This window comes from Rhizobium sp. UFLA01-1127 (genome assembly GCF_059803845.1).
In genome coordinates, this window is record NZ_JAUQTZ010000041.1 from 1 (window position 1) to 47704 (window position 47704).

Annotated in this window: 46 protein-coding genes and 1 tRNA gene; 31 read left to right on the forward strand and 16 right to left on the reverse strand. The window is 61.1% G+C overall.

Going from position 1 to position 47704, the window contains the following annotated elements; translation table 11 throughout:
* Positions 1-2727 (reverse strand): PAS domain-containing protein (locus Q4Q11_RS12720; protein ID WP_498569694.1); only part of this gene is annotated, 2727 nt, incomplete at its 3' end.
* 222 nt (positions 2728-2949) lie between these two features.
* Here Q4Q11_RS12720 and Q4Q11_RS12725 point away from each other — a divergent pair.
* On the forward strand, positions 2950-3396 hold the full coding sequence (locus tag Q4Q11_RS12725; RefSeq protein ID WP_112513019.1) for a phasin: 447 nt from the start codon (positions 2950-2952) through the stop codon (positions 3394-3396).
* A gap of 218 nt (positions 3397-3614) precedes the next feature.
* Positions 3615-3691 (forward strand) — tRNA-His (locus Q4Q11_RS12730).
* A gap of 55 nt (positions 3692-3746) precedes the next feature.
* Here the strand turns inward: Q4Q11_RS12730 and Q4Q11_RS12735 are convergent.
* Positions 3747-3893 carry a hypothetical protein gene (locus Q4Q11_RS12735; RefSeq protein WP_498569695.1) on the reverse strand — a complete coding sequence of 49 codons (147 nt, stop codon included), beginning with the start codon at positions 3891-3893 and terminating at the stop codon, positions 3747-3749.
* 187 nt (positions 3894-4080) lie between these two features.
* Between Q4Q11_RS12735 and Q4Q11_RS12740 the strand changes: the two genes are divergently transcribed.
* Positions 4081-4290 carry a hypothetical protein gene (locus Q4Q11_RS12740; protein ID WP_112513018.1) on the forward strand — a complete coding sequence of 70 codons (210 nt, stop codon included), beginning with the start codon at positions 4081-4083 and terminating at the stop codon, positions 4288-4290.
* 53 nt (positions 4291-4343) lie between these two features.
* On the opposite strand, the gene Q4Q11_RS12745 is transcribed toward Q4Q11_RS12740, so the two are convergent.
* The gene (locus Q4Q11_RS12745; protein WP_112513017.1) at positions 4344-5225 is read right to left on the reverse strand and encodes a LysR family transcriptional regulator; all 882 of its coding nucleotides are present in this window, start codon (positions 5223-5225) and stop codon (positions 4344-4346) included.
* A 126-nt stretch (positions 5226-5351) separates the two neighbouring features.
* On the opposite strand from Q4Q11_RS12745, the gene Q4Q11_RS12750 reads away from it, so the two are divergent.
* The 11 genes from Q4Q11_RS12750 (at position 5352) to Q4Q11_RS12800 (ending at position 16833) form a co-directional block, all read left to right on the forward strand.
* Positions 5352-6848 (forward strand): CoA-acylating methylmalonate-semialdehyde dehydrogenase, encoded by a 1497-nt coding sequence (locus Q4Q11_RS12750; RefSeq protein WP_112513016.1) that lies wholly within the window; start codon positions 5352-5354, stop codon positions 6846-6848.
* A gap of 145 nt (positions 6849-6993) precedes the next feature.
* Positions 6994-7341 (forward strand): VOC family protein, encoded by a 348-nt coding sequence (locus tag Q4Q11_RS12755; protein ID WP_112513015.1) that lies wholly within the window; start codon positions 6994-6996, stop codon positions 7339-7341.
* Between the two features lie 229 nt (positions 7342-7570).
* Entirely contained in the window at positions 7571-8632 is a 1062-nt protein-coding gene (locus Q4Q11_RS12760) for a YjgN family protein (RefSeq protein ID WP_498569696.1), read from the forward strand.
* A complete protein-coding gene (locus Q4Q11_RS12765) occupies positions 8622-9707 on the forward strand; it encodes a M48 family metallopeptidase (RefSeq protein WP_498569697.1) in 1086 nt (361 codons plus the stop codon). Before Q4Q11_RS12760 ends, Q4Q11_RS12765 begins: the two co-directional genes overlap by 11 nt.
* Before the next feature lie 120 nt (positions 9708-9827).
* A complete protein-coding gene (rirA, locus tag Q4Q11_RS12770; RefSeq protein ID WP_112513012.1) occupies positions 9828-10316 on the forward strand; it encodes an iron-responsive transcriptional regulator RirA in 489 nt (162 codons plus the stop codon).
* A 342-nt stretch (positions 10317-10658) separates the two neighbouring features.
* A complete protein-coding gene (locus Q4Q11_RS12775) occupies positions 10659-12254 on the forward strand; it encodes an ABC transporter substrate-binding protein (protein ID WP_498569698.1) in 1596 nt (531 codons plus the stop codon).
* 89 nt (positions 12255-12343) lie between these two features.
* Entirely contained in the window at positions 12344-13348 is a 1005-nt protein-coding gene (locus tag Q4Q11_RS12780) for an ABC transporter permease subunit (protein WP_112513010.1), read from the forward strand.
* A gap of 9 nt (positions 13349-13357) precedes the next feature.
* Complete coding sequence (locus Q4Q11_RS12785; RefSeq protein WP_113213854.1) at positions 13358-14266, forward strand: ABC transporter permease subunit; 909 nt, start codon at positions 13358-13360, stop codon at positions 14264-14266.
* Positions 14266-15282, forward strand: coding sequence for an ABC transporter ATP-binding protein (locus Q4Q11_RS12790; protein WP_498569699.1), 1017 nt, complete (start codon positions 14266-14268; stop codon positions 15280-15282). Before Q4Q11_RS12785 ends, Q4Q11_RS12790 begins: the two co-directional genes overlap by 1 nt.
* The gene (locus tag Q4Q11_RS12795; RefSeq protein ID WP_112513007.1) at positions 15279-16232 is read left to right on the forward strand and encodes a peptide ABC transporter ATP-binding protein; all 954 of its coding nucleotides are present in this window, start codon (positions 15279-15281) and stop codon (positions 16230-16232) included. The genes Q4Q11_RS12790 and Q4Q11_RS12795 overlap by 4 nt, the downstream gene beginning before the upstream one ends.
* Before the next feature lie 73 nt (positions 16233-16305).
* The gene (locus tag Q4Q11_RS12800) at positions 16306-16833 is read left to right on the forward strand and encodes a gluconokinase (RefSeq protein WP_498569700.1); all 528 of its coding nucleotides are present in this window, start codon (positions 16306-16308) and stop codon (positions 16831-16833) included.
* A 6-nt stretch (positions 16834-16839) separates the two neighbouring features.
* On the opposite strand, the gene Q4Q11_RS12805 is transcribed toward Q4Q11_RS12800, so the two are convergent.
* The 3 genes from Q4Q11_RS12805 to Q4Q11_RS12815 form a co-directional block, all read right to left on the reverse strand.
* On the reverse strand, positions 16840-18087 hold the full coding sequence (locus tag Q4Q11_RS12805; protein WP_498569701.1) for an NAD(P)/FAD-dependent oxidoreductase: 1248 nt from the start codon (positions 18085-18087) through the stop codon (positions 16840-16842).
* 118 nt (positions 18088-18205) lie between these two features.
* Positions 18206-18703 carry an isoprenylcysteine carboxyl methyltransferase family protein gene (locus Q4Q11_RS12810; RefSeq protein WP_498569711.1) on the reverse strand — a complete coding sequence of 166 codons (498 nt, stop codon included), beginning with the start codon at positions 18701-18703 and terminating at the stop codon, positions 18206-18208.
* Entirely contained in the window at positions 18703-19755 is a 1053-nt protein-coding gene (locus Q4Q11_RS12815) for a type III polyketide synthase (RefSeq protein WP_498569712.1), read from the reverse strand. The genes Q4Q11_RS12810 and Q4Q11_RS12815 overlap by 1 nt, the downstream gene beginning before the upstream one ends.
* A 197-nt stretch (positions 19756-19952) precedes the next feature.
* Between Q4Q11_RS12815 and Q4Q11_RS12820 the strand changes: the two genes are divergently transcribed.
* The 5 genes from Q4Q11_RS12820 (at position 19953) to Q4Q11_RS12840 (ending at position 24458) form a co-directional block, all read left to right on the forward strand.
* Positions 19953-20495, forward strand: a complete 543-nt coding sequence (locus tag Q4Q11_RS12820; protein WP_112513324.1) for a hypothetical protein — start codon at positions 19953-19955, stop codon at positions 20493-20495.
* A 62-nt stretch (positions 20496-20557) separates the two neighbouring features.
* Positions 20558-21202, forward strand: coding sequence for an RNA polymerase sigma factor (locus Q4Q11_RS12825; protein ID WP_498569713.1), 645 nt, complete (start codon positions 20558-20560; stop codon positions 21200-21202).
* Positions 21195-21998: an anti-sigma factor family protein gene (locus Q4Q11_RS12830; protein ID WP_498569702.1), complete on the forward strand. Its 804-nt coding sequence runs from the start codon at positions 21195-21197 to the stop codon at positions 21996-21998. Before Q4Q11_RS12825 ends, Q4Q11_RS12830 begins: the two co-directional genes overlap by 8 nt.
* 145 nt (positions 21999-22143) lie before the next feature.
* The gene (locus Q4Q11_RS12835) at positions 22144-23724 is read left to right on the forward strand and encodes a Ppx/GppA phosphatase family protein (RefSeq protein WP_498569703.1); all 1581 of its coding nucleotides are present in this window, start codon (positions 22144-22146) and stop codon (positions 23722-23724) included.
* A complete protein-coding gene (locus Q4Q11_RS12840) occupies positions 23721-24458 on the forward strand; it encodes an RlmE family RNA methyltransferase (RefSeq protein ID WP_113213848.1) in 738 nt (245 codons plus the stop codon). The genes Q4Q11_RS12835 and Q4Q11_RS12840 overlap by 4 nt, the downstream gene beginning before the upstream one ends.
* Before the next feature lie 80 nt (positions 24459-24538).
* On the opposite strand, the gene Q4Q11_RS12845 is transcribed toward Q4Q11_RS12840, so the two are convergent.
* Positions 24539-25969 carry an MFS transporter gene (locus tag Q4Q11_RS12845; RefSeq protein ID WP_112513321.1) on the reverse strand — a complete coding sequence of 477 codons (1431 nt, stop codon included), beginning with the start codon at positions 25967-25969 and terminating at the stop codon, positions 24539-24541.
* A 444-nt stretch (positions 25970-26413) separates the two neighbouring features.
* Here Q4Q11_RS12845 and Q4Q11_RS12850 point away from each other — a divergent pair, with 444 nt between their 5' ends.
* The 6 genes from Q4Q11_RS12850 (at position 26414) to Q4Q11_RS12875 (ending at position 32047) form a co-directional block, all read left to right on the forward strand.
* Complete coding sequence (locus Q4Q11_RS12850) at positions 26414-27286, forward strand: MBL fold metallo-hydrolase (RefSeq protein WP_113213846.1); 873 nt, start codon at positions 26414-26416, stop codon at positions 27284-27286.
* Positions 27287-27466: 180 nt separating this feature from the next.
* Positions 27467-28951 (forward strand): IMP dehydrogenase, encoded by a 1485-nt coding sequence (gene guaB / locus Q4Q11_RS12855; RefSeq protein WP_112513319.1) that lies wholly within the window; start codon positions 27467-27469, stop codon positions 28949-28951.
* Positions 28952-28954: 3 nt separating this feature from the next.
* Positions 28955-29545 carry a hypothetical protein gene (locus Q4Q11_RS12860; protein ID WP_498569704.1) on the forward strand — a complete coding sequence of 197 codons (591 nt, stop codon included), beginning with the start codon at positions 28955-28957 and terminating at the stop codon, positions 29543-29545.
* Positions 29546-29652: 107 nt separating this feature from the next.
* Positions 29653-30075: an MAPEG family protein gene (locus Q4Q11_RS12865; RefSeq protein WP_113222599.1), complete on the forward strand. Its 423-nt coding sequence runs from the start codon at positions 29653-29655 to the stop codon at positions 30073-30075.
* Between the two features lie 142 nt (positions 30076-30217).
* Positions 30218-31099: a dienelactone hydrolase family protein gene (locus tag Q4Q11_RS12870; protein WP_112513316.1), complete on the forward strand. Its 882-nt coding sequence runs from the start codon at positions 30218-30220 to the stop codon at positions 31097-31099.
* 315 nt (positions 31100-31414) lie between these two features.
* Positions 31415-32047 carry a TetR/AcrR family transcriptional regulator gene (locus tag Q4Q11_RS12875; RefSeq protein WP_112511257.1) on the forward strand — a complete coding sequence of 211 codons (633 nt, stop codon included), beginning with the start codon at positions 31415-31417 and terminating at the stop codon, positions 32045-32047.
* A gap of 36 nt (positions 32048-32083) precedes the next feature.
* Here the strand turns inward: Q4Q11_RS12875 and Q4Q11_RS12880 are convergent, their stop codons facing one another.
* Positions 32084-33037, reverse strand: a complete 954-nt coding sequence (locus Q4Q11_RS12880) for a LysR substrate-binding domain-containing protein (protein ID WP_112511259.1) — start codon at positions 33035-33037, stop codon at positions 32084-32086.
* 200 nt (positions 33038-33237) lie between these two features.
* On the opposite strand from Q4Q11_RS12880, the gene Q4Q11_RS12885 reads away from it, so the two are divergent.
* From Q4Q11_RS12885 to Q4Q11_RS12895, 3 genes are all read left to right on the forward strand, one after another.
* On the forward strand, positions 33238-33537 hold the full coding sequence (locus Q4Q11_RS12885; protein WP_113213990.1) for a DUF1127 domain-containing protein: 300 nt from the start codon (positions 33238-33240) through the stop codon (positions 33535-33537).
* A 188-nt stretch (positions 33538-33725) separates the two neighbouring features.
* Entirely contained in the window at positions 33726-34304 is a 579-nt protein-coding gene (locus tag Q4Q11_RS12890; RefSeq protein ID WP_112511261.1) for a dienelactone hydrolase family protein, read from the forward strand.
* A gap of 134 nt (positions 34305-34438) precedes the next feature.
* Entirely contained in the window at positions 34439-36037 is a 1599-nt protein-coding gene (locus Q4Q11_RS12895; RefSeq protein WP_113213841.1) for an ABC-F family ATP-binding cassette domain-containing protein, read from the forward strand.
* 8 nt (positions 36038-36045) lie between these two features.
* Here the strand turns inward: Q4Q11_RS12895 and Q4Q11_RS12900 are convergent, their stop codons facing one another.
* From Q4Q11_RS12900 to Q4Q11_RS12910, 3 genes are all read right to left on the reverse strand, one after another.
* Complete coding sequence (locus Q4Q11_RS12900; protein ID WP_112511265.1) at positions 36046-36924, reverse strand: aldo/keto reductase family oxidoreductase; 879 nt, start codon at positions 36922-36924, stop codon at positions 36046-36048.
* Positions 36925-37061: 137 nt separating this feature from the next.
* The gene (locus Q4Q11_RS12905) at positions 37062-37919 is read right to left on the reverse strand and encodes a DUF937 domain-containing protein (protein WP_112511267.1); all 858 of its coding nucleotides are present in this window, start codon (positions 37917-37919) and stop codon (positions 37062-37064) included.
* A 248-nt stretch (positions 37920-38167) separates the two neighbouring features.
* Positions 38168-39541: a glutamate--cysteine ligase gene (locus tag Q4Q11_RS12910; protein ID WP_112511269.1), complete on the reverse strand. Its 1374-nt coding sequence runs from the start codon at positions 39539-39541 to the stop codon at positions 38168-38170.
* 242 nt (positions 39542-39783) lie between these two features.
* Here Q4Q11_RS12910 and Q4Q11_RS12915 point away from each other — a divergent pair, with 242 nt between their 5' ends.
* Positions 39784-40398, forward strand: a complete 615-nt coding sequence (locus Q4Q11_RS12915) for a LysE family translocator (RefSeq protein WP_498569705.1) — start codon at positions 39784-39786, stop codon at positions 40396-40398.
* 4 nt (positions 40399-40402) lie between these two features.
* On the opposite strand, the gene Q4Q11_RS12920 is transcribed toward Q4Q11_RS12915, so the two are convergent.
* The 5 genes from Q4Q11_RS12920 to Q4Q11_RS12940 form a co-directional block, all read right to left on the reverse strand.
* The gene (locus Q4Q11_RS12920) at positions 40403-41140 is read right to left on the reverse strand and encodes a 16S rRNA (uracil(1498)-N(3))-methyltransferase (RefSeq protein WP_498569706.1); all 738 of its coding nucleotides are present in this window, start codon (positions 41138-41140) and stop codon (positions 40403-40405) included.
* Between the two features lie 75 nt (positions 41141-41215).
* Positions 41216-42751: an inorganic phosphate transporter gene (locus tag Q4Q11_RS12925; RefSeq protein ID WP_498569707.1), complete on the reverse strand. Its 1536-nt coding sequence runs from the start codon at positions 42749-42751 to the stop codon at positions 41216-41218.
* Between the two features lie 96 nt (positions 42752-42847).
* Complete coding sequence (locus tag Q4Q11_RS12930) at positions 42848-43345, reverse strand: NUDIX hydrolase (RefSeq protein WP_498569708.1); 498 nt, start codon at positions 43343-43345, stop codon at positions 42848-42850.
* A gap of 465 nt (positions 43346-43810) precedes the next feature.
* Positions 43811-44374, reverse strand: a complete 564-nt coding sequence (locus tag Q4Q11_RS12935; protein WP_113213836.1) for an O-acetyl-ADP-ribose deacetylase — start codon at positions 44372-44374, stop codon at positions 43811-43813.
* A 29-nt stretch (positions 44375-44403) separates the two neighbouring features.
* Entirely contained in the window at positions 44404-45300 is an 897-nt protein-coding gene (locus Q4Q11_RS12940; RefSeq protein ID WP_113213835.1) for a LysR family transcriptional regulator, read from the reverse strand.
* A 120-nt stretch (positions 45301-45420) separates the two neighbouring features.
* Between Q4Q11_RS12940 and Q4Q11_RS12945 the strand changes: the two genes are divergently transcribed.
* Positions 45421-46860: an FAD-linked oxidase C-terminal domain-containing protein gene (locus Q4Q11_RS12945; RefSeq protein ID WP_498569709.1), complete on the forward strand. Its 1440-nt coding sequence runs from the start codon at positions 45421-45423 to the stop codon at positions 46858-46860.
* The coding region (locus Q4Q11_RS12950; RefSeq protein ID WP_498569710.1) for an FAD-binding protein at positions 46857-47704 on the forward strand (848 nt) is incomplete at its 3' end. The genes Q4Q11_RS12945 and Q4Q11_RS12950, both read left to right, overlap by 4 nt.

Consider the following 47704-nt stretch of genomic DNA (forward strand, 5'->3'; position numbering starts at 1 on the left):
GGCGACGCCGTGGCCGGAAAGGCCGCCGAGATAATCGAGCACAGCCTTCTGGCTCTCATGGGCAAACAGCATGACGAAGGGTTTGCCGCGCGTTTCCTGGTCGTCATAATTGAAGAGGGCGCTAGCCGAGCGGTTCATCGAACGGATTTCTCCGTCCTGGCCGATGATGATCACGCCGTCCGTTGCCGTCTCGAGCGTCGAGCGCAGCTCCTCGATCTCGACCTGCAGCTTCGCGACTTTTTCGAGAATGCGTTCGGGACGCGCTTCCTCTGCAACCGGCTGTGGCGGGGCAGACGGCTCGCTCCCTTCCACCGGCATCAGCGCCAGCATCAAGGCCGTGCCGTCTTCCCAGCGGATCGATTGCAGCCGGGCTGTCACCGGCACCAGCGCATCGTCGGCACGCACGACCATCATCGTGCCCGGCTGCTCGGTCTTGCCCTCCAGATCATTGCGCTGCAGCAGCGCGTCCAGCCCGCCGACCTGTTCGAGACCTTCAAGGCTGTCATAGCCGGTCAGCCGCAGGAATTCCGGATTGCCGTGGATCAGGCGATCGCCGGCGTGGACAAGGATGGCGAGCGGCAGCTGGTCGACGATATCGGGCGAGAGGCCGGTACGCATCTTCACGCGCGGCGGAATGGTGTTGCTCAGGACATCGAGCGGATCGAAATCCTCTTCTGGTTCGAACAGTGGCGCAGAAACTTCGGACGGAACGGAGCCAGCGGTTGCGTTTGTCCGGTCCCTGGTTTCGGAGTCCTCCGCAGCGCGGACAGGTGACCGCTGCTCGGGGGCTTGCTCCGCATCGTCATTGTGCGTCCGCCCCTCCGCATGACCACCTTCAGCCGCTGCTTCCGTTGCATCGGACAGAATTTCGTCGGCCGCGTTCGGTTGTGGAGAGATACCGGCATCGTCTTCATGCGGCTCTTCGGGAAGCTGCTCCGCAGGCGGTTCCGTGCGCTTGCCGAAGGGCTCCAGCTGCCGCGCGATCTCGCGGAAGGCAGCCTGCTCGCTGAGCGAAAGGCCGGCCTGCATCGATGCCCTGCGCTCGTGCAGGCGCACAACCTTGTCCGATTCGCGACGGTCCGGCGTTTCGGAAATCCGCAGCGCGGGCGGTTCATGATGCGTGGCGGGGGCCTCTGCCGCACCCTGCGACGAGCTTTCGACCTTCTCCGCCGCGGCCGATGTTTCTTCCTGTTCGTGAGCTGGTCGCTCGTTCGGCGCTGCTGCTTCTTTCGGAGCGGGCTCGTCAACGGGAACAGCCGTATCGGCTTCCCGCCCATGGAGAGCCATGCCGCGTTTCATCGGATCTTCGATCGCATCTGCCATGCGGACGACGCCGAAGCCCCTGAAACCGTCGAATTCGCGGCTGCGCGTATAGGTCGGCAGGGCGGCGAGATCGACCGGTACTGTCAGGCTCGTGCCTTCCACCGGCCAGTAGATCGTGCGGCCGGACCATGTATCGCGCCGCGCCAGTAGTTCCGCAATCTTGCCGTCCGGATCGAGATTGAAACTGCGGGCAACATCGGCAAAGGCCCTGCCGGCGATCTGGGCGGCACGCGGTCCCACGGCATCGGCGAATTCGCGCGAAACCTCGCTGAAATGACCCGCAGCATCGATTTTCCAGACGAAACGGGTAGCGCGTCCGTTTCGTTTGAAGCTGAAACCTTCCGCCGGCGTGCTCTCAATATCGGCCGGAATATCCGACGAAACTGGTTCGGTTGCTGCGGTCGTCTCTTTGCTGGCCGTCGGGGCGGGCTGCTCTCCGGTTCGAGCGCCAGCTTCCGATGCGTCTTCGAGCGGCGCAGGCGCCTCTCCTTCGTTCGAACTTTCGGCGGCCGGAGCCGTCTCCTGTTGCTCGTCCGCCTGATATTCCGGCGTCTCGTCCAGCTCCTCGATGCCTGCAACGGCGTCGATGACGTCGCCGAAGGGGGCGGTCGGAGCTGTTTTCGGCTCCTCGTCCGCCGCCGCTGCTTCGAGCTCCTTGCGGGCTTCCTCCGCCTGCGGCTCGACCATTGCCGCGGGGCGAGGTTCCTCGGCAAGGCTTTCCGTCGGGTCTAGATGGCCAAGCACCGTCTCCACCACGAACAGCAGATGCAGGGCCGGAATTTCCGAGAGCTTGCCGATGGCTGCGGGCAGGTAGCCGCGCCCGGTCGGGATCGGCCGCTTGATCAGCCGGTCAGGCTGAGCACCGGCCATGGTCGTCAGCATCCGCGCCGTCTGCGGCGTTACGCCGAGCGTTCTGAAGCCGGCAGATGCGGTAACGATTTCGCCGTCACGGCCGATGACGGCGATATGGGTATCTGGGTCGTCGAAACCGTCGATCATGCGCTTGGCGCATTCGGCTGCTGCGAGCGGTTTCGAGGAGACTGGAGAGGAAAACAATACGGCCTCTTCGCCAGCCTGGATGCGGATGAGCTCGACGGCTGCGTTGACGACGGCCCGCTGGAAGCCGGAAGCCATGCGGATCAGGAATGTGCGCTGGTCGCCGACCGCGCCGAGGCCACGCGCTGTTGCCTCGATCTGGCGGAACGAGACGTCGCCGGATTTCGGTCCTTGCTCGACAAAATCGTAAATGACGTCATAGCCGAAGAGGTTGGCGCCGGCGCCGTTTGCCCAAAGCACACGATCCATGCCGGTCGAGAACATGACCATGGCTTCACCGCGCGCGAAACGCTCCCGAACGCAAGGATGCACGGCAATGTCAATGAACGGGTATTGAATTGCGGGCATTTTCCAACCTGTTTTGCGGGCGTGACCGCCTCTCTTGATTTAACGGTTTATTAATAACGGCGCCCTGCTTTTCGGTCCAGCGAAAGGCCCATTTTTCGGCCGGAAAGGTTAACGTCTTGTGCGGCGCACAAATATGTTGCGCTGCACAATCATTTATATTATATAGGCCTCACACAGGTTCACGATGGGCGCCTCAGAGAGGGCCTTTTTAGGAGCGTAATCATGGCTACTGTAAAGAAAGACGACGTTTTTTCAACGGCTGCATTCGATCCGTCCAAGGTCTCCGAGACCTTCCGCGAGTTCGCGGAAAAGGGTGCTGCCCAGTCCAAGGAAGCCTTCGCAAAGCTCAAGGCTGCGACCGAGGAAGCAAGCAAGACGGTTGAAGCAACCGTGCAGACCGCACAGGCTGGTTCCGTAGAAATCGGCCTCAAGGCGATCGACGTTCTGCGCACCAATGCCGAAAGCTCGCTTGCCCACATGGAAGCCCTGCTTCGCGTCAAGTCCGTTGCCGAACTCTTCGAACTTCAGACCGCTTTCATCCGCAAGCAAGCAGAAGTCACCGTCGAGCAGGCCAAGTCCATTCAGGACACCACCAAGAAGGTTGCCGAAAAGCTGGCAAAGCCCGCCAAGGACGCCGCTGAAAAGGCAATGGCCTCCTTCAAGGCCTGATCGTTTTCGACAAGTCTCCCAAGGCACGAACGTCCCGTTCCCAGGTGAAAGCCTGGGGCGGGACTTTTCATTTCGGCGCAAGCCGGCTTGGGCGGTATCCGGCCGCGCATCATCATTTGGATATCTGCAAAGCTTTTTTATATTGCGGGGAGATAGGACTTGAAATAATTTCAAAGTCCTCGTATGTGACCCCCGTTGTCGCGGCAACGCGAGCATGTGCGGTTGTAGCTCAGTTGGTTAGAGCGCAGGTTTGTGGCACCTGAGGTCAGTGGTTCGACCCCACTCAACCGTACCATTCCCTCCTCTTCCGTCCGTTAGAGGACGCCGTCGATGCCTGTGGCCTCGCGGGTCTATTTCTTATCTTGAGGCTTCTTCGATACATGGCCAGGCGATATCGGATCGCTCGCCGGAAAAGTCTCTTCCAGCGCTTCCTCCAGATAATCGTCCTGCTCCTTGTGTTCTTTTTCGCTGGGCTTCTGCTGCTTCTTGTCGCTCATCGTCCTGGCTCCCTGATCTCCCTGAAATAATAGGCCGGGTCCGGCCATTGTCCAGCAGCAAGGGTGGGCAGTCGGGCGCCGGCGGCCGGATACCGCGGCGCTCGGGTCACATATGGAAATTTATCTTGGAACCCTCCGTATCGCTCGTCGTTGTGTCCATATCGGCAATGACACGAAAGGAGCGGGCATGTCTGTACCGAACGAGCCGATCCCAGAGACGCCTCCGATACCGGAACCGGGCTGGGCGCCGAAGCCGCCGGTCGAGGAGCCGGATCCGGACAGGTTGCCGGATGAAATTCCCGTTCCCAATCCCGACGAGAACGAGGAGCCGCCGAAACATGCGGCGGTCTCGGCGCTGCCGCATCCGCCATCCTGGTGGAGCACCTTGATGCCATGATGTTTGTGAGGATAAGCACCTGCCAGTTATGGGCGCAATCCGCACGCGTCATGTCACAAGAATATCCGCCGCTCCTCGCTCACCAGCTCCTGCAGAAAATCCGCGACGGTGCGCACACGTACCAGGTCGCGGGCGCTTTCATGATAGGTGGTCCAATAAGCGCGCTTGATGGAGACATCGGGCAGGATTCGCGTCAACTCCTGAAACTGCCTGGCGATGTAATCGTGCAGAATGCCGATGCCCGCGCCGGAGCGCACCGCTTCCGTCTGGCCGATCGAGGTAGAGATTTCGAAGGAGGCGTCCCAGCTTCGCATGATCTCGCCGGAAAAATTCAGCGAAGCCGTGAAGATCAGGTCTTCAACATAGCCGACGCGGGGATGCAGCTTCAAGGCTTCGACGCTGTCGGGCAACCCGGCCTGTTCCAGATAGGCTTTCGAAGCATAGAGCCCGAGCGTATAGTCCGTCAGCTTGGATGAAACCAGGCGGCCCTGCTCGGGCCGTTCCAGCGTGATCGCGATATCCGCTTCGCGCTGCGACAGCGAGAAGGAGCGGGGGACGGGCACGAGCTGTATGCGCAGCTCCGGATAGCGGGCGATCAGGCGCCCGAGCCGCGGCGCGAGGAAGGAGACGCCGAACCCGTCGGGCGCGCCGATCCGCACGGTCCCTGTGATGGCGCTGTCGAGATGACCGACGCTGGCCTGCGCGCGCAGCATCTCCGTTTCCATACGTTCCGCCGCATGCAGGAAGATCTCGCCTTCCGCCGTAAGGTCGCAGCCATTGGTGCGGCGCACCAGCAACCGCGTCTTCAATCTTTCCTCCAGTGTCGTCACCCGGCGGGAGAGAGTGGCGTGGTTGACCCCCAGCCGTTTCGAAGCGGCCAGGATCTGGCCCGTGCGGGCCACGGCCAGAAACATGCGGACGTCATCCCAATCCATTTGCATATCCTCTCTTGCACAAGAAGGACTTTAATTTTTGCACAACGGTTGCTTATAGCAGCTCATTGATTTGTGTAAATTGAAGTGCCATCCTGTCATCATCGAAGAAAACGAGGAGGCACATCCATGCGTGAGATTGGTCATTTCATCGGCGGCAAGCACGTCGCCGGCACGAGCGGGCGCAGCAGCAAGGTTTACAATCCGGCAACCGGCGAAATGCAGGCGACTGTCGCGCTCGCCAGCGTCGAGGAAATCCGCGCAGCCGTCGAAAATGCGAAGGCCGCACAGCCCAAGTGGGCCGCTACCAATCCGCAGCGCCGCGCCCGCGTCTTCTTCAAGTTCGTCGAGCTTCTGAACAAGAACATGGACGAGCTCGCCACGCTGCTTTCCAAGGAGCACGGCAAGACTGTCGAGGATTCCAAGGGCGACGTTCTTCGCGGCCTCGAAGTCTGCGAATTCGTCTGCGGCATTCCGCATCTGCAGAAGGGTGAGTTCACCGAAGGCGCCGGTCCGGCGATCGACATGTACTCCATCCGCCAGCCGGTCGGCGTCGGTGCCGGCATCACGCCGTTCAATTTTCCGGCCATGATCCCGATGTGGATGTTCGCCCCGGCAATCGCCTGCGGCAACGCCTTTATCCTGAAGCCGTCCGAGCGCGACCCGTCGGTGCCGCTGCGTCTGGCCGAACTCATGATCGAAGCCGGCCTGCCCGCAGGCATCCTCAACGTCGTCAATGGCGACAAGGCGGCCGTGGACGCCATCCTGACCGATCCGGACATCGCCGCCGTTTCCTTCGTCGGCTCCACGCCGATCGCCCGCTACGTCTACGGCACGGCTGCCATGAACGGCAAGCGCGCCCAGTGCTTCGGCGGCGCCAAGAACCACATGATCATCATGCCCGACGCCGATATGGACCAGGCCGTCAATGCTCTGATGGGCGCCGGCTACGGTTCGGCCGGCGAGCGCTGCATGGCGGTATCGGTTGCAGTCCCGGTCGGTGAAGACACGGCCAACCGCCTCGTCGAGAAGCTGGTGCCGAAGATCGAATCCCTGCGCATCGGCCCCTATACCGACGATAAGGCCGACCTAGGCCCGCTCGTCACCAAGGACGCCTATAACCGCGTCAACGGCCTGATCGACCGCGGCGTCGAAGAAGGTGCAAAGCTGGTGGTGGATGGCCGCGGCTTCAAGCTGCAGGGCTATGAGGACGGCTATTTCGTCGGCGGCACGCTGTTCGACCACGTCAAGCCTGAGATGGACATCTACAAGACCGAGATCTTCGGGCCGGTTCTCTCCGTCGTTCGCGCCAAGAATTACGAAGAAGCTCTCGATCTGCCGATGAAGCACGAATACGGCAACGGCGTTGCCATCTACACCCGTGACGGCGATGCGGCCCGCGATTTCGCCTCGCGCATCAATATCGGCATGATCGGCGTCAATGTTCCGATCCCGGTTCCGCTTGCCTATCACTCTTTCGGCGGCTGGAAGGCTTCGAGCTTCGGTGATCTCAATCAGCACGGCACGGACTCGATCAAGTTCTGGACGCGTACGAAGACGATCACCGCCCGCTGGCCGTCCGGCATCAAGGATGGCGCCGAATTCGTCATGCCGACGATGAAGTAAGCATCACCGTACTCAGTCATATCGACCGCCGTCCGGAACGTTTCGGGCGGCGGTTTTTTTGTTGTGTTTGTTTTCGATGGAGTCATCTTGCCTAAGCTGTGGTTTTTGTTTAAGAACAAAACAGGAACATAGAGAGGGCCGCGCGATGTCCGCAACCTATCAGATCGACTATCTCGAATTTCCGTCGAAAGACGGCCTGAAGACCCGGCGCTTCTTTGAGGAGGCTTTCGATTGGAGTTTCGTCAGCTATGGGCCGACCTATCATGCCATTGAGGCTGCCGGCATCGACGCCGGCATCCAGGGCGATGCTGCGGAGGCGACCGGAGCACCGCTGCCTGTTGTGCGCACCACCGATCTGGCAGCAGCTCAGCGCGCCGTCGAGTTCGCCGGCGGCGTCATCACCCGGCCAGCCTTCGATTTTCCCGGCGGCAGGAGATTTCATTTCCGCGAACCGGGCGGCTGTGAAATGGCGGTATGGGTGTCTGCGCCATAAGTGAATTGGCGCCGTTGTGGCATTAAGGTTGCAGTCTTGCGGGCAAATTGATCGTTCGCGCCTCAAGTGCGGCGAGCCTGTATTTTTCCATTGATTGGCGGTCGCTTTCCTGATCTCAAATGCAATGCTAAGGCGAGTGACGTGTCGCGCAAACACGTCGCCCAGCGGCTGGTGCTTACGTGGAATGCCGTGGGAGCGCTCGTCCTCTTGTGGGGTAGGGGAATAGAACATGGCAGTTGTTGAGCAAGATTATCCGCTGGGCGGAAGCCCCTTTTTCCAAAGGGCTTCCTTTACCGGCAACGCTTCGGAATATTTCGGCATTTGGATCGTCAACATTCTCCTGACGATCGTCACTCTGGGCATTTATTCGGCTTGGGCGAAAGTTCGGCGCAACCGGTATTTCTACGGCAATACGGTCATTCTGGGCCATAACTTCGAGTATCATGCCAGGGGCAAGCAGATACTGATCGGACGGTTGATCGTCTTCGGCTTTTTGATCGCGATAAATGTCCTCTCCCATTTGGCACCATTGGCATTGCTGGCGCTTTGGCCCGTCATGCTGGTCGTGTTTCCGTGGTTCCTCATGCGTGGACTGAGGTTCAATGCGCGGGTGACGAGCTACCGAAATGCGCGCTTCGATTTCGTCGGCACCTATGGCGGTGCGTTCAAGGCGATCTTTTTTGGTGCCGTTATAACGGTGATATCGCTTGGGTTATTGTCTCCGGTCGCAAGCCGCTGGTTCTACAAATATATTTTCGACAATCTGCGCTATGGCGATCGACCGTTCTCCACCGAGCCGAGATTGGGCGCGCTCTACAAGGTTTTCGGAGCCATGATCGCAATCGCCATCGGCGGAGGCCTGGTGTTTGGCTTTGCTGCCGCCGCTGGTCTCCACGGCGTTGTGGTAAATTCAGCCCGTGCAGGCCTCAGTTCGGCGCATGTGGGAGCTGTCGCTGGCCTATTCGCATATGTATTTGCTGGCCTCTACTACCGGGCGTCGATCCGCAACGTCATCTGGTCGGCCGCAACGGTCGATCATCGCCATCAGCTCAAAAGCGACCTCGGTCGCCGCCGCTATGCGTGGATTGCGATTTCCAATGTCGTCGTCACCCTGTTAACTCTCGGATTGATGCGTCCCTGGGCGGCGGTGCGCATGCAACAGTTCCTCGCGGAGCATACCGCGATCAGCGTTGACGGCGAGATCGGCGTCGTCTTCGACCAGATCCGCTCGACCGGCAGCGCGATCAGTGCGGAATATCTCGATTTCGATGGATTCGACTTTGGCTTCTGATCCGAAGACGATCGCGACGGGCATCTGGCATCCGCCGCATTCCAGCCGGGAGGTTCCGTCCCGGCTGATGGATATCGGTGGGTCTCTCATCGTGATCTCGTCAGAAGAGGGTGCGGAAGACAAGCGGCTTGTCTGGGGTATTCGCTCGGATATCGAGGTCAGCCAGCGCGTCGGCTCCATCCCGCGTCGCATTGCGTTCGGGAATGAATCGGTTTTTGAGACCCGCGATAATGACGCTGTCGATGCTTACCTGCGAAGCCGCGGCGAGGGACGCAGCGGTTTCATTCATGGGCTTGAGATCGTTCGTCCCCGATTGATCGCCTTTGCTCTCGCGACGTTCGTCCTTGCCTCGACCATCTATCGCTATGCCCTGCCGATTCTGGTCGAGCTTGCTGTCGTGGTGACGCCGCCGATAGTGCCGGAGATGATGTCGGCGGGGACGCTGAAGACATTGGACCAAGTGACCCTCGGTCCCAGTAAGCTACCGGCGGCACAGCAGACGGAAATTCGCGATGATTTCGCCAGAATAGCCGCGAATGCGGAAGGCGGTGCTGGCCGTTACCATCTGATTTTCCGCGATGGCGGCCTTATAGGCCCGAACGCCTTCGCTCTGCCGGACGGCAGCCTTGTTCTGACCGACCAATTGGTCGAACTTGCCGGCGGCGATAAGGAGATGATTATCGCCGTGCTCGGCCATGAGATCGGTCACGTCGAATACAAGCACAGCCTGCGTCAGCTTTATCGTGCTGCGGGTGTTGCAGGTCTCGTGCTCCTGATCGCCGGCGACGTAGGCTCTGGCATTCAGGATCTGTTGACGCAAGGTGGCGGCCTGCTTGCGCTTTCCTATTCTCGCGAAGCCGAGGCCCAGGCCGATCGCCGCTCCGTCGAACTGATGCAGGCGGCGGGCATGGATCCGACGGCGCTATCGCGGTTTTTCGATATCCTCGAAACGAAACTCGGCGATCATGGCAGCACCAGCATACTCTCAACCCATCCGGGGACACCAGAGCGCAAGCAGGCGATCCTCGATTACGTGAAGGAGCTGAAGGTGAAGAAGACGATGCCGGACGGGTGAGAAGCCTGAGGCTTTCGAAATAACGTGAATATGAATTTCATATTTTGGAATTGTTCAAAACTAAGAAAGCCACTATATACGGGTCCAGCCCCTAAGCAGCCTTGATGTCAGGAGATCGGCATGCGCTTGACGAAACAGACCAATTACGCCGTGCGCATGTTGATGTATTGCGGTGCCAATGAAGGCCATCTGAGCCGCATCCCCGAGATCGCGAAGGCATACAATGTTTCCGAGCTGTTCCTCTTCAAGATTTTGCAGCCGTTGACCAAGGCAGGTCTCGTCGAAACGGTGCGTGGCCGCAATGGCGGCGTGCGCCTGGCAAAGCCCGCGACCGATATCAGCCTTTTCGACGTCGTTCGCGTGACCGAGGACAGCTTCGCCATGGCGGAGTGCTTCGAGGATGGCGTGGTGGAATGTCCGCTGGTTGACAGCTGCGGCCTCAATTCGGCGTTGCGCAAGGCGCTGAACGCCTTCTTCGACGTTTTGACGGAATATTCCATCGACGATCTCGTCAAGGCGCGGCCGCAGATCAACTTCCTGCTCGGCCTGACCGGCCAGGATCGCAAGGCAATCGCCAAGAAGCCGGCGATCGCAGCGCCGGCTGCCTGATCGGGCACCTCTGTTACGCTTTATTCTTGGTCCGCAGTTGCCTCCGGTAGCTGCGGATTTTCGTTTATTTTGCCTCCTATGCGGGCAGTAAACGGTTCGCGGATCGCAAGAGTAAAATGTCAAATCATTCTGAATCTGCCAAAGGTAAGCAAATTTTTGCCAGAATATTACCAATTCAAAGGTTTTTTCGCCCGAAAATTTCCAAACTCCACAAATTAGAAGAATTTTGGGCGGCGCTTGTTGCTTTCAAACTTAAAATAAAGTTCCATCGGCGCGATCCGGATGGGAACCTCTGGTGGTGTCCACGGCTTCAAAAGAATAACAAACCTGGGAAACGATATCATGAAAAAGATTTCTGTCCTGCTGGCAGTGACGGCCTTGACGTCCGTCATGGCTACGTCCGCCTGGTCGAAAACGCTTGTCTATTGCTCGGAGAGCTCGCCGGAAGGTTTCGATCCGGGAATCTACACGGGAGGCAATACCTTCGATGCATCATCGCGTACGGTCTACAGCCGTCTGGTCGAGTTCAAGCACGGCAGCACCGAGATTGAACCGGGCCTCGCCGAAAGCTGGACCATTTCACCCGACGGCAGGGAATACACCTTCAAGCTTCGCAAGGGCGTGAAGTTCCAGACCACCGACTTCTTCACGCCGACGCGTGATCTGAATGCCGACGATGTCATCTTCTCGATCGGCCGCCAGCTCGGCACCGACAGCCCGTGGGCAAAGTATGTCGCCGGTGGCTCCTACGAATACGCCGATGGCATGGGCTTCCCGAAGCTCATAAAGTCGATCGACAAGGTTGACGACCTCACCGTCAAGTTCGTCCTGAACCGCCCGGAAGCTCCCTTCCTCGCCGATCTGGCGATGGACTTCGCCTCGATCCTGTCGAAGGAATATGCAGACAAGCTGCAGGCCGACAAGAAGATGGAGCAGATGAACCAGCAGCCGCTCGGCACTGGCGCATTCACCTTCGTTGCCTACCAGCCGGACGCCGTCATCCGTTACAAGGCGAACGAAACCTATTTCAAGGGCAAGGAAAAGATCGACGATCTCGTCTTCGCGATCACGCCGGACGCCTCCGTGCGCGCGCAGAAGCTGAAGTCGGGCGAGTGCAACATCATGCCGTACCCGAATGCGGCCGATATCAAGGACCTCAAGGCTGACAAGAACCTCAAGGTTCTCGAGCAGGCTGGTCTGAACGTTTCCTACCTCGCTTACAACACCATGGTTGCTCCGTTCGACAAGGTCGAGGTGCGCAAGGCGATCAACATGGCCGTCAACAAACAGGCCATCGTCGATGCCGTCTTCCAGGGTTCCGGCACGGTTGCGAGCAACCCGATCCCGCCGACCATGTGGTCCTACAACAAGGACATCAAGGATGACGCCTATAATCCGGAAGAAGCCAAGAAGATGCTTGAAAAGGCTGGGGTCAAGGATCTCAGCATGAAGATCTGGGCTATGCCGGTTTCGCGTCCGTACATGCTGAACGCTCGCCGCGCCGCCGAATTGATGCAGGCTGACCTTGCCAAGATCGGCGTCAAGGTCGAGATCATCACCTATGACTGGGCTCAGTACCTGAAGCTTTCTTCCGCCAAGGACCGTGACGGTGCCGCCATCCTCGGCTGGACCGGCGACAACGGCGATCCGGACAACTTCCTCGACACCCTGCTCGGCTGCGATGCCGTCGGCGGCAACAACCGCGCGCAGTGGTGCAACAAGGAGTTCGACGACCTGGTGAAGAAGGCCAAGCAGACCTCGGACGTCAAGGAACGCACCAAGCTCTACGAACAGGCTCAGGTCGTCTTCAAGCGCGAAGCACCCTGGATGACCATCGATCATTCGGAAGAGTTCGTCCCGATGACGAAGAATGTCTCCGGTTACCATCAGGACCCGGTCGGCGTTCACCGCTTCGACGGCGTCGATATCGCCGAATAACGAAAAATCTGTGAGAATGCCCGGCTAGGCCCGGGCGACCCGGCGGTCAGGCATTTTGCCTGACCGCCGGAAAAATTTGGACATCTGCCATGTTGCGATTTCTTTTCAGCCGCCTTGCGGTGCTGATCCCGACATTCCTCGGCGTATCGATCGTCGCCTTCTCCTTCATCCGCCTGCTTCCCGGCGATCCTGTCATGCTGCTGTCGGGCGAACGCGTCATGTCGCCGGAACGCCACGCGCAGATCTCGCACGACCTCGGCTACGACCAGCCGATGATCATCCAGTATGGCAAATACATCTGGAACGCCCTGCACGGCGATCTCGGCACTTCGATCACCACCAAGCGTGACGTGCTGACCGACTTCCTGACCTTCTTCCCCGCAACGCTCGAGCTGTCGATCTGCGCCATGATCCTGGCGATCTGCCTTGGCATTCCGGCCGGCGTTTTCGCTGCCGTCAAGCGAGGGACATGGTTCGACCAGACGGTTATGGGCGTGGCGCTGGTCGGCTATTCCATGCCGATCTTCTGGTGGGGCCTGCTGCTCATCATCGTCTTCAACGGCTATCTGCACTGGACGCCGGTTTCGGGCCGCATCGGCCTCGTCTATTTCTTCAAGCCGATCACCGGCTTCATGCTGATCGACAGCCTCCTGTCCGGTCAGAAGGGCGCCTTCTGGTCCGCTCTGAATTCGCTGATCCTGCCGACCGTCGTGCTTGGCACCATCCCGCTGGCCGTCATCGCGCGCCAGACGCGCTCGGCGATGCTTGAAGTGCTCGGCGAGGATTATGTCCGCACCGCCCGCTCCAAGGGCCTGTCGCCGCTGCGCGTCGTTTCGGTACATGCGCTGCGCAACGCCATGATCCCCGTCATCACCACGATCGGCCTGCAGGTTGGCGTGCTGCTCGGCGGCGCTATCCTGACGGAAAGCATCTTCTCCTGGCCGGGCATCGGCAAATGGATGATCGATGCCGTCTTCAAGCGCGACTATCCGGTGGTGCAGGGCGGCCTGTTGCTGATCGCCGGCATCGTCATGCTCGTCAATCTCGCTGTCGACCTGCTCTACGGCTTCGTCAATCCACGCATTCGTCACTAGGAGCGGCCCATGAGCACGGTTAGCGTCAAAACGGTTAGCGTCAAATCCGACCGCCCCTCCGCTCTTGCGGAGTTCTGGTACTATTTCTCTCGCAACAAGGGTGCCGTCATCGGCCTTGCGATCTTTCTCTTCGTCCTGTTTCTGGCGATCTTCGCCGGCGTCGTGGCGCCTCACAATCCCGATGCCGCTTACGGCAGTGACATGCAGCGCCTGCCGCCGGCCTGGGCGGAGGGCAGCAACGGCAGCTTCCTGCTCGGCACCGATGCCAATGGTCGCGATCTTCTGTCGCGTCTCATCTATGGCACGCGGTTCTCGCTGTTCATCGGTCTCGTCGTCGCTTCGCTCTCGGCGCTTGCCGGCATCCTGATCGGCCTTGTCGCCGGCTATGTCCGCGGCCGCACCGATACGATCATCATGCGCATCATGGACATCATCCTTGCCATCCCGTCATTGCTGCTTGCCCTGGTGCTGGTGGCAATCCTCGGCCCGGGCCTGACCAATGCGATGATCGCGATCTCGATCGTCAACCAGCCACATTTCGTTCGTCTGACGCGCGCATCCGTCATGGCCGAACGCGACAAGGAATATGTCATCGCCTCGCGCGTTGCCGGTGCCGGTCCGCTGCGGCTGATGTTCAAGACGATCCTGCCGAACTGTCTGGGGCCGCTGATCGTCCAGGCGACGCTTGCCTTCTCGGCCGCGATTCTCGATGCGGCCGCTCTCGGCTTCCTCGGCCAGGGCGCCCAGCCGCCGACGCCGGAATGGGGCACCATGCTCGCGGATTCGCGTGAATTCTTCCAGAGCAACCCTTGGCTCGTTACTTTCCCCGGTCTTTGCATCCTGATCACGGTGCTCGCCATCAATCTGATGGGCGACGGCCTGCGCGATGCGTTCGACCCGAAGCTGAAGAGGTCGTAATGGCACTCCTCGATATTGAAAACCTATCCGTTGAATTCCAGACGTCGTCCGGCCTGTTCCGTGCGGTCGATGGCGTTTCGCTCACCTGCGACAAGGGGGAAATCCTCTCGATCGTCGGCGAATCCGGTTCCGGCAAATCGGTCTCCATGCTCGCCATGATGGGCCTGCTGCCCTGGACGGCGAAGATCACCGCCGACCGCATGATGTTCGATGGCAAGGATCTGCGCGGCATTTCCGCCCGCCAGCGCCGCAAGATCATCGGCAAGGACATGGCGATGATCTTCCAGGAGCCGATGTCGAGCCTCAATCCGTGCTTCACGGTCGGCTTCCAGCTCAGCGAGACCCTGCGCATCCATATGGGCCTGGGTCGCAAGGCGCGCCGAGAGCGCTCGATCGAGCTTCTGAATCTGGTCGGTATTCCCGCGCCCGAGGATCGGCTGTCGAATTTCCCGCATCAGATGTCCGGCGGCATGAGCCAGCGCGTCATGATCGCCATGGCGCTCGCCTGCAATCCGAAGCTTCTGATCGCCGACGAGCCGACGACCGCGCTCGACGTGACGATCCAGGCGCAGATCCTCGATCTGCTCGTGCGCCTGCAAAGGGAGCAGGGCATGGCGCTCGTGCTCATCACCCATGACATGGGCGTCGTTGCCGAAACGGCAGAGCGCGTGCAGGTGCAATATGCCGGCCAGAAGGTCGAGGAGCAGCCCGTCAAGGAGCTGTTCCGCGATCCGCATCATCCCTATACGGCGGCCCTTCTGTCAGCTCTGCCGGAGCGCGCCGAAGTCGGCGAGCGCCTGCCGTCGATCGCCGGCGTCGTTCCCGGTCAGCACGATCGTCCGACGGGATGCCTCTTTGCGCCGCGTTGTTCTTTCGCTACGCCGGAATGCGACAGGGGCGTCAAGCGTCAGGGCAGCGAACTCGGCCAGACCCTTTGCAACTATCCGCTGGAACATGGCAAACCGCTCGGTCACCCCGGCATTGCCACCAAGCAGAAAGCAGGAGGTGCCGCATGACCGGTGCTGTTCTCGAAGGGCGCGATCTCGCCCGCTTCTACACCGTCAAGCGCGGCAGCTTCAAACCCGAGGCGACCGTCAAGGCATTGAACGGCGTCAGTTTCAGCCTGCAGTCTGGCCGCACGCTTGCCGTCGTCGGCGAATCCGGCTGCGGCAAGTCGACGCTCGCCCGCCTGGTGACGATGATCGAAAATCCGACGGCAGGCGAATTGCTGATCGACGGCAAGCCGGCCAAGCTCGGCGACCGCAGCCTGCGCAGCGCCGTGCAGATCGTCTTCCAGAACCCCTATGGCTCGCTCAACCCGCGCCAGAAGGTCGGCTCCATCCTGGAAGAGCCGCTGAAGATCAACACGGATGACGATGCCGCCACCCGCCGCCGCAAGGCGGAGGAGATGATGGCGCGTGTCGGCCTGCGTCCCGAACATTATGATCGCTATCCGCACATGTTCTCCGGCGGCCAGCGCCAGCGCATCGCCATTGCGCGCGCCCTGATGCTGCGGCCGAAGGTGCTGGTGCTCGACGAGCCGGTCTCCGCGCTCGATCTGTCGATCCAGGCCCAGGTGCTCAACCTCCTGATGGACCTGCAGAAGGAGATGGGCCTTGCCTATCTCTTCATCTCGCATGGCCTTTCCGTCGTCCGCCATATCGCCGACGACGTGATGGTGATGTATCTCGGGCGCCCGGTCGAAACCGGCACGGCGGAAGAAGTCTTCAACCGGCCGCGGCATCCCTATACGGCCGCCCTTCTGTCGGCAACGCCGATCGCCGATCCCGAGCGCGAGAAGAACCGCATCCGTCTGCAGGGCGAGCTGCCGTCGCCGCTCAACCCGCCGAAGGGGTGCCACTTCAATCCGCGCTGCTGGCGCGCCCAGGACAAGTGCCGGCAGGTCACGCCGGAACTGGCGGGTGAGGGAACGCATAAATTTTCCTGTTTCTTTCCGCTGGATTGATCCAAGTTATGAATCGGGCAGATCTGGAGAGCGGTCCTGCCCGATTTGAAATCAATCAATCCGGACAGGCCCTATGCGCGATAATCAAGAACCCCCCCTTGCCATCATCGTCATGGGCGTGAGCGGCAGCGGCAAATCCTCGATCGGCGAAGGTGTGGCGGCCAAGCTCGGCATCCATTTCATCGAAGGCGACGCGCTGCATCCGGCCGCCAATGTCGAGAAGATGAGCAAGGGCGTCCCCCTGACAGACGAGGATCGCTGGCCCTGGCTGGAAAAGATCGGCCAGGAAATTTCGGCAAGTCTTGCGAAAGACGAGGGGGTGGTCGTGACCTGCTCGGCGCTGAAGCGCGTCTATCGCGAGCGCCTGCGGGCCGCAGCCGGCGGCCATCTCTATTTCATCTATCTCGAAGGCTCGAAAGAGCTGCTGACGAAGCGCATGGGCGAACGAAAAGGGCATTTCATGCCGGCGTCGCTGCTCGAAAGCCAGCTGCAGACGCTGGAAGTGCCGACCGGCGAACCCGGTGTCGTGACCGTCGATATCGATGACACGATCGAAGGTATTGTCGAGGCTTCCGTCAAAAGCCTCAAGGCGATTCTCTGAAGCAATTCAGGGCGCAAATCGGTCCGGCGCATAGGCTGAGATATCGATGAAGGGCTTTTCCCCGGTGATGAGCTCGGCGAGCACGCGCCCTGTCACCGGTCCGAGCGTCAGGCCGTGATGGGCGTGGCCGAAGGCGAACCACAGGCCGTTGTGCCGTGGTGCCTTGCCGATGATCGGCATCATGTCGGGCGTGCAGGGGCGGGCGCCCATCCAGGGTTCCGGGTCGAGCCGGTCGCCGAGCGGGAAGGTGGCCCGCGCGACGGCCTCGGCACGGTCGAGCTGCACCGGCGTCTTCGGCGCATCGCGCAAGGCGAATTCCGCGCCGGTGGTCAGTCGAATGCCGCGGCTCATCGGCGCCAGCAGGTAGCCGCGCTCGGCGTCCAGCGTCCAGTTGTTGAGGACGGCATTGCCTTCAGCCGCATAATGCATGTGATAGCCGCGCTTGACGCCGAGCGGAAAGGCGTAGCCGAAGCGTTTCGTCACGACATCGGCCCAGGGGCCGAGCGCCACGACGACATCCTCCGCCTCGACCGATCCTTCCGCTGTCACCATTCTCCAGGCTTTGCCGGCCATGCCGAGGGAGACGGCATCCCCAGTCGTCACGCGGCCGCCTATGCTTTCGAAATAGCGGCGATAGGCTGCGGTCAGCCCATGCGGGTCCAGTACCGACCATGGATCGCGCCAGCGAAGCGCACCGGCAAAGCTGCCCCTGAGATGCGGCTCGGCGGCGGCAAGCTCCGTACTGCTCAAGGCATCGTAGCCGATCCCGAATTCGCGGTTGAGGCGTTCGGCTTCGGCAAACTCGGCATCGCGCTTCTCGTTCGAGCGGAACAGTTCCACCCAGCCGTTCTTGCGAATGAGCTCCTCGGCATGGGAGGCTTCGATGAGATCGTTGTGCTCGCTGACGGAATGCTCGATCAGCGGCGCATAGGCGCGCGAAATCATCTCGTGACGCTTGGTGTTGGAGTTCCACCAATAGCGCGCGAGGAAGGCGATTTGCACGGGCAGCGCCCGCAAATGGTAGTGCGCGTCGATGCGGTTGTTGAAGGCATAGCGCAGCAGCAGGCCGAATTGCTGCGGAAAGCCGTAGGGCACGACCCCCTCGCGCTGGATAAGGCCGGCATTGCCGAAGGATGTTTCCCGGCCGGGCTCTTTCCTGTCGACAAGAATGACCTGCCGCCCCCGTCGCTGCAGATGGATTGCCGTCGAAACGCCGACGATGCCTGCACCGAGAACGATTGAGTCCTTTGTCATATTACCCTGCCATCCGCATGCTCATTGCATTGCCGCCCTGTCCTTATGCATAGCCGGGACCGCGCTGTAAGCATCGAAAATGCCTGCCAAATTTCAGCGGCGCAATTGAAAAATGCCGTTAGGCCGCACTCTGTTTCAGGCAGGCATTTTCGGCGCGGATGCGGATCGCAAGAATGATGCCGTTCAGCACCGAGAAGATCAGGGCGTAGAGTGGCAGGCCGAAGGCGAGCGGCAGCACCGCGATCTCGCCGCTGACGACTGCATAGTTGGGGTGGCTGAGGAAGCGATAGGGGCCTTTGGTCACGAGAGCCGCGCCCGGCAGAACGATGATGCGCGTCGTCCATCGGTCCTTCAGTGTCGCCAGAACCCAGAGACGTACTCCCTGCAGAGCCATGAAGAGCAGGAACCAGATGGGATCGACCGGCCGGCCGACGGCGAAGAGCCACAATCCAATCAGCCAGGCCGAGTGCATCGCCACCATGAAGGGATAGTGTTCCGGCGCATGTTCCCTGGCGCCGCGGGCAAGCAGGGCCGTGGTGTTGTGCCTGGAATAGGCGAGCTCCGCCAGCCGCTGCAGCGTCACGAAAGCAAGAAGCGCGATCGACGGCCACAGCATCATGCGGCCCTCTTCAGGGTGATGCAGCTTGCCGAAAATCCTGGCCCCATGGCGAGCAGTGCGGAACGCTCAGGCAATCCAGCGGCGATTGCGCGCTCCAGTACGAAGAACACGGTGGGGGAGGACATGTTGCCATAGTCGCCGATCACTTCACGCTCGATATCGAGCGATCCTTCTTCGAGGCCGAGTGCGCTCTCGAGCGCTGTCAGCACCTTGGCTCCGCCGGGATGGCAGATGAAGCGGCCGATATCCGCGATCAAAAGCCGGGATCGTTCCAGAATGCCGGCAACGGCGCTCCTGAGATGTGTTTCGGCGAAGACCGGCAGAGATTGTTCGAGCACGATGCCGAAGCCGCTATCGTCGATCTTCCAGCCCATGATGCCGAGACTGTCGGGAAAGAGATGTTCGCCTGACGATTCGATCTCCGCAATGCCGCTTTCGCCTGCCTGCAGCACGCAGGCCGCTCCTCCATCGCCGAACAGCGCGGTGGCAATGATGTTGGGGCGGGTCAGCTCGTCCAGGCGGAAGGCAAGCGAGCAGAGTTCGACCGCAACGAAGAGCACGACGGCGCCTGGCCGGCTCCTGGCCAGCCTCGCCGCAACGGCCAGGCCGGATACGCCCGCCGCGCAGCCGAGCCCGAAAATCGGTACGCGCTCGATGTCGCGGCGGAAGCCCATCTCGCCGGCGAGCCGCGCCTCAAGGCTCGGCGTTGCAAGCCCGGTGGATGAAGCCGTGACGATGCAATCCACCTGGCGGGCCTCAATGCCGGCGCGTTGCAGCGCCTTGGTTGCGGTACGGCGGAAAAGTTCGGACGCGACTTCGGTATAGGCGGTCATGCGGTCCTGCCAGCCATGCGGTTCTTCGAACCAGGAAAGCGGTCTTGCCACATGGCGCTTGCGAATTCCGGTGCTTTCAAAGACGCGGGCAAGATATTTGAAATCCTGAAAGCGGTCCGAGAACAGGCGGCCCGCCGTCTCGGCGGCGTCCGTTTGAAGGATGATGTTGTCGGGTGTTGCAACGGCGAGGCTTAGAAGTTTGACGGTATCGGTCACGAGTTTCACCTGTTGTCCTTGAGGGGCATGTGACGGAAACACGCGATGACGACGGTCTATTCGATGCCGGAGCGGTCACGAAAGAGTGACGGTGCCATAGCATGCGATGCGCCAAAAAAATCTAGGACCAGTCCGAATAAAAGGTGCGGGCGGTGTGTTCTCCTCTCGCAACGTTCATTTTGCCAAGGAGACATCCCATGACGACCAAAGTATTCCGCCTGGCTTCCATTGCCCTCGGCGCAAGCCTGACCCTCGGCGCCTTCGCCGTCCCCGTCTTCGCCGCCGGCGACGATTCGAGCACGACGCCGACCTGCAAGAAGGGCGAGATCTACGATCAGAAGGCGAAGAAATGCGTCAAGCAGCAGGGCGCCAACGTCACCGACGAGAATCGCGCCGATTACGCTTATTCGCTGGCCAAGAAGGATCATCGTTATGAGGAAGCTCTGGCTGTTCTGGATACGATGGAGAACCCGAATACGGCAGAAGCGCTGAACTATCGTGGCTACGTCACCCGCAAGCTCGGCCGCACGGATGAAGGCATCTCCTATTACCAGAAGTCCGTCGCCATGGACCCGAAGTATACGCTGGTTCGTGAATATCTCGGCGAAGCCTATGTCATCAAGGGTCAGATGGATTTGGCAAAGGACCAGTTGAACACGATCAAGACGCTCTGCGGCAATACGAGCTGCGAGGAATATCGCGATCTTCACGCTGCGATCATGAACCCGTCTAGCCTGTGATTACGGGTTCAGGTCGGTGATGAAGACTTTAGGCAGGGAGCTTTGCGAGGGATATGGGAGTGATACCGGTCGCTCGTGGCGCGATTTCCGCCTATAGTCTGACGGCAACGGAGCCGCCGAAAAGGTCGGTGGCTCCGCGACATGCGAACGCGGCGGAGGGTGTCATAGCGAGCGAAGAGGACATCAGGGCAGGCCTGTCCCAGCACCTGACGCGGCTGTGGCGCTACGGCGTGGTGTTGTCGCGCCAGCGGGACGTCGCCGACGATCTCGTTCAGGCGACCTGCGTCAGGGCCTTGGAACGGGCGGCGCAGTTCACATCGGGTACGCGGCTGGATCGCTGGCTGTTTGCCATCCTCCACTCGATATGGCTGAACGAGGTCCGTTCGCGCCGGGTGCGCATGGGGCAGGGCTTCGTCGATGCCGACGAGACGCTGGTTTTCGATGGCGCGCAGGAAACCGAAACGCATATCCTGGCCGGGCAGGTGTTGCAGCGCGTGCAGGCGCTGCCGGAAGCTCAGCGGACCGCCGTGTTCCTGGCCTATGTCGAGGGGCTTTCCTATCGCGAAGTGGCCGAGGTTCTGGAGGTACCGATCGGCACCGTCATGAGCCGGCTGGCGGCGGCGCGGGCGAAGCTGGCGGATGGAATGAGGGTGGCGGCCGACGGAAAAGCGTCCGGAGGCGGGCGACTGGGGAATGGCAATGAGTGAATTGAACAAAGGACAGATGGTCACAGACGAGCAGCTCACCGCCTTCATCGATGGCGAGCTCGATGCCGCCGACCGTAGGAGGATCGAACGATTGATCGCCGATGACGAGCGTGTGGCGGAGCGTTTCGATTTTCTGTCGCATAGCGCGTTGCCCTTCAAGATGGCGTTCGAGCCGATACTCGCCGAGGCCCCTGCCGCGCAGCTGGAAGCCATGCTTGCTGCTATTCCAACAACCGAAAAACCCAAGATGCACGCTGCCGGCATCGGTCGCCGCGGCTTTCTTGCGGCGGTCGCCGCCAGCTTCGTAGCTGCCATCGCCGTCGACCGCGCTGTAATCGGCATCGGCCGCCGGCTTTCAAAGCCGGATGAGGATAGCGAATGGCGTGCCGTGGTTGCCGAATATCTTTCGCTCTACACGGCGGATACGCTGAACGCGCCGGCCGGCGACCATGCGCAGCAGGCCGCGCAGTTGGATGAGGTCGGCAGCAGGCTGAGGCTCTCGCTGGCGCCGGAAGCGATTACCATGCCGGGTGTCGAGTTCAAGCGTGCTCAGATCCTGAATTACGACAGCAAGCCGCTCGCGCAGATCGCCTATCTCGATCCGGAAAGCGGCCCGATGGCACTTTGCATCGTTCAATCCTCCAAGGGTGCGGCGCCGCCGGACATGGAAAATCGCCGGGGTATGAATATCGTCTATTGGTCGAGCCCGACCCATGCCTTCATGCTGATCGGCCACGCGCCGATCGACCGGATGCAGCAACTTGCGACTGATGTCAGAGCTCATCTGATCGCCTGACGGCTGCTTCTGCCGGCGCCAAATTGGCGTGAGCCAAAAAGAATTTGGCGAAAACCCATCCTGCTGGTATTCTCTGCCCAACGAAAATCGAACGAACGCCAGCAGCATGCCCCAAAGGCCTTGCGCGGCGCGGTGGAAAAGATACGTGAGTGACCCCGACAGCGGCCCAGCGCCGCAGGCAAACGGGGCGTCGTCAGCAGAGCGCAGGAAGGGTAAATCCTCCCGGCGCGCGAAGCGTAAGCGCGGCCATGGCCGCCCGAACGTTCATTCTGCGGAGGCCAGCCAGGCAGGCAAGTCCAGCCAGGTGGCACAACGCCCAGCAGAGGATGAGGCCGGTTCACCGGCCAGAAAGCGCAAGCGCCGGCGTCGTGCCCGCGGCGCCGCCCCGGGTGTCGTGCAGCCTGCTTCACAGACACAACAGCTTTCGGCACCGGCAGAGCATCGCGCTTCGCCGGAGCATGGCCATCCATCATCTTCGCACAAGAGCGGCAAGAATCGGCGCAAGCATCGCAGCAAGCGTGGCCTGCAAGGCCGGCCGTTGGCGCATGAGAAAACGGCGCAGATCGTCGCTCCCGCAGATACGTCCGCGAACGCGCACGTCGCGGCACATGATGATCATCGTCAGAACCGGCAATCGCAGCCGCGGCGTGAAGGGCAGGGTCAGCAGCACCATGCCGACGCCGATTCCCGCCCGCTCGACCTTTATGCCGCCCTCGATCTCGGCACCAACAATTGCCGCCTTCTGATCGCGCAGCCGACCCGCCCGGGGCAGTTCCGCGTCGTCGATGCCTTTTCCCGCATCGTGCGCCTGGGCGAAGGGCTTGGTGCCAGCGGGCGCCTGTCGAGCGACGCCATGGACCGGGCAGTGGAAGCGCTGCGTATCTGCGCGGCCAAGCTGAAGACCCGGGAAATCCGCCGCATGCGGCTGATCGCCACCGAAGCCTGCCGCGCTGCCGACAATGGCGAAGCGTTCCTTGCAAGAGTGACGGAAGAGACGGGACTGCGGCTGGAGATCATCGACCGCGAAACCGAAGCGCGGCTTGCCGTCTCTGGCTGCTCGTCTCTCGTCGGGCCGGAGGCGCGATCGGTCGTGCTGTTCGATATCGGCGGCGGCTCTTCGGAAATCGCTGTCATCCGGATCGGCGAAAATCGCTCCAGCCGCCTTGCCAATCACATCACCCATTGGACCTCCCTGCCTGTCGGCGTCGTGACGCTCTCGGAGCGGCATGGCGGACGCGACGTGACGCCGGAGCTGTTCGAGACCATGGTATGCGAGGTCGAACGCATGCTCGAGCGTTTCGATTGCCCGCCGGTGCACGGCGCCGCGCGCGACAGCGGCGATTTTCATCTGATCGGCACTTCGGGCACGGTAACGACGCTTGCCGGTGTCCATCTCGATCTGCCGCGCTACGACCGGCGCCGCGTCGACGGCGTCTGGCTTTCGGATGACGAAGTGAGCGCGATGCAGGCCAAGCTCCTATCCTGGGATTTTGCCGGCCGCGCCGCCAATCCCTGCATCGGACCGGACCGTGCCGATCTGGTTCTGGCGGGATGCGCCATTCTGGAGGCGATCCGCCGCCGCTGGCCGAGCCCGCGCATGCGCGTTGCCGATCGCGGCCTGCGCGAGGGGCTGCTGACCGACATGATGGCAGACGATGGAGTGTGGCGGCGGGGCCGCTCGCGCCGGGGTCATCGACCGAGGGATATGAAGGGGCCGCAGACGTGACCAAGCCAACCATCGCCGGCAACCGCACGGGCCGCAAGCTCGGCCAGCGCGTCAAGAAAAAGAAGCTGAAGGCTTCGTCGCGCCAATGGCTGCAGCGGCATATCAACGATCCCTATGTGCAGCGCGCCCAGCTTGAAGGCTACCGCGCCCGCGCAGCCTTCAAGCTGCTGGAGATCGACGAGAAGCATCACATCCTGAAGGGCGCGCGCCGTATCATCGATTTGGGCGCTGCTCCGGGCAGCTGGTCGCAGATCGCCGCCAAGGTGACCGATTCGACCGAAGAGGATATCCGCGTCGCCGCCATCGACTTTCTCGAAATGGCGCCGATCCCCGGCGTCAGTATCCTGCAGCTCGATTTCCTTGATCCGCAAGCGCCGCAGCGGCTGGTCGATGCCGTCGGCGGCACGCCGGATCTCGTCATCTCCGACATGGCTGCACCGACGACGGGCCATCATCGCACCGATCACCTGCGGACCATGCACCTCTGCGAAGTCGCGGCGCATTTCGCCGTCGAGGTACTGGCCGAAGGCGGGCATTTCCTTGCCAAGACCTTCCAGGGCGGCACGGAGCGCGATCTTCTGACTTTCCTCAAGCAGAATTTCCGTCAGGTCATCCATGTGAAGCCGGGCGCATCCAGAGCCGAGTCGGTGGAAATGTTCCTGCTGGCGAAAGGCTTCAAGGGCCGCAAGCCGGACGCCGAAACGGAAGAAGAGCAATCCGCAGCCGTTCGTTAAATCCGGCGGTTCCCCATCGATAAATCGGCGAAACCCTTGTTATGCTGCGGTCTCGCTGAAGCGTAACGAAAATTGCATCGTCACTTGGCGGCTGGCTGCTGCACCTGCGGCTGCAGCGCCGCAACCCGCTTGAGACCAGCCTTGTGGCCGGAAACCATGGCGCCGGCGCTGCGATCCATCCGGATGAAAGGGATGGTCGCAAGCACGGTCAGGATGGAGATGCAGAAGAAGGCGATGTGGAAATCGCGTACCTGCAGTTCCGTACCGCCGAAGAATGTCGAGGCTTCGAGGATCATGGCGGCGACGGCCACACCGAGCGCAAGGCTGATCTGCTGCATGACGGAGCTCATCGAGGTTGCCTGGCTTGCTTGCTTGTCGCTGATATCCGCGAAGGCAAGCGCATTGATGCCGGTGAAGAAGAACGAGCGAGAGAAGCCGCCGATCAGCAGGACGCCGACGATGATGAGATGCGACGTCCAGGGCTGGAAAAAGCCGGTGCAGATCGTGGTGATGGTCGTAATAGCTGCCGCCGAAAGCAGCGCTGCCTTGAAGCCGACGGCGGTGAAGACGCGGCGGGCGATGAACTTGGTAGTAATCGCGCCGATCGCACCGGCAAAGGTGATGAGGCCGGACTGGAACGGATTGAGACCGAAGCCGAGCTGCAGCATCAGCGGCGTCAGGAAGGGCATGGCGCCGATGCAGATACGGAACAGCGTGCCGCCGGTCACCGAGGCGCGGAAGGTGGCATTCTTCAGCAGCGACAGGTCGAGGATCGGTGCCGGATGCCGGCGCGCATGGCCGATATAGAGGAAGCCGCAGACAAAGCCGATAACGACGGCAGAGATGCCGACGATCGGCGGCAATGCCGGCAGGCTGATGACGGACATGCCGAAGACAACGCCGGAGGCGGCGAACGATGTCAGAAGAAAGCCGATAAAATCGAGCTTCGGCGGCATGGTCGCTTCCACGTCGGGCAGGAAGATCGACGACAGGATGACCCCGACGATGCCGACGGGCACATTGATCAGAAAGATCCAGTGCCAGGAGGCATAGGTGGTGATGAAACCGCCGAGCGGCGGGCCGGCGAGCGGGCCGACCAGTGCGGGAATGGAAAGCAGAGCCATGGCCGAAACTAGATCGCTTTTCTGCGTGGTGCGCACCAGTACGAGGCGCCCGACCGGCGTCATCATCGAGCCGCCGACACCCTGCAGGAAGCGGGCGAAGACGAATTCGAGCAAGCCGCCGGAAAAGGCGCACATGATGGAACCGATGACGAAGACGCAGATGGCGACGCGGAAGATGTTCTTCGCGCCGAAGCGATCCGCCATCCAGCCGCTGATCGGGATGAACACTGCAAGCGATACCATATAGGAGGTCAACGCCAGCTTCAGCGTGATCGGACCGACATGGAGGTCGTTGGCGATCGCCGGCAGCGCTGTGGCGATAACCGTGGAATCCATCTGTTCCATGAAGAGTGCGACGGCGAGGATCAACGGAACGATGCGATTCATAGGCATCCGCCTTGATGGGTCTGTCTTCGGGAAGGCTGCCGCCCACTGCATAATTCCTTACATCGATTCCGGTTTAAGGAATTATGCAGCAGACTGAAAGTGCTGCAGCGACTTTGCGCGTCACATGTGACGCGCGACGCTGTAGGGCGCGATCAGCCGGTCTGTAGTCCTATGCGAAGCTGCTGCCAATCCCGGATTTTGCTCCATGAAGGCTTGGGGATCACGTCTTCGTGATATCCATTGCCGCATGGCAGGGAACGCAGGATTGACATATGCTAAGAGCATGGAAATGCTAAACGCATAAAACGTCGTCCGGTCTATTAGCGGATTTGGATTGTCTTGTCATGATCAAATTTCGGTCGAGCGACTTACCCTTCCAAGCCGCTGCTGCCGGCGGCGACGATAGGCGCAGCTTACGCTGTGCATCAACATAAGGAGTGAAACATGACTGCCGTCCCGCCCCCGGATACGCACCAGTTCAAATTGGGATCCTGCACCGTCACCGTCGTCAAGGACGGCGCAACCATCATGGACAAACCTTGGGAAACCTTCGGTTCAAACCAGACGCCCGACACCGTCCGCAAGCTGCTGGAGCAGAATTTCCTGCCGACGGAAAAACTCGTCAACAGCTATGCGCCGGCCATCATCGATACCGGCTCCGATGTGATCGTCGTCGATACCGGTTTCGGAGCGGGCGGCCGTGCCCGTGGCCTCGGCCGCTTTCGCGAGGGGCTGAAAGCTGCCGGCTATACGCCGGAGCAGGTGACCGTCGTCGCCCTGACGCATCTGCATGGCGATCACATCAACGGGCTGATGGAGGAGGGCGGTCCTGCCTTTCCGAACGCCCGTTATGTCGCCGGCGAGATCGAATATGGGTTCTGGACGGACAAGGCGCGCGAGGGCACGCCGGCGGAAGGCGGCCACAAGGCCGTGCTCGCCAATGTCGTGCCATTCGCCGAAAAGATGACCTTCCTTAGGGATGGCGACCGCGTCGTCAGCGGCATGACTGCCATGCTGGCTCCGGGCCACACACCCGGCCATCTCGTCTTCCATCTCGAATCGGACGGCAGGCAGCTCGTCATGACCGGCGACACCGCCAATCATTACGTCTTGTCGCTCGGCCGCCCGGACTGGGAGGTCCGCTTCGATCTGGACAAACAGCAGGCGGCCAAGACCCGTCGCCGCATCTTCGACATGATCGCCGCCGACCGCATCCCCTTCCTCGGCTTCCATATGCCTTTCCCCGCCGTCGGCTTTGTCGAGAAACAGCCGGAAGGCTTCCGCTACATCCCGAAAACCTATCAGCTGGACGTTTGACAATTGACGGATTGAGAAGAAGCGTGCATCGCCGGCATATCTGCTGGGCTCTTTTTTCTATTCCCTTCCTGTCATAGACGTGTTACCAGCCCTCGCCAACTTCCAAGCAACACTTGCAAGATCGCCCGGTAGACGATTCGTTCCGGGCTTTCCTGTTTTTCACAGACGAAGGAATTGGCCATGGCACGCATTATTGAAACGTCAACCGGGTTGGATGCTCTGACATTCGACGACGTGCTCCTGCAGCCGGGACACTCCGAGGTCATGCCGGGCCAGACGAATATCGCCACCCGCATCGCCCAGGACATCGAGCTCAACCTGCCGATCCTCTCCGCCGCCATGGACACGGTAACGGAAAGCCGCCTTGCGATCGCCATGGCTCAAGCGGGCGGCATGGGCGTCATCCACCGCAATCTGACGCCGGTGCAGCAGGCCGAAGAGGTCCGCCAGGTCAAGAAGTTCGAAAGCGGCATGGTGATCAATCCGGTTACCATCGGTCCTGACGCGACGCTTGCCGAAGCTCTTGCCTTGATGAAGGCCCATGGTATTTCGGGCATCCCGGTCGTCGAAAAGTCGCATCGTCTCGTCGGCATCCTCACCAACCGCGATGTCCGCTTCGCCTCCGACCTCTCGCAGAAGATCTACGAGCTGATGACCCGCGAGAATCTGGTCACGGTCACGGACAACGTCCAGCAGCACGAGGCCAAGCGCCTGCTGCACAAGCACCGTATCGAAAAGCTGCTGGTTATCGACGGCGATAGCCGTCTGGTCGGTTTGATCACGGTCAAGGATATCGAGAAGTCGCAGCTCAATCCGAACGCCTCGAAGGATGCGCAGGGCCGTCTGCGTGCCGCTGCCGCCATCAGCGTCGGCGATGACGGCTTCGAACGCGCCGAGCGCCTGATCGACGCCGGTGTCGACCTTCTGGTCGTCGATACCGCCCACGGTCACTCGCAGCGTGTTCTCGATGCCGTCACCCGCGTCAAGAAGCTTTCCAACTCGGTCCGCATCATGGCCGGCAATGTCGCCACCTATGACGGCACGCGGGCGCTGATCGATGCCGGCGCGGATGCCGTCAAGGTCGGCATCGGCCCCGGTTCCATCTGCACGACCCGCATCGTCGCGGGTGTCGGTGTGCCTCAGCTCGCCGCCATCATGTCGGCGGTGCAGGCAGCGCAGGACCAGAACATCCCTGTCATCGCCGATGGCGGCATCAAGTTCTCCGGCGACCTGGCAAAGGCGATCGCCGCCGGCGCATCCGCCGCCATGATCGGTTCGCTGCTGGCCGGCACGGATGAAAGCCCGGGCGAGGTCTATCTGTATCAGGGCCGCTCCTTCAAGGCCTATCGCGGCATGGGCTCGGTCGGCGCCATGGCGCGCGGCTCGGCCGATCGTTATTTCCAGGCGGAGGTCCGCGATACGCTGAAGCTCGTGCCGGAAGGCATCGAAGGCCAGGTTCCCTACAAGGGCTCCGTCTCCGGCGTGCTGCATCAGCTCGCAGGCGGCCTCAAGGCTGCCATGGGCTATGTCGGTGGCGCCGATCTCAAGTCCTTCCAGGAGCGCGCGACCTTCGTGCGCATCTCGGGCGCGGGCCTGCGCGAAAGCCATGCTCATGACGTCACGATCACCCGCGAAAGCCCGAACTATCCGGGCGCAGGCGGCTGATCGATGGCGGATCGCGCTCAGGGCAACGCCAGGTCCTTGCAGGGCCTGGCGGCGATCTTGGCAGCTCTTTCCCTGGCGCTTTTTGCCTGGATCTATGCCGGCTTCGTCAGAGCGTTCAGCGAGACCGCAGCCGGCCAGCAGATGCTGGATGCGCGCATCGGCGGCTATGAGCGCGACGATGTCCTTGCCATGCTGGGCTACCTCAAGGATCATCCCGATCCGGCTGGCATCCTGCATTCCATGTATCTCGGGCCGGAGCTGATCTTTCCGCTGGTGTTGGGCGGGCTGCTGTTCTGCCTGATACGGCTGATCGGCCCTGGGGGCTTTTTCTTCGGCCGGCCGATCCCGCCCGGCGCAACCGCAGTCATTTTCTGCCTGCCGATCTTTTATACGCTTATCGATTACGCCGAGAATATTGCCGGCCTAATACTTTATCCGCCGGCAACGCCGTCCGAGGCCACGATATCGCTGCTTGCGAGCCTGCTGCCGATCATCATGCGGCTGAAATTCCTGACACTGGTGGTTACCGTTATTCTGCTGGCCCGCTTCGCAATTTTTCGCTACCTGTCGCCGGACGGCTCAAAGCCGTCCTGATCGACTACAGCGACCTTCGCGCATCATACGTGACGCGCGAAGGTCGCTGTAGCATTTTAAAGCTATACAGTGGTTCGGTTTTCGGAAATTCCAAAGGAGTTGGCGGCGTGACAGGCTACGAAATGTTCTGGCCCATGGTGGCGCATGCGGTGCTGGTCTTCATCCTCTATGCGCTCCTGGGATGGCGTCGCCGCGTTGTGGTGAGAGCCGGCCGAATCCAGCCCGCGCAATTTCGGGAGAATCATGCAGCCAACGAGCCGGCAGAAAGCCTGGCGGTGCGCAACAGTCTTGCCAATCAGTTCGAGCTCCCTTTGCTCTTCCACGTCTGCTGCATCGTGCTCTACACGACCCAGGCGGATAATCTGCTTTCCGTAATCCTTGCCTGGATCTTCGTCGTCACGCGCTACGCCCATGCCTTCGTGCATGTGACGAGCAACGACCTGCGCTATCGCAGCCCGCTCTTCACTCTCGGCTTTTTGGCGCTTGCCGGCATGTGGGCCTGGCTCGGCATCTGGCTTGCCTTTTCCTGATGCCGCTGCTTCAACGCGATGACAACCTGCGGTAACGCGTTTGTGTTTTTCCTTTACCGTTACGGGGCTACCCGCTGACCTATCTTGTCAGCAGGTGGTTGGGCGTTTGTGCCTGCTGCCAGGGAACAGGGAGAACAGGATCATGAGCACGGAAAGGCCGGTTGTGACGCAGGCGATGATCGACGCCTACGACGAATACACGCATCTGACGCTCGATCGCCGCGGTTTCATGGAAAAGCTGACCAAGCTCGCAGGCTCAGCCGGCGCTGCCGCTGCCATCGCGCCGCTGCTCGCCGCCAACAAGGCAAGCGCCGAGATTATTGCCGCCGATGACGGCAGGCTGGACACAAAGGACGTGACGTTCGCTGGCAGCAAGGGTGAGATGAAAGGGTATCTCGCCCGCCCGAAAGATGCGAGCGGCAAGCTCGGTGGTGTCATCGTCATCCATGAAAACCGCGGTCTCAATCCGCATATCCGCGATGTCGCCCGCCGCATGGCGCTGGAAGGGTTCGTGGCGCTGGCGCCGGATTTCCTTTCGCCGCTCGGCGGCACGCCTGAGGATGAAGACAAGGCGCGCGACATGTTCACCAATCTCGATCCGGCACTAACGGCCGCCAATGCCGAGGCGAGCCTGACCTACCTTGAGAAGGCTGATGGTGCCAACGGCAGGGTCGGTGCCGTCGGCTTTTGCTGGGGCGGCGGCCTCGTCAATCGTTTCGCGACGGTCTCGCCGGAGTTGAGGGCGGGTGTCGCCTATTATGGCGCGCAGCCACCGGCAGGCGACGTGCCGAAGATCAAGGCGGCTCTGCAGCTCCATTATGCCGGGCTGGACGATCGCATCAACGCCGGCATCGATGCCTATCGCAAGGAGCTGCAGGCGGGCGGCAAGACCTTCGAGATATTTGTCTACGAAGGCGTCAATCATGCCTTCAACAATGACACTTCGGCGGCCCGCTACGACAAGAAGGCGGCCGATCTGGCTTGGGGCAGGACGGTTGAATTCCTGAGGAAGTACGTGTCCTGACGTATGCCGCGCAAAGCTGCACAGCGGCTTTGCGACAACGACAAGCGCAAGATCGAAGATCTGAACCGCAAGAAGCGAATCTGAAAGATCGCGGCGTGCTTTGGAACGATACGAATCCTTACCTCCGGCTTACCGGCCATGGGCTGATTACGAGAGGCGGAAACCATGTTTCCGCCTCGGTTCGGGAGTTCTCCGATGGCTCCTAAGTGATGATTAAAATTGAGCTTTTCCCGTTTACGCGCATTGAACGCGTCGAATGTCATAGCGTCTGCCACGCTTGAGCGTCGTTCTGCATGAAAATGAAACGGGTAGAGAATGAATTCGAAAAATCCCGACCGCGTCACGTTCCGCAAAAGACCCCAGCAGGAACGAAGTATTCAGCGTGTCGATGCCATACTGGCAGTCGCTGCCAGGCTGATTGCGGAAAAGGGCATCAGCGCAACCAGGATGACGGAACTTGCGGCCATTGCCGGAATTCCCATCGGTTCCGTCTATCAGTATTTCCCCGACAAGGCGGCGATCGTCCGCGCCTTGCTCGACCGGCATTCCACTCTGATCCAGCAGAAGGTCGAGGAAGCCTTTTCCGTGGTGACGTCGCTCGGCCACGCCGTCGAGCTGGCCTGTGGTATGATCGATTGGTATTACCACGAGTTTCGTAATGAGCCCTCCTATCTCGGCGTATGGCTCGGAACGGAGATCGACAGGGATATCCTGCGGATCAACATGCAGCATAGCAATCGCGTCGCCGAGATATTTCTGGAGAGCATCCAACCGTTCCTGCTGCCCGAAAGCCGCATCGACCTGAAGGCACGCACCCAGCTTTTCAGCCATCTGATCGGCGCATCGGTCCGCTTCGCCATTATGAGCGACGACGAGATGGCGCTGCGCATGCTGTACGAATGGAAGCAGGTGATCCGTGCGACCTTGCTGGCGGAGCCGGTTCCGTAACGGCGGCCGATGATGTTCCGTTGATGAGCTGTGCGCTCACCAGCCCGGCAGGATATGCCCAGCGCGCAGACGCGGATAATAGCGCGTATAGGTCTTCACATCGCCATCGAGGTCGTCGTCCACCGCAGCCGGCGTGATGTTGTCGAGGCAGGCGGAGATGTGAGCCGTGATGGCATTCATCAGCGATACGGAAAGCCCCGCCCGCTTCATGATGCCGATCTGCACCGGCGGCAGCGGCGGGAAGCCGTCGGCCTGCGTCAGCACCTTCATGCCGGTCCGGAGCGCCGATTCCGGCATAACCGAAACCGCCATGCCGGCAAGCACGGCCGCGGCAACGACGGTGCAGGACCAGCTCGTGAACAGGATCTGGTAATCGCGGCCGCCGGCATCGAGCGCCGAGCAGGCAAGCTGGCGCCACTGACAGTCGCGCCGGCCGACGGCGAGCGGAATGGGTGCATCGTCCCGCAGCGGATGGTTGGCCGAGCCGACCCAGCAGAGCGGCTCCGTCCGCACCACGTCGGACATGCGCTCGCGCGGATTGTGGGTGACGAGCGCGATATCGAGCTCGCCGCGATGCATGCGCTCGGCAAGATCGACCGAGGGCTCGCAGACGATGTAGAGCTCGACATTCGGATGCGTTTTGGCGAAGCGGCCGATGATTTCAGGCATATAGCGGTCGGCATAATCGTCCGGCGTGCCGATGCGCAGCGTGCCCTCGAGGCGATTGTCGTCGAAGGCGGCAATGGCCTCGTTGTTGAGGCGAATGATGCGCCGGGCATAGTTGAGCAACTTGTCGCCTTCGGCGGTCAGGCGGTTGCCGCGTCCATCCTTGATGAATAGCTGCTTGCCGACGCGCTCTTCCAGCCGGCGCATCTGCATGGAGACGGCCGATTGGGTCTTGAATACCCGGTCGGCTGCCTTGGTGAAGCTGCCGGAATCCACGATTGCGATGAAGGTCTGCAACTGATCGATATCAAGCGGCGCGGACATGGGTTCACCTATAAAGGAGTTTGATAGTTATCATTAGAAACATTCGTTGGACTGATCAATAGGGCTTTGGCATCTTCCTAATGCAATTCAGCATACCAATCGAACAGAAAACCCTGTCGAACTCCTCCCGGCCTACGCCCTTTTCCGGATGACTGGAAAGGGGCTTGGCTGGCGTGTGCCCCAAGGAAAGGATTATGGAAATGCGCACGACAGATCGGACCCTTGACCTCGGCCTTGCAACGCCTTCGCTGTCGCTGACGGCGCGCATGATGCTTGCTTTGGGTAATGTCGCATCGATCTGGCGCGCAATCCGAAATCGCCGGGAGATCAATTATCTGAACGAGCTGAACGACAGTCAGTTGCGCGATATCGGCCTCACCAGGCAGGATCTGAACGCTGCGCTGACCACCTCGACCTTCTTCGGGGATCCGTCCGGCCATCTCACCAATTCCGCGCGTCGCTGCACGCGCTCCTCCGCCGTCAGCAGCTTTAGAGGCTGATGGCGGACCGATAGTTTCCCCGCAGGGTGATAGCCAATAAGCCCTGCCTCTTTCCCGGTGTTCGGCCTCAGGGCCAACACCGGGTTTTTTCTTTCTGAAGACGGCGTTTCCGTCATAGATCATGTGCGGGAAAGTTGCTTCCGGCTGCAACTGTCTTATCTAACGATGCGAACAGCAGGGAAGCGACGATGGCAACGGTGATCTTCTTCCACTCCGTCTACGGCTTGCGCTCGCTCGAGCATGAGGCCGTCGAGCGAGTGCAGGCGGCTGGACACAAGGCTTTCGCGCCAGATCTCTATGACGGGCTGATAGCGCGGACCATCGAAGAAGGCTTCGAATTCAAGGACGAGATCGGCTGGCCGACGATCTGCGAGCGTGCCGAATGGGCGCTGGCGGGCTTACCTGCCTCCACCATTCTTGCCGGATTTTCGATGGGGGCTGCGGTCGCCGCGAGCCTCTGGCCGAAACGGGAGAAGACCGCGGGCATCCTTTTCCTGCATGGCATCGCCACCATTGCCGAGAATGCGCGCAAGGGCCTGCCGCTGCAGCTTCACCTGGCCGAGCCCGACCCATTCGAACCGGAAGAAGACGTTGCGGCCTGGCAGCAGGCCGTCGAACGGTCCGGAACCGCTGCCGAGATTTTCCGATATTCGGGCGGAGGCCATCTTTATACGGACGCCAGCTTGCCCGACTACAATGCCAGGGCGGCCGATCTCACCTGGAAGCGGGTTATCAATTTTCTCGATGCCATCGACGCCCAAGCTTGAACGACCCCAACTTGAAACGGCGCAACTTGTCGCTTAGCTTATAGGCATCGACAATACCAACAGGATGTGTGCAGCAATGGATTCCACCTCGACCGCAATGCCGTTCAGCCTTGCCATCGGGGAAATTTTTGCTCATGTCCAAATCCATCGTTCTATCCGATCTTTCGTGGTCCACGCCTGACGGCCGGCCGCTTCTTTCTCATCTCGATCTGAGTTTCGGTGCCGAGCGCACCGGCCTTGTCGGCCGCAACGGTGTCGGCAAGACGACGCTGATCAGGCTTGTTTCCGGCGAACTCCAGCCGCAATCCGGCAGCATCTCGTTTGACGGCCGGCTGGGAATCCTGCGCCAGAACGTGCAGGTGCACGCCGAAGAAACCGTTGCCGATCTCTTCGGTGTAACCGAGGCCATTGCCGTCTTGAAGCGCGCGGAAGCCGGCGAGGCGACCAATGACGAACTCGCCTCGGCGGACTGGACGCTCGAGGCGCGCACCGCCGCGGCCCTTGATCGCATCGGGCTCGACGTCATGCTGGAAACGCCTCTCGTGACGCTATCAGGCGGGCAGCGCACGCGCTGCGGCCTTGCTGCCCTCATCGTAGACGATCCCGATTTCCTGATCCTCGACGAGCCCACCAACAATCTGGATCGCGACGGCCGCGCCGCGGTGATCGACCTGCTGGCAGACTGGAAGGCAGGCGCCATCGTCATCAGCCATGACCGCGAATTGCTCGACACCATGGATGCGATTGTCGAGTTGACATCGCTCGGCGCCTCTCGCTATGGCGGCAACTGGAGCCAGTATCGCGAGCGCAAGGCATTGGAGCTTTCCGCCGCCGAGCATGATTTCGCCGAGGCGGAGAAGCGTGTCGCCGAGGTGGAGAGAAATGCGCAGGCAGCCGTCGAGCGGCAGGCGAGGCGGGACAAGGCCGGCCGGAAGATGGCGGCCAAGGGCGGTATCCCGCGCATCATGCTCGGCGGTTTGAAGGAGCGGGCCGAAATGACGGGTGGAGAGATCTCGCGGCTTGCCGAGCGCCGTCGCGGCCAGGCCTTGCAGGATGCCGCTGCGGCCCGCGAAAAGATCGAGATCCTACAGCCCCTGACCGTCAAGCTGCCGACATCAGGATTGCCGGCAAACAGGATCGTCCTTAAGATGGAAAGCGCCACCGCTGGCTACGAGCCAGAACGGCCGATCTTCGAGGACTTCGATTTCATCATGACCGGGCCGGAGCGCGTCGCCGTCACCGGGCCGAACGGCTCGGGCAAAACAACGTTGCTTGCCCTGATCTCCGGCGCGCTCAAACCCTGGAGCGGAACGGTACGGGTTGTCCATTTCGCCCTTCTGGATCAGCGAGTAAGCCTACTCGACCCGTCGCTTTCGATCCGCGACAATTTCAGGCGGATCAATCCGGATGCGGACGAGAATGCCTGCCGCGCCGCGCTGGCCCGCTTCATGTTCCGGGCCGATGCGGCTCTGCAGGTCGTGTTCAGCCTCAGCGGCGGCCAGCTTCTGCGTGCCGGGCTTGCCTGCGTGCTCGGCGGCCGGGTGCCGCCTTCGCTGCTGATCCTCGATGAACCAACCAATCATCTGGACATCGATTCCATCGCGGCTGTTGAAGCGGGGCTTCGGGCCTATGACGGTGCACTTCTGGTCGTCAGCCACGATGAAGTGTTTCTGGAGAATATCGGAGTAAAAAGACGGCTCGAGCTGCCTGCCCGAGCCGTCTCCGATCGATGAGGGGTGCGTCAGGCGTGGCCAGCACCGGCGATGCGATCGAGTTCGGCGATCGCATCTTCCGGCAGCTTCAGCTCGGCGGCCGCGATATTCTGCCTGAGATGAGCAAGCGACGAGGTACCCGGAATAAGGAGGATGTTCGGCGCACGCTGCAGCAGCCAGGCAAGCGCCACCTGCATCGGCGTGGCGTTCAGGCGGGCGGCGACATCGGAGAGCGAGGAGGATTGCAGCGGTGTAAAGCCGCCGAGCGGGAAGAAAGGCACATAGGCGATGCCGTCGCGTTCAAGTTCATCGACCAGCGCGTCATCCGCGCGCTGCGCCAGATTGTAGAGGTTCTGCACGCAGACGATATCGGTAATCCTGCGGCCTTCGGCGATCTGGTTGCGCGTGACATTGCTCAGCCCTATATGGCGTACCAGACCTTGCCGTTTAAGCTCCGCAAGGGCGGTCAGCGGCGCCTCGATTGAGCCCTCGGCCGGGTGATGCGGGTTGAGCATGATGCGGAGGTTGACGACATCGAGCACGTCGAGCTGCAGATTGCGCAGATTGTCGTGCACCGCCTGCTTCAGCTCATCGGCGGAGAAGGCCGGCAGCCAGGAGGCATCCGCGCCGCGCCGTGCGCCGATTTTTGTGACGATGACGAGATCGTCGCGATAGGGATAGAGCGCTTCCCGGATCAGCTGGTTGGTCACATGCGGACCGTAGAAGTCGCTGGTGTCGATGTGGTCGACGCCGGAAGCGATGGCTTCGCGCAGGACCGCGAGCGCGGTGTCATGGTCCTTCGGCGGGCCGAACACGCCGGGGCCTGCGAGCTGCATGGCGCCGTAGCCGAGCCGTTTGACCTTGCGGTCCCCAAGGGTGAAGCTGCCGGATTGATCGATGCTGGACATGGCTATCTCCTTTCAAGATGAAAGCAGAAATAGGCCCAGTCTCAGTGTATGATAAGCGGGCGTAATGCGCACGGGCTGTGCGGAATTACGAACAATCGATCGAGATCGAAAGTGACGGCCCATCGTCACTCTTGTTTTTATGCCGGCTTGTCCTGTGCTTTCAGATAGTTGTCGAAGATCGTTTCCATGTTCTTCTGATAGCTCTTCTGCACCTCGAGACCGCTGTCGAACATGGCGTTGAACATCTCGGTGTAGGCGGCCATGTCGATGCCGGCGGCGGCCTTGGCCTTCGGTTCTTCCTTCGGCGGCTCTGCCGGCATCGGGAAGTTCTTCATCATGTCCTGAAACGCCTTGGCAAAGGGATTGTCGAGGAATGGATTGGTCTGCGCCGGCTTCTCGCGTTTGACCGAATCGGCGCCGAACATCAATTCCATCGCCTGGGTGAAGGGGTTGTCGAAGATGCTCGCCTGCGGCGTCGGCTGCTGCTTCGGCGCAAAGCCGATGCTCCGCAGCCAGCCCTGCATCATCTCGCCCATATCGGTATTGAGGAAGGGATTGGCCATCTGCGGGATCTGGCCGCTCGTTTCCTTGAAGAGGCCGCCCATCAGTGTGTCCGCCATGGCGGGCAACATGCGCTTGTAGATTTCCTGGCCGATGCCGGTCATCTGCGCTGCCTGCACCGCGATCGCGCGAGATACGTCCTTGGAGCCGAAAAGTCTTCCGAGTACGGCGTTACCATCGGCGATGCCTTCTGGCGTGAAGGCCTTGGTCATGTCCTCGAAATATTTGGCATAATTTCCGGAACTGATGTCCTGCATCACGCCGACGAAGTTATAGGGATCGGTCGCGCTACGCTTGAAGCCGGACGAGAAGGCCGGCATCAGTGCCGCCATCGCCTTGGTCGCCTGCTCTTGCGCAAGGTTGAACTGCTTGGCCATGGCTTCCGTGGCGGCGCCGTTTTGGGCCTGCATCATCATGTCGAAGAGTGGCAGCATCGAAGTCCCTTTCCCCGCTAGAGCGTGATGCCGAAAAGTGTAGGCGGTTTTCGGATGACATCACGCTCTGCTTCTTTGTTTCTAGAGCGGATTCAGATTTTAGGTCGAACAGACCTAAAATCATCCGGCTCTAGGAGGCCGCTTCGGAATCAGGCGGCGCTTGCTTGCAGCAGTATAGCGGGAAAAAAAGGAGCGCCTACCGGTTTCTGTCCCGGCGTGACCGGGTAATAACGGCAGGCAATCGCCTATCAGTATTGATATTCCTCGAAAATCGGCTCGACCGACTGGTTCCAGCGGCCATTATAGAGCATCAGCAGATCGTCGGCGAGCGTGCCCTTCTTGGCAAGCACTTCGTCGAGCGGTGCGAGGAAGACGGTTTCGTCCTGTCCATCGCCGTTCAAGCGCTTGCGGTTCTTCAGGCCAAGGCGGGAAATGCCGACCGCCTCGCGCGCGACATCGAGCAGGCTGTGGCCTTTGATGGAAGCCTTCAGGCCCTGTGCAGGCACGACGTCACGCAGCGCATTGACCTCCTGGAAGTTCCAATCCTTGGTCAGTTCATCGGCTGCGGTCAGTGCCTCGTCATCATAGAGCAGGCCGACCCAGAAGGCCGGCAGCGCACAGATGCGGCGCCACGGGCCACCGTCCGCGCCGCGCATTTCGAGGAAGCGCTTGAGGCGCACGTCCGGGAAGAGGGTGGAGAGATGGTTCGTCCAGTCGCCCATCGTCGGTTGCCAATCGGCGATTTCGCCCTTCAGCGCGCCCTCCATGAACTGGCGGAAGGTGACATGCGTACAGTCGTGATAGCGGCCGTCGCGAACCACGAAATACATCGGAACATCGAGCGCCCACTTCACATAGTCTTCAAAGCCGAAATCGTCGCGGAAGGTAAAGTCGAGCAGGCCGCTGCGGCGGTTGTCGGTGTCGCGCCAGATATCGCCGCGCCAGGAGGAAAGACCGTTCGGCTTGCCTTCGGTAAACGGTGAGGAGGCAAAGAGCGCAGTCGCCAGCGACTGCAGCTTCATCGATACGCGCATCTTGCGGCGCATGTCGGCTTCCGACGAGAAATCGAGATTCACCTGGATCGTGCAGGTGCGGTACATCATGTCGAGACCCTTGGTGCCGACCTTCGGCATGTAGCGGGTCATGATCTCGTAGCGAGATTTCGGCATGCGCGGTGTTTCGGCGAGTGTCCACTTCGGGCTGCCGCCGATGCCGAGGAAGCGGATACCCATCGGCTCGGCGATCTCGCGCACCGTTGCCAGATGATTGTTCGATTCCTTGCAGGTCTGATGGATGGTTTCGAGCGGCGCACCCGACAGCTCGAACTGGCCGCCTGGCTCGATCGAGATCGCGCCCATGCCCGAGGGTTCGCCTAGCCCGATGATGTTGTCGCCGTCCATGATCGGGTCCCAGCCGCTCTTCGTCTGCAGCCCCTTGAGGAGTGCGGAAATGCTGGCCTCACCGAAATAGGGCACGGGGCTGTTGTCGGCGCGGAAGAACACGAATTTCTCGTGCTCGGTGCCGATGCGGAACTTCTCCTTCGGCTTGTTGCCGGCGGCCAGATAGGCCGTCATTTCCGAGACCGAGGAGAGCGGAGTCTGGTCGGTGGTATCGCGCGCCATGGTATTACCTTAGATCTCGGAGGAGAACCCGCGCCAGCCGCAGGTCAATGGGAGGGTGATTGACGCGGATTGAGGTACGGTGCAAGTGAATTTCTTTCAAGGGTCGTTCAAAAAAATAGGATTTTATGTCTCGCCGGTGCATCAAGGCTGTGACAGTCACCGGCATATTTGCACAAGCGTTCAAGACGTCCCGCTATTGACCCGGATAATTTGCTTCGACTGACATCAAGCGGAGCATATCCATGAACGGTCCAACCGGTTTCTACTATTCCACGCTGACGCTGCTTCTGGCATCGCTGGTGATCATGGGAAGCCCCGGCCCCTCGACAATCAGCGCCACGGCGATGGGCGCAGCCTATGGCTTCCGGCGGTCGCTCGGTTACGTCTGCGGCCTGATCGCAGGAACCGTGGCCGTCTTGCTGGCTGTGGCAGCCGGCGTCGTCGCAATCCTCTTGTCCGTGCCGTATGGCGCCTTCATGCTGACAATGGTCTCGGCCATCTATATCCTCTATCTTGCCTTCAAGATCGCCACCGCGCCGCCGTTGTCGCGCCGCGGCAACGATACCGCAGCTCCGGCCTTCTCCGGCGGCTTTCTGTTGGCTGTTGCCAATCCCAAGGCCTATCTTGCTATCGCAGCCGTCTTTGCAGGCGTGAGCCTGTTTCAGGGCCAGAGGCTGCTCGACGCTACCGTGAAGGTCGTGTTGCTCGCGGCCATGATCGTCGCCATCCATATGGTCTGGCTTCTTGCCGGTGCTTCCCTATCCCGCTCCCTTCAGGATCCGAAGATCTCGCGGATCGTCAACCTCTTGCTGGCGATCCTGCTGATCGTCGCAACCGTTGTCGCCGTGTTGAAATGAAACCTCAGTTCCAGTCGCCGATGACAGCCTGGATCACCGCCATGGCGGCGACGGCCGCCGTGTCGGCGCGTAGGATGCGCGGCCCGAGCGGGATGGCGGTGACGAAATCGAGGCTGCGCAGCAGGGCACGCTCCTCCTCGGAAAAGCCGCCTTCGGGGCCGACCAGCAGCGCCAGATGCTTCTCCTTCACCTGCGTCAGCAGCGGCAGCGGGTTCTGGCCGGCATCGCCTTCGTCGCAATAGATGATGCGGCGTTCGCATGGCCAGCGGGCGAGCAGGTCGGCAAGCTTCACCGGCTCGGCGACATCGGGGATGCCGAGAATGCCGCATTGCTCGGCGGCTTCGATGACATTGGCCTTGACCTTGTCCAGATTGGTGATCTTGCCCTGCACATGCTGCGTCATGACCGGCTGGAGCAGGCCGGCACCCATCTCCACCGCCTTCTGCACGAGATAGTCGAGGCGCCCGACCTTCAGCGGCGCGAAGAGATAGTGCAGGTCGGAGGGAGCCGGCTGCGGCCGCGTCTCCTCGACCGGCGTCAGCAGGATGCGCTTGCGGGTCGGGAAGGAGATGCCGGCTTTCCACTCGCCGTCGCGGCCGTTGAATACAAGCAGTTCGGCGCCATCCTCCATGCGCAGCACATTGGCGAGATAGTTGAACTGATCCTGGTCGGCTTCGATCGCGACGCCGGCCTTGATGTCTGACGTCACGTACAGCCGCTGCATGCGGAAATTGGCGCGCATGGATTATCTACCCCCGGGATGGCTTGGAACGATAAGATGGAGCGGCTCGAAGACCCGGCGAGAAGCCGAACCGCTCTAAATGAAGAGCGCGACCATAACCCAATATACCACGGCGGCAAGCAGGGCGGCGACCGGAACGGTGATCGCCCAGGCGGCGATGATGGTCATGAAATGCGAACGGCGCACCAGACGCCGGCGATAGATCTCGTCCAGATTGCGCTCATCGGCGTTGTCTGGTTCGTGCCAGGCAATGCCCGCGGCTTCCGCCTGTCTGCGCATATAGTCCAAACGCCGCTTGGAGCGGGCGGTCGACCATTCGCGGAAGAAACCGACGCCGAAAACCGCGCCTACCGCAATATGGGTCGAACTCACCGGAAATCCGAACCAGGCTGCGACGATAACGGTGAGTGCCGCCGACACGGCGACGCAGTAGGCACGCATCGGATTGAGCTTGGTGATCTGCTCGCCAAGCAGGCGGATCAGGCGCGGCCCGTAAAGCAGCACACCCACGGAAATGCCGCAGCCGCCGATCAAGACCACCCAATAGGGAGCTTTCTGTGCGCTTGTTTCGGCCAGCACGCTGAGCGAGCCGCCGAGGCCGATATCGCGAACGATCGCTGCAAGCGGGCCGATGGCATTGGCAACGTCGTTGGCACCGTGCGCAAAGGACATCAAGGCCGCCGAACAGATGAGCGGCAGACGGAAAAGCTTGCGCAGCGAGCTGTTCTTGTTTTCCAGCCCGGCGGATTGCGCCGCCACCAGCGGCCGTGCGCCGAGCCAGGCGATGACGCCGATGCCAATGCCGATTCCAAGGTTCAGGAGATTGGGGATCGTATCTTTGGGCTCCAGCTGCACGACGAGATAGCCAGCGAAGGCGCCGGCCATGAGGCCGATCAGAATGGGAATCCAGTGCCTGGCGGCGGCGATCTTATCATCGCGATAGATGATGAAGGTCTCGATGAAAAACAGGATGCCCGCCGCAATGCCACCGCCCATGAAGGGTGTTACGACCCAGCCGGCGGAAATGGCGGCCAGCACGTTCCAGTTCACGAGCTGCGGGCCGGCTGCGGCCGCACCTGCGCCGACGACGGCACCCACGATCGTATGGGTGGTGGAAACAGGCGCTTTCAGCCAGGTGGCCAAGTTGATCCAGAGTGCCGCTGCCAGAAGTGCCGCCATCATCAGCCAGGCAAGCTTGCCGACGCTGATGATGCGGTTGGTATCGACGATATGTGTCGAGATGGTGTTGATGACCGGGCCGCCGGCAATCGTCGCGCCGAGGATCTCGAAAATGGCTGCCATGACCAGCGCCTGCGTCATGGTGATCGCGCGCGCACCGACGGCCGCGCCGACATTGTTGGCCACGTCCTTGGCGCCGATGTTCATGGCCATGTAGCCGGCAAGAACGACGGCTGCGAAAATCAGTGTCGCACGCGGCTGGTCGAGCACGTAGATGCCGGCGAAGACCATGGCGAGCCCAAGGAAGATGAGGCCGAGGCCGGGCGCCACCAGGCGCCTCGCCACATGATGGATCGCATCCTCGACATAGGTGAACTTGTCGAGATCCTTGTCGAGCGTCCTTTTTGCTGGTGTGGCCGGTCGGTCGGGCATGCAATTCTCTGGGTCAAAACCTGTCGTATCGCGCGTCCGATGGCGCGCGCAATATCCGTCAGCGATCGTGGCATAGTTTTTTGTGACTAATGTGGCTTATTTTGCCTGAATTGCCGCAGGAGTAGCTCTCATCCGCTCTGCGAAGGCAAGGATCAGATCCCGCAGTTCCGGTTCATGGACGCGCCTGGCCGCTTCCTCACAGGAGACCCATTCGAGCGAGCGTTCGCCCTTCTCCTTGAACTGCTTCGCAAGTTCGCTGACTTCGAGCGCGTAGACCTGCACGCGGCATGGTATCTGAATGCCGTCTCTCAGCACTTTGTCATAGCCGAAGCTACCGAGCGGCTGCGTTTCCACTGTCCCGCGCACGCCCGCCTCTTCATAGGCCTCGCGCGCCGCAACCTCGTGGGAGAGCTTGCCGGGCATCGGCCATCCCTTGGGAATGACCCAGCGGCCGGTGTCGCGGCTGGTCAGCAGCAGCATTTCGAGATCACCCGTCTTCTTCTTAAACCGGTAGCAGAGCGCAGCATATTGCTGTCGCGGCGGACGCCGAAACATGAGTTGCACATCGTTTGCTATACGGCTGAGAAAGGCCAATTGTCGGGTCACCTTTTGGAAATTCGAGTGAAAGATCGATTCTATATTATCATCGTGTGGAAAAATTTTGCACTTCACAGAATGTTATATGGTATTTCCCCACAAATTTATTGAGAGGTGAGTATGTAAAAAGGTGCTGTTTTGTCTTCTGATATTCGCCAGCCATTGTGCTGAAAGCGACATTGAACAGCATTTTCATGCCGCAGATGACGTAGCTGCTTGAACGAAACCTCCATTGCGCCAAGAAGAAAGATAACAGCTGGCCATGCCCAAACCCGTTTCGTCCCGACGGCCTGCCGCCTCTGAACGCGCTTCGCGCTCTCGACGCCGTGGCGCGGCTGTATCCGGAAGCATGATGCCAAAAAGTGTGAGGGATTTCGGACGGCATCATGCTCTGCTTCTTTGATTCTTGGAGCGGATTCAGATTTTACGTCGGTTCGGCCTAAAATCATCCGGCTTCAGGCATCAGGCTTTGGCGAGCGTCCGCGGCAGCAGTCGATCGTAGAGTGCTGCCATCTCGTCGCCGAAACAGCAGAAGATGATTTCTTCGAAGGCGCCATCCTCGCTTTCGGCAAGAGTGGTGCGGATCGCGATCCCTGCCGCCGGCTCGACGGGAAAGCGATAGACGCCTGTGGAGATTGCGGGAAAGGCGATCATCTTCAGACCGTGCTGCCGGGCAAGGCCGAGGCTGTTGCGATAGCAGCCGGCAAGAAGCTCTTCCTCGCCATGGCCGCCGCCATTCCAGACCGGGCCGACCGTGTGGATCACATGCTTGGCCGGCAGTCGGTATCCGCCCGTCATCTTTGCCTGCCCGGTCTTGCAGCCGTTCAGCATCCGGCATTCCGCGACGAGATCCGGCCCGGCGGCGCGATGGATTGCGCCATCCACGCCACCGCCGCCGAGCAGGCTGCTGTTGGCGGCGTTGACGATGGCATCGACTGGAAGCCTGGTGATATCGCCAAGCGCCACGGTGAACCGCGTCTTTGAATTCGGGGCAAGATCGGAACGGATGGTCTCGGGCGCGGACATGATGGTCTCCTCGGGCTTCGAAATGGCCCTTATCGCTCCCAATACGGGACAGGCCCGTAAAGTTCCGCCAGAAAGTCGATGAAGACGCGCACTTTGGCCGGCAGGAACTGCCGGCTGGGGTAAACGGCCGACAGCGTGATATTGTGCGAGCCTTCATAGGCCGGAAGCACCTGCACGAGACGGCCGTCGCGCAGTTCCGGCCCGATATCCCAGGTGGAGCGCAGCGCAATGCCGAGGCCGGCGATGACAGCTTCGCGCACGACCTCGCTGGAATTGGTAATGAGTCTGCCCTCCGGCCGGAAGATCAGGCTGCCTTTCGGCCCCTCGAGCCGCCATGGGTCGAGATTGTGCGCCGGCAGGCAGATATGCCGGCGCAGGTCGTCGATATCCTCGGGCATGCCATGGGCATCGATATAAGCAGGGGAGGCGCAGAGCACGCGGCGCACCGGCGCCAGCCTGCGGGCGACGAGGCTGGAATCGGTGAGTTCGGCAATGCGGATGGCAAGGTCGAAGCCGCCGCCGACGATATCGACGAATTCGTCGCTCAGCACGAGATTGAGCGCCAGTTCCGGGTGGGCTTGCATGAAGGATTTCAGATGCGGCGCGATGTGCAGGCGGCCGAACGAGGTCGGGGCTGATATTTTCAGCGTGCCGTGCATTTGCGAGGAGCGCCCGGCAATATAGGCTTCCGCCTCTTCCAGTCCGGCGAGAATGGCAAGCACGCGGTCATAGAAACCTTGGCCCGCCTCCGTCAGCGAAATCTGTCGCGTCGTGCGCTGCAGGAGCCGGGTGCCAAGCCTGTCTTCAAGGCGCTTGATGCGCTTGGAAATGACGGCGGGCGAAAAACCGAGAGCACGGCCCGTCAGGGACATGCTGCCCGTTGCAACGACGCTCGCGAAGATTTCGAGATCCCCTAAATTGGTCATGCAGAATTATTTCCTGTTTTGGAATAAGTGCTTATCATTTGCTCCAAACTTGGGAAAGCGCTAAGCCTTTATTGCGCTAAAAGGGGCTGTGTTCGTAAAAGGACGCAGAAGGAGGACGGCATGGCCGAGGCCATTTCATTTCTGGAGCCGCGTGCGGATGTTCTGGCGCGCCGCAGCGCGATCGTCGCCGATCTCGCCGATCTCCTGGCGCCCGAATGTTTGATCCACGAGGCGCGCGAGCTCGTGCCCTTCGAAACCGACGCTTTCGTTTCCTATCGCCGTCTGCCGCTTGCCGTCGCGCTGCCGCGCTCGACGGCGGAAGTCGCGGCCGCCATGAAATACTGCCATCGCTACGGCATTCCCGTCGTGCCGCGCGGCGCCGGCACGTCGCTGTCGGGCGGCGCCATCCCGCAGGAGGATGCCGTCGTCCTCGGCCTCTCCAAGATGAACCGCATCCTCGACATCGATTATGCCAATCGCACCGCGACCGTGCAGGCTGGCGTGACGAACCTGCACGTTTCCGAAAGCGTCTCGGCTGACGGCTTCTTCTATGCGCCTGACCCGAGTTCGCAGCTTGCCTGCACCATCGGCGGCAATATCGGCATGAATTCCGGCGGCGCGCATTGTCTGAAATACGGCGTCACGACCAACAATCTGCTCGGCGTCAAGCTGGTGCTGACCGACGGCACCGTCATCGATCTCGGCGGCAAGGCGCTCGATGCGCCGGGCTACGATCTTCTCGGCCTCGTCTGCGGCTCGGAAGGCCAGCTCGGCATCGTCACCGAGGCGACGGTGCGGCTCATCGCCAAGCCCGAGGGTGCCCGGCCGGTGCTCTTCGGTTTCGACAGTTCCGAAGAAGCAGGCGCCTGCGTTGCCGATGTCATCGCCGCCGGCATCGTCCCCGTCGCGATCGAATTCATGGACAAGCCGGCGATCGAGATCTGCGAGGCCTTTGCCAAGGCCGGCTATCCCCTCGATGTGGAGGCGCTCCTCATCGTCGAGGTCGAAGGCTCCGAGGCGGAAATGGACGATATGCTTGCGAGCATCGTCACAATCGCCCGCACTCACAGAGTCAAGACCGTGCGCGAATGCCAGTCGGCAACGGAAGCAGCCCTGATCTGGAAGGGCCGGAAATCTGCCTTCGGCGCCACCGGCCGCATCGCCGATTACATCTGCATGGACGGCACCGTACCGCTCAGCCAGCTCTCCTACGTCCTGAAGAAGACGAGCGAGATCGTCGATGGTTACGGTCTGCGCGTCGCCAACGTCTTCCACGCTGGCGATGGCAACATGCATCCGTTGATTCTCTTCAATGCCAACGACCCCGAAGATGCCGCAAAGGCGGAGGCCGCCGGCAACGATATCCTGCGGCTCTGCGTCGATGCCGGCGGCTGTCTCACCGGCGAGCATGGCGTCGGCATCGAGAAGCGCGATCTGATGCGCCACCAATATGCCGATGTCGATCTTGCCCAGATGATGTCGGTACGATCAGCTTTCGACCCCGGCTGGATCCTCAATCCGTCCAAGGTCTTCCCGCTTGATGGGCGCAACGCCGCATGAGCGAGTTTCACCCCCGGACGGAGGAGGAAGCCGCCTCCATCATCAGCGATCATTCGGTGCGCGGCGCTGCTCTCGCGATCGTCGGCGGCAATACGCGATCCGGCTTCGGCAATGCCGTCGTATCCGATGCGGTTCTGTCGTCGAGCCGCCTTGCCGGCATCGTCGCCTACAATCCGGGTGAGATGGTGATGACTGCTCGCACCGGCACGCCGGTTGCCGAGATCGAAGCGGCCCTTGCCGAGGCAGGCCAGATGATGGCCTTCGAGCCGATGGATCACCGGCCGCTGATGGCGACCGAAGGCGAGCCGACGATCGGCGGCATTTTCGCCGCCAATGTCTCCGGCCCGCGCCGTTTCGTCAGCGGGGCCGCGCGCGACAGCCTGCTCGGCGTCCGCTTCGTCAATGGCAAGGCCGAGATCGTCAAGGCCGGCGGGAGGGTGATGAAGAATGTCACCGGCCTCGATCTGGTCAAGCTGATGGCCGGTTCGCATGGTACGCTCGGGCTGCTGACCGAAGTGACGTTCCGTGTGCCGCCGAAGCCGAAGACGGAGGAGACGATCGTCCTCTCCGGCCTCAACGATGCGGAAGCTGCCAATGCGATGGCCGCGGCCATGGCTCTGCCGCTCGAAGTGTCAGGCGCCGCCCATCTGCCGCTCACCGTCGCCTGGTCCTTTCTCGACGGCAAGCTGCCGCAAGGCGAGGCGACGGTGCTGCGCATCGAGGGTCTTCCCGGCTCCGTCGCGGTCCGTGGTGAAAAGCTTGCCGCAGCTATGGGCCGGCTCGGGTCGGTGAAACGTCTCGATGAGGCTGACAGCCGCAGGCTCTGGCGCGAGATCCGCAATGT

Excerpts from the sequence above, each read along its gene's own strand:
- Q4Q11_RS12725 (WP_112513019.1), top strand. The coding sequence starts at position 2,950 with ATGGCTACTGTAAAGAAAGACGACGTTTTTTCAACGGCTGCATTCGAT.
- Q4Q11_RS12735 (WP_498569695.1), bottom strand. The coding sequence starts at position 3,893 with ATGAGCGACAAGAAGCAGCAGAAGCCCAGCGAAAAAGAACACAAGGAG.
- Q4Q11_RS12740 (WP_112513018.1), top strand. The coding sequence starts at position 4,081 with ATGTCTGTACCGAACGAGCCGATCCCAGAGACGCCTCCGATACCGGAA.
- Q4Q11_RS12745 (WP_112513017.1), bottom strand. The coding sequence starts at position 5,225 with ATGGATTGGGATGACGTCCGCATGTTTCTGGCCGTGGCCCGCACGGGC.
- Q4Q11_RS12750 (WP_112513016.1), top strand. The coding sequence starts at position 5,352 with ATGCGTGAGATTGGTCATTTCATCGGCGGCAAGCACGTCGCCGGCACG.
- Q4Q11_RS12755 (WP_112513015.1), top strand. The coding sequence starts at position 6,994 with ATGTCCGCAACCTATCAGATCGACTATCTCGAATTTCCGTCGAAAGAC.
- Q4Q11_RS12760 (WP_498569696.1), top strand. The coding sequence starts at position 7,571 with ATGGCAGTTGTTGAGCAAGATTATCCGCTGGGCGGAAGCCCCTTTTTC.
- rirA (WP_112513012.1), top strand. The coding sequence starts at position 9,828 with ATGCGCTTGACGAAACAGACCAATTACGCCGTGCGCATGTTGATGTAT.
- Q4Q11_RS12775 (WP_498569698.1), top strand. The coding sequence starts at position 10,659 with ATGAAAAAGATTTCTGTCCTGCTGGCAGTGACGGCCTTGACGTCCGTC.
- Q4Q11_RS12780 (WP_112513010.1), top strand. The coding sequence starts at position 12,344 with ATGTTGCGATTTCTTTTCAGCCGCCTTGCGGTGCTGATCCCGACATTC.
- Q4Q11_RS12785 (WP_113213854.1), top strand. The coding sequence starts at position 13,358 with ATGAGCACGGTTAGCGTCAAAACGGTTAGCGTCAAATCCGACCGCCCC.
- Q4Q11_RS12790 (WP_498569699.1), top strand. The coding sequence starts at position 14,266 with ATGGCACTCCTCGATATTGAAAACCTATCCGTTGAATTCCAGACGTCG.
- Q4Q11_RS12795 (WP_112513007.1), top strand. The coding sequence starts at position 15,279 with ATGACCGGTGCTGTTCTCGAAGGGCGCGATCTCGCCCGCTTCTACACC.
- Q4Q11_RS12800 (WP_498569700.1), top strand. The coding sequence starts at position 16,306 with ATGCGCGATAATCAAGAACCCCCCCTTGCCATCATCGTCATGGGCGTG.
- Q4Q11_RS12805 (WP_498569701.1), bottom strand. The coding sequence starts at position 18,087 with ATGACAAAGGACTCAATCGTTCTCGGTGCAGGCATCGTCGGCGTTTCG.
- Q4Q11_RS12810 (WP_498569711.1), bottom strand. The coding sequence starts at position 18,703 with ATGCTGTGGCCGTCGATCGCGCTTCTTGCTTTCGTGACGCTGCAGCGG.
- Q4Q11_RS12820 (WP_112513324.1), top strand. The coding sequence starts at position 19,953 with ATGACGACCAAAGTATTCCGCCTGGCTTCCATTGCCCTCGGCGCAAGC.
- Q4Q11_RS12830 (WP_498569702.1), top strand. The coding sequence starts at position 21,195 with ATGAGTGAATTGAACAAAGGACAGATGGTCACAGACGAGCAGCTCACC.
- Q4Q11_RS12845 (WP_112513321.1), bottom strand. The coding sequence starts at position 25,969 with ATGAATCGCATCGTTCCGTTGATCCTCGCCGTCGCACTCTTCATGGAA.
- Q4Q11_RS12850 (WP_113213846.1), top strand. The coding sequence starts at position 26,414 with ATGACTGCCGTCCCGCCCCCGGATACGCACCAGTTCAAATTGGGATCC.
- guaB (WP_112513319.1), top strand. The coding sequence starts at position 27,467 with ATGGCACGCATTATTGAAACGTCAACCGGGTTGGATGCTCTGACATTC.
- Q4Q11_RS12860 (WP_498569704.1), top strand. The coding sequence starts at position 28,955 with ATGGCGGATCGCGCTCAGGGCAACGCCAGGTCCTTGCAGGGCCTGGCG.
- Q4Q11_RS12870 (WP_112513316.1), top strand. The coding sequence starts at position 30,218 with ATGAGCACGGAAAGGCCGGTTGTGACGCAGGCGATGATCGACGCCTAC.
- Q4Q11_RS12875 (WP_112511257.1), top strand. The coding sequence starts at position 31,415 with ATGAATTCGAAAAATCCCGACCGCGTCACGTTCCGCAAAAGACCCCAG.
- Q4Q11_RS12880 (WP_112511259.1), bottom strand. The coding sequence starts at position 33,037 with ATGTCCGCGCCGCTTGATATCGATCAGTTGCAGACCTTCATCGCAATC.
- Q4Q11_RS12885 (WP_113213990.1), top strand. The coding sequence starts at position 33,238 with ATGCGCACGACAGATCGGACCCTTGACCTCGGCCTTGCAACGCCTTCG.
- Q4Q11_RS12890 (WP_112511261.1), top strand. The coding sequence starts at position 33,726 with ATGGCAACGGTGATCTTCTTCCACTCCGTCTACGGCTTGCGCTCGCTC.
- Q4Q11_RS12895 (WP_113213841.1), top strand. The coding sequence starts at position 34,439 with ATGTCCAAATCCATCGTTCTATCCGATCTTTCGTGGTCCACGCCTGAC.
- Q4Q11_RS12900 (WP_112511265.1), bottom strand. The coding sequence starts at position 36,924 with ATGTCCAGCATCGATCAATCCGGCAGCTTCACCCTTGGGGACCGCAAG.
- Q4Q11_RS12905 (WP_112511267.1), bottom strand. The coding sequence starts at position 37,919 with ATGCTGCCACTCTTCGACATGATGATGCAGGCCCAAAACGGCGCCGCC.
- Q4Q11_RS12910 (WP_112511269.1), bottom strand. The coding sequence starts at position 39,541 with ATGGCGCGCGATACCACCGACCAGACTCCGCTCTCCTCGGTCTCGGAA.
- Q4Q11_RS12915 (WP_498569705.1), top strand. The coding sequence starts at position 39,784 with ATGAACGGTCCAACCGGTTTCTACTATTCCACGCTGACGCTGCTTCTG.
- Q4Q11_RS12920 (WP_498569706.1), bottom strand. The coding sequence starts at position 41,140 with ATGCGCGCCAATTTCCGCATGCAGCGGCTGTACGTGACGTCAGACATC.
- Q4Q11_RS12925 (WP_498569707.1), bottom strand. The coding sequence starts at position 42,751 with ATGCCCGACCGACCGGCCACACCAGCAAAAAGGACGCTCGACAAGGAT.
- Q4Q11_RS12935 (WP_113213836.1), bottom strand. The coding sequence starts at position 44,374 with ATGTCCGCGCCCGAGACCATCCGTTCCGATCTTGCCCCGAATTCAAAG.
- Q4Q11_RS12940 (WP_113213835.1), bottom strand. The coding sequence starts at position 45,300 with ATGACCAATTTAGGGGATCTCGAAATCTTCGCGAGCGTCGTTGCAACG.
- Q4Q11_RS12945 (WP_498569709.1), top strand. The coding sequence starts at position 45,421 with ATGGCCGAGGCCATTTCATTTCTGGAGCCGCGTGCGGATGTTCTGGCG.